Origin of the sequence: Muricoprocola aceti (assembly GCF_025567005.1) — a bacterium.
Classification (GTDB): domain Bacteria; phylum Bacillota; class Clostridia; order Lachnospirales; family Lachnospiraceae; genus Marvinbryantia; species Marvinbryantia aceti.
In genome coordinates this window covers 1-57,671 of sequence record NZ_JAOQKE010000018.1, presented here as the reverse complement: position 1 = coordinate 57,671, position 57,671 = coordinate 1, and the positions used below count along the sequence as shown (strand labels likewise).

General features: G+C 43.0%; 52 protein-coding genes, 1 tRNA gene and 1 pseudogene (1 of these 54 running past the window's edge). 8 read left to right on the top strand and 46 right to left on the bottom strand.

Annotation, left to right across the window (positions count from 1 at the left end):
* The 11 genes from OCV47_RS12395 to OCV47_RS12345 form a co-directional block, all read right to left on the bottom strand.
* Positions 1–216, bottom strand: the 5' end (the start) of a protein-coding gene (locus OCV47_RS12395; RefSeq protein ID WP_262655393.1) for a peptide ABC transporter substrate-binding protein. The gene continues 1,455 nt to the left of window position 1, outside the view; only the first 216 of its 1,671 coding nucleotides appear in the window; the start codon lies at positions 214–216; its stop codon lies off the left edge, out of view.
* Between the two features lie 64 nt (positions 217–280).
* On the bottom strand, positions 281–1,315 hold the full coding sequence (locus OCV47_RS12390; RefSeq protein WP_256299072.1) for an ABC transporter ATP-binding protein: 1,035 nt from the start codon (positions 1,313–1,315) through the stop codon (positions 281–283).
* Positions 1,308–2,363: an ABC transporter ATP-binding protein gene (locus OCV47_RS12385; protein ID WP_262655391.1), complete on the bottom strand. Its 1,056-nt coding sequence runs from the start codon at positions 2,361–2,363 to the stop codon at positions 1,308–1,310. The genes OCV47_RS12390 and OCV47_RS12385 overlap by 8 nt, the downstream gene beginning before the upstream one ends.
* A gap of 13 nt (positions 2,364–2,376) precedes the next feature.
* Entirely contained in the window at positions 2,377–3,732 is a 1,356-nt protein-coding gene (locus tag OCV47_RS12380) for an ABC transporter permease (RefSeq protein WP_256299076.1), read from the bottom strand.
* A 2-nt stretch (positions 3,733–3,734) separates the two neighbouring features.
* The gene (locus tag OCV47_RS12375) at positions 3,735–4,676 is read right to left on the bottom strand and encodes an ABC transporter permease (protein ID WP_262655390.1); all 942 of its coding nucleotides are present in this window, start codon (positions 4,674–4,676) and stop codon (positions 3,735–3,737) included.
* 345 nt (positions 4,677–5,021) lie between these two features.
* Positions 5,022–5,762 carry a hypothetical protein gene (locus OCV47_RS12370; RefSeq protein ID WP_262655389.1) on the bottom strand — a complete coding sequence of 247 codons (741 nt, stop codon included), beginning with the start codon at positions 5,760–5,762 and terminating at the stop codon, positions 5,022–5,024.
* 81 nt (positions 5,763–5,843) lie between these two features.
* Positions 5,844–6,434 carry a molybdenum cofactor guanylyltransferase gene (gene mobA, locus OCV47_RS12365; RefSeq protein WP_262655388.1) on the bottom strand — a complete coding sequence of 197 codons (591 nt, stop codon included), beginning with the start codon at positions 6,432–6,434 and terminating at the stop codon, positions 5,844–5,846.
* Positions 6,421–6,909, bottom strand: a complete 489-nt coding sequence (locus OCV47_RS12360) for a MogA/MoaB family molybdenum cofactor biosynthesis protein (protein ID WP_117447476.1) — start codon at positions 6,907–6,909, stop codon at positions 6,421–6,423. Before OCV47_RS12360 ends, mobA begins: the two co-directional genes overlap by 14 nt.
* A 4-nt stretch (positions 6,910–6,913) precedes the next feature.
* Complete coding sequence (gene moaA, locus OCV47_RS12355) at positions 6,914–7,888, bottom strand: GTP 3',8-cyclase MoaA (protein WP_262655386.1); 975 nt, start codon at positions 7,886–7,888, stop codon at positions 6,914–6,916.
* A 1-nt stretch (position 7,889) separates the two neighbouring features.
* On the bottom strand, positions 7,890–8,375 hold the full coding sequence (moaC, locus tag OCV47_RS12350) for a cyclic pyranopterin monophosphate synthase MoaC (protein ID WP_262655385.1): 486 nt from the start codon (positions 8,373–8,375) through the stop codon (positions 7,890–7,892).
* Positions 8,365–8,820 carry an MOSC domain-containing protein gene (locus OCV47_RS12345; protein ID WP_256299087.1) on the bottom strand — a complete coding sequence of 152 codons (456 nt, stop codon included), beginning with the start codon at positions 8,818–8,820 and terminating at the stop codon, positions 8,365–8,367. The genes moaC and OCV47_RS12345 overlap by 11 nt, the downstream gene beginning before the upstream one ends.
* Positions 8,821–8,942: 122 nt before the next feature.
* Between OCV47_RS12345 and fdhD the strand changes: the two genes are divergently transcribed.
* Positions 8,943–9,740: a formate dehydrogenase accessory sulfurtransferase FdhD gene (gene fdhD, locus OCV47_RS12340; RefSeq protein ID WP_262655383.1), complete on the top strand. Its 798-nt coding sequence runs from the start codon at positions 8,943–8,945 to the stop codon at positions 9,738–9,740.
* On the opposite strand, the gene OCV47_RS12335 is transcribed toward fdhD, so the two are convergent.
* A complete protein-coding gene (locus OCV47_RS12335) occupies positions 9,737–11,404 on the bottom strand; it encodes an acyl-CoA dehydratase activase (RefSeq protein WP_262655382.1) in 1,668 nt (555 codons plus the stop codon). The two genes, fdhD and OCV47_RS12335, sit on opposite strands and share 4 nt — an antisense overlap.
* Positions 11,397–12,668 carry a 2-hydroxyacyl-CoA dehydratase subunit D gene (locus tag OCV47_RS12330; protein ID WP_262655381.1) on the bottom strand — a complete coding sequence of 424 codons (1,272 nt, stop codon included), beginning with the start codon at positions 12,666–12,668 and terminating at the stop codon, positions 11,397–11,399. Before OCV47_RS12330 ends, OCV47_RS12335 begins: the two co-directional genes overlap by 8 nt.
* Before the next feature lie 153 nt (positions 12,669–12,821).
* On the opposite strand from OCV47_RS12330, the gene OCV47_RS12325 reads away from it, so the two are divergent.
* Positions 12,822–13,865, top strand: coding sequence for an SPFH domain-containing protein (locus OCV47_RS12325; protein WP_256299095.1), 1,044 nt, complete (start codon positions 12,822–12,824; stop codon positions 13,863–13,865).
* Positions 13,865–14,074: a type II toxin-antitoxin system antitoxin gene (locus tag OCV47_RS12320; protein ID WP_117447483.1), complete on the top strand. Its 210-nt coding sequence runs from the start codon at positions 13,865–13,867 to the stop codon at positions 14,072–14,074. Before OCV47_RS12325 ends, OCV47_RS12320 begins: the two co-directional genes overlap by 1 nt.
* 44 nt (positions 14,075–14,118) lie before the next feature.
* Here the strand turns inward: OCV47_RS12320 and OCV47_RS12315 are convergent, their stop codons facing one another.
* From OCV47_RS12315 to OCV47_RS12215, 21 genes are all read right to left on the bottom strand, one after another.
* Complete coding sequence (locus tag OCV47_RS12315; RefSeq protein WP_262655380.1) at positions 14,119–15,186, bottom strand: sulfate/molybdate ABC transporter ATP-binding protein; 1,068 nt, start codon at positions 15,184–15,186, stop codon at positions 14,119–14,121.
* Positions 15,187–15,197: 11 nt separating this feature from the next.
* Entirely contained in the window at positions 15,198–15,875 is a 678-nt protein-coding gene (gene modB / locus OCV47_RS12310) for a molybdate ABC transporter permease subunit (protein ID WP_262655379.1), read from the bottom strand.
* 24 nt (positions 15,876–15,899) lie between these two features.
* The gene (modA, locus tag OCV47_RS12305; RefSeq protein ID WP_317244399.1) at positions 15,900–16,790 is read right to left on the bottom strand and encodes a molybdate ABC transporter substrate-binding protein; all 891 of its coding nucleotides are present in this window, start codon (positions 16,788–16,790) and stop codon (positions 15,900–15,902) included.
* A 114-nt stretch (positions 16,791–16,904) separates the two neighbouring features.
* Positions 16,905–17,873 (bottom strand): LysR family transcriptional regulator, encoded by a 969-nt coding sequence (locus OCV47_RS12300; RefSeq protein WP_262655378.1) that lies wholly within the window; start codon positions 17,871–17,873, stop codon positions 16,905–16,907.
* Positions 17,874–17,968: 95 nt separating this feature from the next.
* Complete coding sequence (gene mobB / locus OCV47_RS12295; protein ID WP_262655377.1) at positions 17,969–18,487, bottom strand: molybdopterin-guanine dinucleotide biosynthesis protein B; 519 nt, start codon at positions 18,485–18,487, stop codon at positions 17,969–17,971.
* Positions 18,484–19,731 carry a molybdopterin molybdotransferase MoeA gene (locus tag OCV47_RS12290; protein ID WP_262655375.1) on the bottom strand — a complete coding sequence of 416 codons (1,248 nt, stop codon included), beginning with the start codon at positions 19,729–19,731 and terminating at the stop codon, positions 18,484–18,486. Before OCV47_RS12290 ends, mobB begins: the two co-directional genes overlap by 4 nt.
* Positions 19,692–20,717 carry a molybdopterin-binding protein gene (locus OCV47_RS12285; protein WP_262655374.1) on the bottom strand — a complete coding sequence of 342 codons (1,026 nt, stop codon included), beginning with the start codon at positions 20,715–20,717 and terminating at the stop codon, positions 19,692–19,694. The genes OCV47_RS12290 and OCV47_RS12285 overlap by 40 nt, the downstream gene beginning before the upstream one ends.
* Positions 20,718–20,817: 100 nt before the next feature.
* The gene (locus OCV47_RS12280; protein WP_262655373.1) at positions 20,818–21,609 is read right to left on the bottom strand and encodes an inositol monophosphatase family protein; all 792 of its coding nucleotides are present in this window, start codon (positions 21,607–21,609) and stop codon (positions 20,818–20,820) included.
* 32 nt (positions 21,610–21,641) lie between these two features.
* The gene (locus tag OCV47_RS12275; protein ID WP_262655372.1) at positions 21,642–22,352 is read right to left on the bottom strand and encodes an MgtC/SapB family protein; all 711 of its coding nucleotides are present in this window, start codon (positions 22,350–22,352) and stop codon (positions 21,642–21,644) included.
* A 59-nt stretch (positions 22,353–22,411) separates the two neighbouring features.
* Entirely contained in the window at positions 22,412–23,092 is a 681-nt protein-coding gene (locus OCV47_RS12270; protein WP_262655371.1) for an MBL fold metallo-hydrolase, read from the bottom strand.
* A gap of 6 nt (positions 23,093–23,098) precedes the next feature.
* Entirely contained in the window at positions 23,099–23,938 is an 840-nt protein-coding gene (locus OCV47_RS12265) for a carbohydrate ABC transporter permease (RefSeq protein WP_262655369.1), read from the bottom strand.
* A 15-nt stretch (positions 23,939–23,953) separates the two neighbouring features.
* Positions 23,954–24,853: a carbohydrate ABC transporter permease gene (locus OCV47_RS12260; RefSeq protein ID WP_262655367.1), complete on the bottom strand. Its 900-nt coding sequence runs from the start codon at positions 24,851–24,853 to the stop codon at positions 23,954–23,956.
* A 76-nt stretch (positions 24,854–24,929) separates the two neighbouring features.
* Entirely contained in the window at positions 24,930–26,186 is a 1,257-nt protein-coding gene (locus OCV47_RS12255; RefSeq protein WP_416888019.1) for an ABC transporter substrate-binding protein, read from the bottom strand.
* A 195-nt stretch (positions 26,187–26,381) separates the two neighbouring features.
* A complete protein-coding gene (locus OCV47_RS12250; RefSeq protein WP_262655365.1) occupies positions 26,382–28,574 on the bottom strand; it encodes an extracellular solute-binding protein in 2,193 nt (730 codons plus the stop codon).
* Positions 28,575–28,640: 66 nt separating this feature from the next.
* Positions 28,641–29,471 (bottom strand): aminotransferase class V-fold PLP-dependent enzyme, encoded by an 831-nt coding sequence (locus OCV47_RS12245; protein WP_262655363.1) that lies wholly within the window; start codon positions 29,469–29,471, stop codon positions 28,641–28,643.
* 63 nt (positions 29,472–29,534) lie between these two features.
* On the bottom strand, positions 29,535–32,240 hold the full coding sequence (gene fdhF / locus OCV47_RS12240) for a formate dehydrogenase subunit alpha (protein WP_262655361.1): 2,706 nt from the start codon (positions 32,238–32,240) through the stop codon (positions 29,535–29,537).
* 97 nt (positions 32,241–32,337) lie between these two features.
* On the bottom strand, positions 32,338–32,574 hold the full coding sequence (locus tag OCV47_RS12235; protein WP_262655359.1) for a putative Se/S carrier protein: 237 nt from the start codon (positions 32,572–32,574) through the stop codon (positions 32,338–32,340).
* 4 nt (positions 32,575–32,578) lie between these two features.
* Complete coding sequence (locus tag OCV47_RS12230) at positions 32,579–33,712, bottom strand: aminotransferase class V-fold PLP-dependent enzyme (protein WP_262655358.1); 1,134 nt, start codon at positions 33,710–33,712, stop codon at positions 32,579–32,581.
* Entirely contained in the window at positions 33,709–34,335 is a 627-nt protein-coding gene (yedF, locus tag OCV47_RS12225; RefSeq protein ID WP_262655357.1) for a sulfurtransferase-like selenium metabolism protein YedF, read from the bottom strand. The genes OCV47_RS12230 and yedF overlap by 4 nt, the downstream gene beginning before the upstream one ends.
* 40 nt (positions 34,336–34,375) lie before the next feature.
* Positions 34,376–35,524, bottom strand: a complete 1,149-nt coding sequence (locus OCV47_RS12220; protein WP_262655355.1) for a double-cubane-cluster-containing anaerobic reductase — start codon at positions 35,522–35,524, stop codon at positions 34,376–34,378.
* On the bottom strand, positions 35,515–36,291 hold the full coding sequence (locus OCV47_RS12215) for an acyl-CoA dehydratase activase (RefSeq protein WP_262655354.1): 777 nt from the start codon (positions 36,289–36,291) through the stop codon (positions 35,515–35,517). The genes OCV47_RS12220 and OCV47_RS12215 overlap by 10 nt, the downstream gene beginning before the upstream one ends.
* A 200-nt stretch (positions 36,292–36,491) precedes the next feature.
* Between OCV47_RS12215 and OCV47_RS12210 the strand changes: the two genes are divergently transcribed.
* Positions 36,492–37,439 (top strand): selenium metabolism-associated LysR family transcriptional regulator, encoded by a 948-nt coding sequence (locus tag OCV47_RS12210; protein WP_262655352.1) that lies wholly within the window; start codon positions 36,492–36,494, stop codon positions 37,437–37,439.
* A gap of 201 nt (positions 37,440–37,640) precedes the next feature.
* On the opposite strand, the pseudogene OCV47_RS16080 reads toward OCV47_RS12210, so the two are convergent.
* A pseudogene (locus OCV47_RS16080) lies at positions 37,641–37,751 on the bottom strand (pyridoxamine 5'-phosphate oxidase family protein); the annotation flags it as partial.
* A gap of 7 nt (positions 37,752–37,758) precedes the next feature.
* Between OCV47_RS16080 and OCV47_RS12200 the strand changes: the two are divergent.
* Both OCV47_RS12200 and OCV47_RS12195 read left to right on the top strand, forming a co-directional pair.
* Positions 37,759–37,977 (top strand): hypothetical protein, encoded by a 219-nt coding sequence (locus tag OCV47_RS12200; protein ID WP_262655350.1) that lies wholly within the window; start codon positions 37,759–37,761, stop codon positions 37,975–37,977.
* Between the two features lie 11 nt (positions 37,978–37,988).
* Complete coding sequence (locus OCV47_RS12195) at positions 37,989–38,651, top strand: DUF1638 domain-containing protein (RefSeq protein WP_262655348.1); 663 nt, start codon at positions 37,989–37,991, stop codon at positions 38,649–38,651.
* 287 nt (positions 38,652–38,938) lie between these two features.
* Here OCV47_RS12195 and OCV47_RS12190 read toward each other — a convergent pair whose 3' ends face one another.
* The 4 genes from OCV47_RS12190 to OCV47_RS12175 form a co-directional block, all read right to left on the bottom strand.
* Positions 38,939–39,760 carry a MerR family transcriptional regulator gene (locus tag OCV47_RS12190; protein WP_117447497.1) on the bottom strand — a complete coding sequence of 274 codons (822 nt, stop codon included), beginning with the start codon at positions 39,758–39,760 and terminating at the stop codon, positions 38,939–38,941.
* 4 nt (positions 39,761–39,764) lie between these two features.
* Positions 39,765–41,120 (bottom strand): MATE family efflux transporter, encoded by a 1,356-nt coding sequence (locus OCV47_RS12185; protein WP_262655346.1) that lies wholly within the window; start codon positions 41,118–41,120, stop codon positions 39,765–39,767.
* A 404-nt stretch (positions 41,121–41,524) separates the two neighbouring features.
* Positions 41,525–42,565 (bottom strand): selenide, water dikinase SelD, encoded by a 1,041-nt coding sequence (gene selD, locus OCV47_RS12180; RefSeq protein WP_416888018.1) that lies wholly within the window; start codon positions 42,563–42,565, stop codon positions 41,525–41,527.
* 59 nt (positions 42,566–42,624) lie between these two features.
* Positions 42,625–42,721 (bottom strand) — tRNA-Sec (locus OCV47_RS12175).
* 292 nt (positions 42,722–43,013) lie between these two features.
* On the opposite strand from OCV47_RS12175, the gene OCV47_RS12170 reads away from it, so the two are divergent.
* The gene (locus OCV47_RS12170) at positions 43,014–44,480 is read left to right on the top strand and encodes an SLC13 family permease (protein WP_262655344.1); all 1,467 of its coding nucleotides are present in this window, start codon (positions 43,014–43,016) and stop codon (positions 44,478–44,480) included.
* A 56-nt stretch (positions 44,481–44,536) separates the two neighbouring features.
* Here OCV47_RS12170 and OCV47_RS12165 read toward each other — a convergent pair whose 3' ends face one another.
* Positions 44,537–45,493, bottom strand: a complete 957-nt coding sequence (locus OCV47_RS12165; RefSeq protein WP_262655342.1) for a LysR family transcriptional regulator — start codon at positions 45,491–45,493, stop codon at positions 44,537–44,539.
* Positions 45,494–45,665: 172 nt separating this feature from the next.
* Between OCV47_RS12165 and OCV47_RS12160 the strand changes: the two genes are divergently transcribed.
* A complete protein-coding gene (locus tag OCV47_RS12160) occupies positions 45,666–47,219 on the top strand; it encodes an FAD-dependent oxidoreductase (protein WP_256299130.1) in 1,554 nt (517 codons plus the stop codon).
* Positions 47,220–47,280: 61 nt separating this feature from the next.
* Here OCV47_RS12160 and OCV47_RS12155 read toward each other — a convergent pair whose 3' ends face one another.
* From OCV47_RS12155 to OCV47_RS12130, 6 genes are all read right to left on the bottom strand, one after another.
* On the bottom strand, positions 47,281–48,546 hold the full coding sequence (locus OCV47_RS12155) for a uroporphyrinogen decarboxylase family protein (RefSeq protein WP_262655340.1): 1,266 nt from the start codon (positions 48,544–48,546) through the stop codon (positions 47,281–47,283).
* A gap of 359 nt (positions 48,547–48,905) precedes the next feature.
* The gene (gene selB / locus OCV47_RS12150) at positions 48,906–50,819 is read right to left on the bottom strand and encodes a selenocysteine-specific translation elongation factor (protein WP_262655339.1); all 1,914 of its coding nucleotides are present in this window, start codon (positions 50,817–50,819) and stop codon (positions 48,906–48,908) included.
* Positions 50,816–52,201, bottom strand: coding sequence for an L-seryl-tRNA(Sec) selenium transferase (selA, locus tag OCV47_RS12145; protein ID WP_262655338.1), 1,386 nt, complete (start codon positions 52,199–52,201; stop codon positions 50,816–50,818). Before selA ends, selB begins: the two co-directional genes overlap by 4 nt.
* Before the next feature lie 185 nt (positions 52,202–52,386).
* Positions 52,387–55,125: a formate dehydrogenase subunit alpha gene (gene fdhF / locus OCV47_RS12140; RefSeq protein WP_256299138.1), complete on the bottom strand. Its 2,739-nt coding sequence runs from the start codon at positions 55,123–55,125 to the stop codon at positions 52,387–52,389.
* A 100-nt stretch (positions 55,126–55,225) separates the two neighbouring features.
* Entirely contained in the window at positions 55,226–57,094 is a 1,869-nt protein-coding gene (locus tag OCV47_RS12135) for an NADH-quinone oxidoreductase subunit NuoF (RefSeq protein WP_262655336.1), read from the bottom strand.
* On the bottom strand, positions 57,091–57,573 hold the full coding sequence (locus OCV47_RS12130; protein WP_117447506.1) for a complex I 24 kDa subunit family protein: 483 nt from the start codon (positions 57,571–57,573) through the stop codon (positions 57,091–57,093). The genes OCV47_RS12135 and OCV47_RS12130 overlap by 4 nt, the downstream gene beginning before the upstream one ends.
* Positions 57,574–57,671 lie beyond the last annotated feature (98 nt).

Below are 57,671 nucleotides of genomic sequence, written 5' to 3'. Positions count from 1 at the left end.
TTCTTCTCCTGTGGTTTCCCATTTCATCAGACCTTCAAACAGGTGCTGCAACATGGTACCTCCATCCAATGTGGTATTCATCTGTGGATCCATGGTCTGTGGTTCAGAAGCAAGGTTTACTGTAAGATTAAAGTCTTCAGCATTTGCTGCAAAACCGAACATGGAAGCTGCGATCGCTGTTGTAGCTACGAATGGCAACAGTTTTCTCATTTTCATAGTCTCTTCCTCCATTTTCTTTTATGAAATATGATATATGATTGATAAACAGCCCTTTGCTGTATTATCCAAGCATGTGGCATGCAGCCCAATGCTCTGGTGCATGCTCTTTGAATTCCGGCACCTCTTTGCGGCACTTATCTGTCGCATACGGACATCTGGTATGGAACTTACATCCTGTTGGAGGATTCATCGGAGAAGGAATATCTCCCTCCAGCATGATACGCTGTCTGGTTCTGCTCAGTTCCGGATCCGGTACCGGTACTGCTGACAGCAGTGTCTTGGTATATGGGTGAATTGGATTGCGGTTCAGCTCATAGCTCTCGGCAAGCTCCATCATATTTCCCAGATACATAACACCGATACGGTTGGAAATATGACGTACAACAGAAAGGTCATGGGCAATGAACAGATAGGTCAGTCCCATCTCCTCCTGCATATCTTCCAGCATATTTACCACCTGTGACTGAATCGACACGTCCAATGCGGAAATCGGCTCATCGCAGACAATGAATTCCGGATTTACCGCCAGCGCTCTGGCGATACCTACACGCTGCTGCTGACCACCGGAAAATTCATGTGGATAACGGTTGGCATGCTCTGTATTTAATCCGACTTTTCCCAGCAGTTCCTTGATCCGGTCACTGCGGTCAGTCTTGGAAGTATAAAGCCTGTGAATATCCAGTGCCTCTCCAATAATCTCCCCAACGGTCATTCGAGGATCCAGACTTGCAGAAGGATCCTGGAAGATGATCTGCATCTTCCGGCGGTATGGAAGCATATTCACCTGCTTCGCCTTCGGTACCCTGATCTGTTTCAGACTTCCATCTGCTTCTGTTACCCATGGATTCTGTCCTTCAAAAATCGTCTTTCCATCATAGACAATCTTTCCGGATGTCGGATCATGAAGCTGTAAAATCGTACGTCCCAGTGTTGTCTTTCCACATCCGGACTCACCTACCAGTCCCAGTGTCTCTCCTCTTCGGATAAACAGGGAAATATCTTCCACTGCACGAACTCCCGGTCCTTTTAATCCCTTTACCGGAAAGTACTTTTTCAGATGATCTACGGAAACGAGGATATCGTTCTGATTACTCATTTTCTTTTCCCTCCGTTCCTTCTTTTTTCTGTGCCTCTTTCTGTGTATTGATGGCGTCCTGCACTCTCAGCCAGCATGCAGCACGGTGATTGTCTCCCAGTTCTACATATGGAGGCATCTTTTGCAGACACACCTTCATAGCATGTTCACAACGTGGTGCAAACGGACATCCTTCCGGCGGATTCAGCATATCGACCGGTGTACCCTCAATCGGAATCAGACGCTCGTAGCTTTCTGCATCCACACGAGGCATAGACCGGAGCAGTCCCATGGTATATGGATGTCCTGGCTGGTAGAAAATATCATCTACCGGTCCCTGCTCTACCATCTTACCGGCATACATAACCGATACTTTATCACATACTTCTGCTACCACACCGAGGTTATGGGTGATAAAGATAATACCCATGTGATTCTTTTTCTGAAGTTCTTTCATCAGTTCCAGAATCTGTGCCTGAATCGTTACATCCAGCGCTGTGGTCGGTTCATCTGCAATCAGAAGCTTTGGATGACAGATCAGTCCCATAGCGATCATCACACGCTGTCTCATACCACCGGAAAGTTCATGCGGATACTGCTTCATACGCTTTTCTACATTATTAATACCAACCTGCTCCAGCATCTCCATAGCACGCTTATCTGCTTCTTCTTTGGAAATGCTCTTATCATGGGCACAAAGTGCTTCTGTCAGCTGGTTGCCAATCGTGTATACCGGATTCAGACAGGTCATTGGATTCTGGAAAATCATAGCCACCTGACTTCCCCGGTAATCGATCATCTCGGAAGGGGACTTTGCCAGCATATCTTCCCCTTCCAGTGTAATGGAGCCCTCCATTACTTTACCAGGGGACTGCAGAAGTCCGATAATGGAATACGCCTCTACGGACTTTCCTGATCCTGACTCTCCTACAATACCCATTACTTCATCATAATCTACATCATAGCTGATGCCGTTCACTGCTTTTACTTCTCCTGCCGGTGTAAAGAAGGAGACATGCAGATTTTTTACTTCTAATAATTTCTGTTTCTTATTATTATCTTCGCTCATGGTGTCTCCTCTCTTACTTCTTCAATCTTGGATCCAGTGCATCACGAAGTCCGTCACCGAACAGGTTCAGTGAAAGAATCATCAGACTCAGGATCACAGCCGGAATAAACAGTCTGTATGGATAAGTATTCAGTCCACTTAATGCTTCTGAACACATGGATCCCAGGCTGGTCAGTGGTGCAGATACACCTACACCTACGAAAGAAAGGAATGACTCCAGGAAGATCGCAGACGGAATCTGAAGGAATGTGGTAGTAACGATCTGTCCGATACAGTTCGGAAGCAGATGTCTGCGGATAATTCTTCCGCCTTTTGCTCCCAGTGCTCTGGCTGCTGTTACATATTCCTGCTGCTTTAACTGCAGAATCTGTCCACGGATAATACGGCTCATGGTTACCCAGTATAACAGACCGAAAGCGATGAACATGGAAATCAGGTTCGGTCCCAGAATCGTAACCAGCTTCTGGAAAATACCATTACCAGAATTCTGGAACTGCTCCAGTGCCGGCTTTAACGTTGCAGATAACAGCAGGATGATCAGCATCTCCGGAATGGAATAAATGATCTCTACAATTCGCTGCATCACAGTATCGACTACACCGCCACAATAACCGGAAATAGATCCGTACAAAGCACCGATCACCAGTACCAGCAGCGCTGCACAGATACCAACGGTAATGGAAACACGGGTACCTACCATAACACGTACCATGATGTCACGTCCCTGATCGTCCGTTCCGAAAATGTGTGGGAATACCTTTTCCCCTGCTGCTTTACGTTCCAGTTCTTTATCAGAATACCCAAATGGCTTCTTCTTCAGGCCAAGTTCTTTTGCAGCCTGACTTTCTGTAATAGTCTCTTCTTCTGCCTGGGTATTATCCGCATTCACAGATGCCTGTGCACGGATTCTTGCTTCTTCTACACGGGAAAGCTTCTTACCGCTTGCCTCTGCCTCTGCTCTGGCCTGTTCAACGGCTTCATCTGGGGAAAGCACACCGGTACCGGTATGTTCTTCGATATATGCATGAATAGCCTGCTTGTCTTCCAGTGAATAATGGGAAAGTCCCAGTGCCTCAGATCCACGGATCTGCTGCTTGTAAGTATACGGCACAATCATCGGTCCGACAAATGCAAATATTGTCAGCAAAATAATAATCCCAAGAGCTACCATGGCAACGGTATTCTTTCGAAGACGTCTCCATGCATCCTTCCAGTAAGAAACACTCTTACGATCCTGAATAAAGTTCTCTTTTTCTTCTGAAGACGCCGGTTCAAAGGCATTCTCCGGCAGTTCCTCGTTCCACTTCATGATATCATCTGCGTTCAGCTGAAGTGAGCCAAACTTATTGTATTTCTTATTCTCTGCCATCTCTAGTGACCTCCATTCGCCAGATTGATACGCGGGTCCACCAGTTTATAGCAAAGATCGACTACCAGGTTCATGATGATGATAAAGGTAGCCAGGAAGATCGTTGTTCCCATAATCAGTGGATAATCACGGTTCTGTATTGACTGAATAAAATATCTTCCAAGTCCCGGAATCGAGAATACCTGTTCCACTACCAGACCACCACACAGGGTAAATGCAATCTGTGGTCCAAGATAGGTAATTACCGGAATCAGCGCATTACGAAGCGCATGTTTGAAAATAATCTTGCCATTTTTCAGACCTTTTGCTCTTGCTGTCTTGATATATTCCTGATTAATCGAATCCAGCATAGCTGTTCTGGTCTGTCTTGACAGATAACACATCGGATAAAATCCCAATGCCAGACATGGCAGTACGTAGCTCTTCGCTGTACCGTCAAACAGTGCCGGGAATACCTTCACCCCCGGAATACCTCCACATAAAGTATGCAGCAAAATCGTTGCCACTACGAATCCTGGCATGGAAATACCAAGGGTACAGATAATACGAAGGAGACTGTCTACCCAGGTACCACGCTTAAATGCTGCCAGACAGCCCAGTGGCACTCCAACCAGAATCGCCCATAAAAGTGCAATAATACCGATCTTGGCAGATACCGGGAACATCTCCAGAATAATAGATAACACTGCTCTGTTCTTCTGCATCTTGATAGAAGTACCAAAATCTCCATGAAGGATATTGCCAAGATACTTCACCATCTGTACCGTAACCGGCTGATCCAGTCCGTACTTTGCATTCAATGCATCAATGGTCGCCTGAGAAGGCGATTTTTCAGACAGCCATGGATTGCCCGGTATCGCATTCATCAACAGGAATGTGAGACAGGCCACAACGAGCAGGGTAACGACTGCCATGAAAATTCTTCTAATCGTATACTTTCTCATCTTCTTCTTCCTCTCTTACTCTTTGTTAGAATTCAGGGAGGATGAAAGCGCAGAAAGATCCCTGTCCACTTTGTGTCCAACAATCTGTTTTATTGTGAAATATACTACAAAAAGAATTCAGATGTTAGAAAAAGCATGCCTGATCTGTTCTGGCATGCTCCACAATTTGCCTGAATTCCCTTTTCTCTGTACTTCACTCTGCTCATATCATCCCTAAATCGTAACTTTTCATACGAATTAAGGCTATTATATAATCAATTACCGGCATTGTCAATTGTCAACAATTTACAAGAAAGCAGTACAAACCACAAAACCTCCCGGAGTTTTCTCTCCGGGAGGTCGCCTTTATGATTCTGTTGTCTCTTCAGTCGCAGTTTCTGTTGTCTCTTCCTCAGAACCCTCTTCCTGTTCTGATGCCTTTTCTTCTGTATCACCAGTTTTTTCTTCCGGTGTACTCATAATTTCGATTCTTGTCACATTGTTATCTTTATCATAAGTAACTTTGATGATATCACCTTCTTTAATATCATCAATGGTCAGCGTTTCTTTTTCTGGTGCTGCTTTTATATCTTCTGTTGTCTCTTCTTCCGACATATCTTCCGTTGCAACTTCCTCAGAAACTGCTTCTGTATCTTTCTGATCCGCTTCTTCTGCCATTGGTTTCTCGCCATCTGGTACTTTTCCATCTGTCTGTTCGCCGTCAAACATCATTCCTTTGACAATCTCGGTATCATCATTGACCGTTACTTCCCGTTCTTCAGATGTCAGTGTCAGGAAATCTTTGCTGTCAGGTTCCTGTCCATCTGGTTTTTCCATGCCAGATGCTTCATTTCTGGTACCTACCGTAAACGTAATGGTATCTCCATCCACGCTCTTCACTTCTCCGTATACCGCATCTTCTTCTGCTACATCTTCTTTTGCATCTGTCTTCTCAGATGTCTTTTCTGAATCAGTTTCAGCTGCTTCTCTTGTGCTTTCGGTTGCGGTTTTTGTTGTATCAGATGCATATACGCCAATGGTTCCTCCTGCAATCAGTGATACACTAAGCATCAGACCCATCATAGATTTCATATATTTGTTTTTCATAATTGTTTGCTTCCTTTCTTTGGTTCTGGAAACAACTATAATTCTAAAATATGTTCATTCTGTGTTTACTTCATGATGATTTTATGAAGATATATTATGAAATTCTTTGCATACTTTCACATAGGTATCCGGATCATTGATATTTTGAAAATACTTTTCTGGTGCACTGGTATGATACAGGGAATATCCCACTGTATTTAGGAAGCGATACACGGATGATCTTCCTGACTCCAGAAAATCTGTTATTTCTTTATAAAGTCTGGCATCATATACTGCCATCAGGGATTCTTCTTTTCCGTTATGGCACAGCATAGTCACCGGTTTATCCGTTTCTTCCATAGCATAGCGCAGAAGCCTGTGCAGTTCCTCTAATGGCACCAGTGGCGTATCTACACCAAGCACCAGACATTTTTCTGTCTCTGCCTTTCGAAAGCAGCTCTCCAGTCCCCCCAGAGGTCCCTGCCCCGGAATCCGGTCTGGTACGATCTCTTCCCTGCAATGTGTTCCACGATAACCGGAGATCAGAATCTGCCTGGCGCCCAGTTTCCGTCCTTTTTCGATTTGTGTCTCCAGAAATGTCTGTCTGCCAAAAAGAAGATCTGACTTCTCCTGTCCCATTCGGCTGCTGGTGCCACCTGCCAGCACGACCATGGTGAAATTATTTTCTGGCACAGTTGTCAGCCTCCCCTGTCAGAATCTGAAGGCCATGCTCCAGCGCCGGAATGATATATTCCAGACTTTCCCTGACCGCCTTTGGACTGCCTGGAAGATTCACAATCAGTGTTCCTTTCCTGATCCCTGCTGCTGCGCGGCTTAACATAGCTCTTGGTGTAATCGTCATACTATAAGCACGCATAGCTTCCGGAATCCCCGGCACTTCCCGCTCTATGATATCTTTGGTTGCTTCCGGCATGCAGTCCCTTGGAGAAAATCCGGTTCCTCCGGTGGTCACAATCAATTCAGCCATTTTGGCATCTGCGATTCTTGCCATTTCATCTGCCAGCATCTTTCTGTCATCTGGAAGCAAAATGGTATGAACCACTTCATAACCATTGGCCTCCAGGATCTCCCGGATCACCGGGCCACTTTTATCTTCTCGTTCTCCTGCATATCCAGAATCACTGGATGTAATAATTGCTGCTTTCATACTTTTATCCTCCAATCTGGGACATCAGCCTCTCTTCATCAGCCTCTGCTTCCACAGAAGTAAAATGATGGCTCACCGGTTTTTCCCATATCACTTTCTGTATTGCTTCTGTAAGTTCTTCATCCGTACATCCTGACCGCATCAGGCTCTTTAAGTCTGTTCCTGTCTGATACTGCAGACAGGCCTTCAGATATCCTTCTGCTGTCATCCGCACACGGTTACACTGATCACAGAACTTGTGGGTCATGGCACTGATAAATCCGATCTTTCCCTGAAATCCTTCTATTTTATAATAATGACACGGTCCGTTACCATAACGCTCCGTCACCGGGGTCATGATACCATAAGCTCTTTCCAGTATCCTACAGATCTCTTCTTCTCCCCGGAACTGAAATTCCCTGCCATACCCGATCGGCATCATCTCAATAAACCGTACATGGATCGGATACTGTCTCGCCAGCCCGGCTAACGCAGCCAGATTCTCCGGCTCCTCCAGCACTGGCACACAGTTGATCTTCAGTCCAATCGCCGGGTACTGAAGTGCCGCTTCGATCCCTTCCAGCACCTGATTCAGACTCTCTCTTCTGGTCACCTGTGCGAATCTGGATGCATCCAGCGTATCCAGGCTAATATTAATATCATCGATTCCTGCTTCGAAAAGACTCCGAATCTGATCCTTTAATAACACTCCATTCGTTGTCAGTGTCACTTTATTGATCCCATCCAGTCCTTTTAACATCTGCACCAGCGTCGCGCAGCCCTTGCGGGTCAAAGGCTCTCCACCGGTCAGTTTGATCTTTCTGATACCAAGATCCGTCATACACCGGCAGATTCTGATAATCTCATCATAGGTCAGAATCTCCTTATGAGGAATCTGCACGATGCCGTTTTCCGGCATACAATACACGCATCTGAGATTGCACCGATCTGTAATGGATATCCGCAGGTAATCAATCTCTCTTCCAAATCTATCCTTCATACTATTCCTTCGGGTTTCGATAAAGCCCGCTTTTTCCTCCACTTTTTTCAACCAGATGAATTCCGGTCATCTCCATAGACTTATCAATTGCCTTACACATATCGTAAATCGTCAGAAGGGCCACATTCACACCGGTCAGTGCCTCCATCTCTACTCCGGTTTGTCCTTCCGTCTTCGCCGTACAAATTGCAGTGATCTCCAGGCGTTCCTCATCCAGTTCAAAATCTACCGAACATTTCTGGATCATCAGTGGATGGCACATAGGAATCAGATGAGACGTCTGCTTCACTGCCATGATGCCTGCCACTCTGGCTACTCCCAGCACATCTCCCTTTTTCACAGTTCCCTGCTTCACTGCATCCATGACTTCCTGACAGACACGAATCTTTCCCTTTGCTATGGCAGTTCTGGAAGTGGGTATTTTTCCAGATACATCCACCATCACTGCATTCCCCTTCTGATCAAAATGATTCAGCTTATTCTCCATCGGTCTCACCTGCCTGCTCTTCTACATGAATCTCATCACCTTCTGTCAGAACGCCGCCATGAAGTACTCTGGTAAAAATCCCCTCTCTTGGCATAATGCAGTCTCCCATGATCTTGTAAATCTCACATCCGCTGTGACACTGCTTGCCGATCTGTGTTACTTCCAGAAGCACTTCCCCGCTGCGCAGTCTGGTTCCTACCGGCAAAGCCTTCAGATCATATCCGCTTACGATCAGATTCTCTCCAAATGCTCCATCATCAATGGGTGCTCCCTTTGCCTTGAACTCTTCAATCTTTTCATAAGAAAGAAGACTCACCTGACGGTGCCACTTTCCTGCATGGGCATCCTTTTCAATTCCAAAGTCTTCAATCAGCCTGGCACTATGTATATTTTTCTTCTGCGTGCCCTTCTTTTCACTGATATTGACCGCCATAATCTTTCCCATTTGATTTTCCTCCTTCATCCTCTGATTCCCTCTTCCGGAACAGAAAGATGTCTGTTATACTGTATCTATCATATCACATAGTAAACATGAATAAAAGAATAGTTTTTTCGATTGGAGAAATTATGTATATTAACGAACAATACCAGGATTTGGCTTTACTGGAAACCAAAGAATATCAGTTTATCGGAAGAGATGGCAAAATCTGTACAGAAACGGAACAGATTCTAAAAGAACATGTGATGGATGTCTATGTCAATGACCGCCTGACCATGAAGCTGATCTGCCTGCCACAGCACCTGGCTGAACTGGTTCTGGGGAGGCTTCTGACCGAGCAAATCATCACTTCCGCAGAGGATGTTGAGCACATCTATATCTGTGAATATGGAAAACGTACCAAAGTCTACCTGAAGCAAACAGCAGGTGCGGATGTGTCCACCTCTGATTCTTATGTGGAGATCACACCGACCTGCTGTACCGGTAATCATATTTTGAACGATTATTTTATCTCTGCCAGAGAGCCAGAGGTTCTTGCACCGATCCACTGGGAACCAGAATGGATCTTCCATATGGCCGATGCTTTTGCAGATGGTTCTCCTCTTCACAGCATTACGTTTGCTACCCATAGCTGTCTTCTTGCCAGAGAAGATCAGATTCTGTTTTCCTGCGAGGATATCGGTCGTCACAATGCTCTGGACAAGGTCATCGGTTATGCACTTCGCCATAACATTGACCTGCATCAGTGTATGGTCTATTCCAGCGGCCGTATTCCTACAGATATGGCCATGAAAGTTATCCAGGCAGGTATACCGATACTGGCCAGTAAAGCATCTCCTACTTTCGAAGCCATTGAACTGGCAAAAGAATATCACCTGACCCTGATCTGTGCTGCCAGAAGAGACCGTATGAAAGTCTTCGTCTAACCAAGATCAGCTGCAAAAAGTGCGGCCCCCAGTGCACCACACAGCTGCGCTTTTTCACTGATCACCAGCTTCGTCCCCAGCTTTTCTTCCAGTGTCTTCACCAGACCTTCATTCTTTGACACGCCGCCAGTCATCATATAACGTTCTTCTCCTTTGACACGTTTGGAAAGTGCCGCTGTCTTGGCTGCTACTGCCTTATTCAGGCCATGCACGATATCATCCGTTGCCTTATTCTGTGCAATCAGAGACACTACTTCAGACTCTGCAAATACCGTGCACATACTGGATATGGTGATATCCTCCTGATATTCCAGTCCACGTTTGCTTAATTCATCCAGTCCCATCTCCATGGTTCTGGCCATCATTTCCAGGAAGCGCCCGGTACCTGCCGCACATTTATCATTCATGACAAAGTTTACTACATTTCCCTGTTCGTCCAGACGGATGACCTTGCTGTCCTGTCCGCCGATATCGATAACTGTCCTCACAGAAGGATCCAGGAAATGCGCTCCCCTGGCATGACAGGTGATCTCTGTGATACTCTTATCCCCATCCTGGATCGCAGTTCTTCCATATCCCGTGGTGACCATAGCATCAATATCTTCCCTGTTCAGCCCGGCTTTCTTGAGTGCCTCTTCCAGAGCACGCTCAGCCCCGATGGCTGCGCCTGCCCCGGTCGGCAGAATGATATCTGCCACAATCTGTTTCTCTTTATTCAGAATCACTACATCTGTACTGGTAGAACCACTGTCAATTCCAGCAAAATATCCTTTTCCCATTCTATGTTCCTCTTTTCTGTCTTCTTTCTCTGTCAGGCTTCCGGTATCCAGGCTCTCCGCAAACGCCTCCAGACGGGTTAGCAACTGCCCGCTGCTCTGAATCGTGTAATCCGATTCGATCTTCAGAATCGGCACATCTGTGTGATTCTTTATATCTGCATATTCAAAGCTGTAAAAATCACAAAACTTTACCGTATGATAAATGATACCTTTCAATGACGGATCCTGATACAGCTTCTTTCTTCCTGTCGGGTCATTCATACGCATACATGGCATCTGCCCCATCAGTTCTTTTGCATACCAGCTCATCAAAGCATCAAAGTCTCCATCCTCCGGCAGCCGGGCATATCCAACAGAGCGATTGTGAACACAGGTCTCATTTTCTACAGGCAGAGGCATTGCACTTTGCGTCATCTCGAAAAGTTCTGCGCCCATTCTGGCACCGAAGACTCCGATATGAGGTGTCAACACTTTCTCTTTTTCCTGAAATGAAGCTCGAAATACCTGTTCATCAAATTCAGTTCCTTTATAGGCGCCATAGGCCTTTGCCAGATTCTTCAGCTGCAGTGCCATCCGTTCCTGACTGCAGGCACTGTCACAGTGAAGCAGGTCCAGCAGATACAGAAAGTCCAGTTTTCCACTGTCCAACAGGATATCATAGACACTGCGGATGGTATCGCAACAGTTCACCAGTACCAGCTCCCGAATTCCGGAAGACAGCACTGCTTCCAGCAATGCCTTTCCAAATCCACAGATATTCGGATGAGCCACCTGATCTGCCAGGTCAAATCCTTCCGGCATATGATTAAAGATCTCACACTCTCCGCCAAAAGCCTGAAGCAACTCTATCGGAGTATATTTACATACATAATAAGTCTTATTCATGTGCTTCACCTCCCAGCATTTCTAAGAATGCCTCCAGACGGGTAGCGGTCTGCCCCTCTCCTCCGTGGCTGCGGTCACATCCGTCCCCATCTAAGATTAACAGTGGGATGCCTGCTTCTTCAAACTTCTTCTTTGCCAGCTGAGCCGCTCCCAGAGTATGCTTGCACCCCCAGTGTCCGAACCAGACCACACCATCGGCTCCTGCTCTTCTGGCATTGCGGATGCCATTTTCGATTCTTCGAAAAGCGCTGCCATTTAAACTGTGAAAAACCATTCGTCTTGCCATGGCTTCATATGGATAAGACGGATCAAAGTCCGGTTCGCAGACTTCCGCCAGCTCGCATCCTACAATCTGCGCTTCCTCTTTTAACAATAAAGCATTTTTTACTGATTCTGACCAGAACGGTATCGTATGCATCCAATAAATACGTGTTCCCTTTTTCGGCTTTGCCTGTTTGATGTCTTTTAAGAGCCGATCTACGTATCTTGCTTCTTCTGGAGTTCCAAGCAGAAGGTTATTGGTCATTCCGGCATACAGCGGTGTCACCAGATCAGCCGGCACATACTTCCCGGCCCGCTCCTCCTGAAACTTTCGATATTTTTCCAGAGTCTCTTTGCTTCGCTCCGTCCGTTTTCTCAGCTCCGCTTCCTCGATTCGTTTTCCTGTATGTTTTTCCAGAAAAACACATAATTCCCGCAGCTGATCAGCCACATATTTTATATTCTCTTCTGTTGATTCCATCGGTACATCAATGGCAAATGCCGGAACCTGATAAAGATCTGCCAGTGTCCGGAAGGTCAGCTGATTAGCATCACAGGTCAGATTCGTGTATACAATGCACTTTGGCTTTGGCAGGATTCCTTTCTGCGCCGCTCCCAGGAAAGCCTTGTGATAGCTGCAAAGTGTCTCAGAAATGCCCTGATTCTCTGCCTGCTGCAGACAGGCACGTTCCGCCGCTGAGGCTGTCAGATAACAGGAAAATCCTTCCACATTGTAAGGATGCAATCCCACTTCCTGTAGCAGTTCACAGGGCGTAAAAATACTGACAATAGCTGAATGCTCCGGATCCTTTAACGGGGCAATCATGGTATCCATCATCAGTTCTGCCAGATATCGGTCTGCTGGCAGGAGCTGCTTATTGGGGAAAAAACGGAACTTCAGGTTCTGCACCTGCCACCCCAGCTTCAAAAGCTTCTGTGCACGATCTGGATTTTTTTCACTTAATTTTTCAATTGTCTGTCCATAAGTCTTAACAATTTCCATGTAGTCACTTCCTTTTGTTGTCGTGTAGTTATTCACAGGGATTTATTATATAGAAATCTTTTTTTACTGTCAAACTTTTCCTTGACTGGTAAATATTATAGTGATATCATTCTGATATCAAATAGTTTTGTGATTCCAAAGGAGGAACGTACAATGACAGAAAAAATTTTATCAACCAAAAAGAATGGCATGTTGGTAATGATTCTTACCATCTTTCTCTATGCTCTTGCTATCGGTGGCTGTATCGGATGTGGCATCGCACTGGCAAAAGGTGCCGTTCCGGTCTTTCCAGTTGTGGGTCTGGTAATCTGTTGTGCTTGGATGGCACTGGGATGGATCCTGTTTTTAGGTCTTCGTATCTTAAAACCGCAGGAAGCACTGGTACTGACTTTATTCGGAAAGTATATTGGCACCCTGAAAGAGCCTGGATTCTACTTTGTGAATCCCTTCTGTGTCAGTGTGAACCCAGCTTCTAAGACAAAGCTCAGTCAGAGTGGGGATGTAGATACCAGTGCACAGAAAAATCTTTCTCTTTCCACATTACTTCTAAGTGGAAGCAGTTCTTCTGACGCCTCACTGAGTAATAAGAAAATTTCTCTGAAGGTTATGACTCTGAACAATTCCCGTCAGAAGATCAATGACTGTCTGGGAAATCCGGTGGAAATCGGCATTGCTGTTACTTGGCGGGTGGTAGATACTGCAAAGGCCGTTTTCCATGTAGATAACTACAAGGAATATCTGTCGCTTCAATGTGACAGCGCTCTGCGTAATATTGTCCGTCTCTATCCATATGACACTGCACCGGATGTAGACACCACCGGTGACGGCATTGCAGACGAAGGAAGCCTGAGAGGCTCCAGCGAGATTGTGGCAGAGCGAATCCGTAATGAAATTCAGGAAAAGGTCGCCGATGCAGGTCTGAAGATCATCGAAGCCCGTATTACTTATCTGGCTTATGCGCCTGAGATCGCAGCCGTGATGCTTCAGAGACAGCAGGCTTCTGCTATTATCGATGCCAGAAAAATGATCGTAGACGGTGCCGTGGGCATGGTTGAAATGGCACTGGAACAGTTAAGCGAAAAAGACGTGGTAGAACTGGACGAAGAACGTAAGGCAGCCATGGTATCGAATCTTCTGGTCGTTCTCTGCGGAAATCATGACGCCCAGCCGGTAGTCAATTCAGGAAGTCTGTATTAATGGCTGAAAAAGACAATAAGAAAAAACAGGTTCCCTTACGTCTCTCTGCCAAGTTATATGATGCTATCGCTGCCTGGGCAGAAGATGACTTCCGCTCCGTCAACGGACAGATCGAGTACTTGCTGACCGAATGTGTCCGACAGCGGAAGAAAAATGGGAAATATGTATCTGAACATCTGGATGAACCACCGGAACTGGATATCAAATAATAGGCAAAAAAGACTAAACCATCTGTTATGATTTAGTCTTTTGCTTATTTTAACAACATAATATCTTTCTCTTCGATTCCGATGAATATCTCGTCTCCGTCCATCCGTTTCCGATAATCCAGCCATTCTTCCTTGGATACATCCACACGAATCTGTGCACCTTCTTTGGGTGACACAATTAAAATATAAGAAAATACATCTTCTATGATTCGTTTTATTTTGCAGGAAAATACATTTGACATACTATCCTTTTTATCAGCACACACAGGATGTATAAAATGACTGCGCACGCCAACGCTGGTGGAATCTTCTTTTCCTGTCGTATCACACTTCAGTGTAATCCCCCAGTCCAGCGCCATAACTTCTCCTTTTTCTGCTACGGCTGCATCTGAAAAGTTCTTACATCCTGAGAGATACGCTGCTTCTCTTGATATCGGTGTCGTAAACAATTCTTTTACCGGTACCGGTTCACTAGATTTTCCCTGATTCATTACACATACCCGGTCGCAGATCCGATAGATCTCATCCCGATTGTGCGATACAAAAAGCGTGGTAGAACCGAATTCTTTCAGTACATCTTCCAATTCTAGTTCCAGTTTCCATCTCAGGAACTCATCCAATGCTGCAAAAGGTTCATCCAGCATGAGCAGCTTCGGTCTGGTCAGAAGGATTCTGGCAAGTGCTGCTCTCTGCTGCTGTCCGCCTGACAACTGTGACGGCTTGTGACGTTCCAGTCCCTGAAGATAAAACTTATTGATCATCTCTGCAATGCGCTTCTGCTGTTCTTCCTTTCCCAGCTTCTGTCCCCGAAGTCCTGCCTGAAGATTCTGTACTACATTCATATTCGGAAATAAGGCGTAATTCTGAAACAGCAGCCCCACATGACGCTCCTGAGGCTTCAGATTGATCTTTTTCTCACTGTCAAAAAAGACGGTTCCATCCAGTTCAATGTGTCCTTCATCCGGTGTCACCACACCGGCAATACAACGAAGGGTCATACTTTTTCCGCAGCCGGATTCTCCCAGGATTCCCAGCACTTCCTTATCTGCTTCAAATTCCGTATCCAGAATAAAGCTTCCGAAATCCTTTTTTATTTTTACATAAAGTCTCATTTCGTCCGCTCCTATCCCGCCGATCTTTTCCCGGCAGTATTTTTCTTTTCCAGCATATTTACCGCCAGAAGCACAACTGCTGAGATAGCTATATTTACCATAACCCATTTAAATGCCAGCAAATCGTCATTGGTTCGCCACAACTGATATACCGTAGTAGAAATGGTTGCCGTCTTTCCCGGTGTATATCCAGCTACCATACTGGTTGCGCCATACTCTCCCAGTGCCCTTGCAAAGGCAAGAACGGTTCCTGCCATAATTCCCTGACGGCATGCCGGCATACGTACCTTCCAGAAAATATAACTGTTAGATAATCCCAGAGTCTGTCCTGAATAGCTTAAGGTCTCATCAAAACTCTCAAAAGCACCACGTGCGGTACGATACATCAGTGGAAATGCCACGATGGTGGCAGCAAAAATGCCTGAATACCAGTTCATAACCAGCTTAGTCCCAAAAGTATTGTAGAACCATATTCCAAACGGTCTTTTAGAGCCCAGAAGCAGCAGGATAAAATATCCTACTACTGTGGGTGGTAATACCATTGGAAGGGTGAGAATCACATCCAGCACACCTTTCACTACCGGATGGAGCTTTGCGATATAGTAGGCTGCAAAGATTCCGGAGAAAAATACCAGTACGCTGGAAATCACTGCAATACGAAGTGAATTATACAGAGGAAACCAATCCATCTATTCTTCCCTCCATATCTTTTCTTAAGCTTCTGTTTCGGACTCTGTCTCTGTAGCTGTCTCAGATTCTGCTTCAGATACTGCTTCTGTTTCTTCTTCATCATCTGCTTTTACCATAGTAAATCCAACAGATTCGAATACTTCAGCGCTGGTCTCTGTTGTCAGATAATCCAGGAATGCTTTTGCTTCGTCAGCATGAGCAGCATTTTTTAATACTGCTGCAGGGTAGATAACCTGTTTGCACAGTGTGCCGTCAGCCTGATCTACAACTGTCAGCCCTGCTGAGTAAGCATCTGTAGCGTAGATGATACCTGCATCAACGCTGCCTTCGCTGACCTGTGTGGTAACTTCCTTTACGTTCGATCCATAGGTAATCTTCTTGTCTGCTTCCAGCTGATCCAGGATACCCAGGTTGGTCAGGATCTCTTCTGAGTAAGCACCTACTGGTACGTCCTCGTTGCCAAGGCAAAGCAGGTTCAGCTTATCAGTTCCCAGATCTTCAAAAGACTGGATATCTGCCTGATTATCTTCTGGTACCGCCAGAACGACTTTATTCTCCAGAAGGTCCATTCTGGTTGTGTCATCGATGAAATCGAGCCCATCTTCATTAACAGACGGATCTGCTGTGATATCCAGCTGATTCATCTGCTTCTGTGCTGCTGAGATGAACAGGTCACAGTCTGCACCTTCTTCGATCTGTGTCTTTAATGTTCCTGAAGAATCAAAAGTAAATACCAGATTGACATTTGGTTCCACCTCTTTATACATTTCCTGAATCTCTGTCAGAGTCTCTGTCATAGATGCTGCTGCGAATACAACAACGTCTGTCTGATCTTCAGCGGAAACTCCCATACACATTCCAGAAGCCATTACTCCAGTTAAAAGTAATGCTCCGGCTTTTTTCCAAGTATTCATGTTAACTTCCTCCTTCACGTTATTTTTTCAAAAAATACTCGCTAGTAAAATTATATCCCTGCATGTCAGTTTTGTCAATGTACTGACAAACAGGGATCTGTTTTTTATATACATTTACTGATAATCCTGAAAATAGATGTCAAAAAAATTCTGACTGATCCGCTTCATGTCTTCCAGCATGGCATGATAACGATTCATGAATTCTCTTCCTTCTTCGGTAATCGTAGAATTTCCACCGTTCTTTCCTCCATTGTACCGATTCAGAAAAGGAAATCCCATCTGCTCTTCTGCCCGGTTCAACAACTTCCAGCACTTAGAATACGACATTCCCATTTTCTTGGCTGCTGCCTGTATAGAGCCTGTTTCATCCACATGCTGAAGCAGATGGAAAATACCAGGACCAAAGAAGTCTTCGTTCTTGGATAATACAATTTTTGTCTTCAGGCTCAGAGCTCTGGCATCACGAAGCTGGCGGATATAGGCTCGCACCTTTTCGATCTGTTTCGGCTCAGTAATATCATATAAGATACCAACGTCATCTGTGTCCAGCTTTGTCATACTCTGTTCTCTGTGCATAAGATCCTTGCCATCTTCTGATTTCGAATCCGGATTTATCTCTTCCAATATTTCATTTCTTTTAAAACGACTACTGATTCTCAGATGTAGTTTTCCTGGCTGACCATCATAGCATAGACAAGTGTCATGATTACATTCCTTGAGCACCTCCAGTGTTTCCACCTTAAATGCAGGGCATTCTACCGGAATCAATATTGCTTTATCACAAAGTTCTGTTGCCGCTTTCATTCCGATTCTGGCAGATGACAGCCAGTCATGACAGACATACTCTGGATCCTCCAGAAAAATCACACCGTTATGGCTGATATGATTTTTCAGAACCGAAGCCTGATATCCGCCCACCACGATGATCGGTGATATCCCGGCTTTTCGTAAGGTATAGATCTCCCGCTTGATTACTGTGGTGCCTTCCACCGGAAGCATGGGAAGAAAGGTCTCCAGTTCTTCATTTCCTGTTTTGTCCTGTGCCAAATCCTGGGCTGCCACAATCACTGCCCCCACATTCATGATTTCGGTTACTCCTTTCTTATCCTGTGTCGTCTTAGCTGTCCGGATTATCCTGCGTATTTTCTGCTATTTTCCGGCAGTTCTATGTTTTTCTGTTATTTACTGTCTATCACCATTTTACTGAGAAAATAGTCTGTAAGACGCTCCGTCTCTTCCAATCCAAAAAGTGGAATATCCAGCGTTTCCCCGTTCACGTCCAATTCTTCCTTCGTCAGATCTGTCACAATTCCCAGTAAGTTCTTTGGATCACATACTGATTCTGAAGAATTGCCTTTTCGAACCACTTCAATCTTTGGATATTCGGAATATTTGAACCCTTCCAGCAAAATCAGATCTGCTTCTGGAAATGCTCCAATCAGTTCTACCACCGATGGCACCGATGCATATTTGATGATCATATGCTTTCCGGATGAAAAAACACAGGTTCCATCTGCTCCTGCCTGTGCATATTTCCAGCTGTCCGTACCAGGCACATCAGCTTCAAAGTCATGTCCGTCATGCTTGATGACAGCCACACGCAGACCTCTTCTTTTCAGTTCCGGCAGAAGCTTCGTAATCAAGGTTGTCTTCCCCGAATTCTTTACACCGCTGACAGCAAAGACATATTGTTTCACAGCAAAATCACCTCTGCAAGTTCTCCCACTTTGGTTCCCGGCTTTCCACCCTGCATCTCAATCAGGCAGTTACAGCCTGCCATGGTAGCCAGCACACCATTGGAATGTAATCCTGTCGGTATGGTCACAGACTCTCCATCTGTAACGGCACGGATATATCTGCGCCCACGAACTTCTTTTACAAATTCATTCTTTAACACACATTTTTTCCTTCTGGTCTTTAATGCTTCATCCTGCATCATCTTCTGGAGCATTGGGCGAATCAGCAGATCCACGGATACCGCCACACCGAATGGATTACCGGACAGACTGATTACCGGGGTATCCTGATACACAGAAAACAGAGTTGGCATACCCGGCTTCATCTGAATATGCCAGAAAATGCGCTGTGCACCTGCCAGTTCCAGTGCTTCGTGCATAATATCCTTTTTTCCAACTGATACAGAGCCTGTGGTAATAATCAGATCCACAGATGGAGCAATATCCTGAATAGCTTTTGTCATTGCCTGTGGCCGGTCTTCGATAGAGTCCAATTTTACCAGTTCCACGCCAAAATCTTCCATACGTGCTGCCAGAAGATTCTGATTACAGTCATAGATCTTGCCAGGAAGCAGCTTTTGTCCCGGTGCCATCACTTCATCTCCGGTGGTTAAAATAGCTACTCTTGCTCTACGGTAAACATTTGCCTCCGTTTTTCCCATACTTGCCAGAATGCCAGCTTCTACGAATCCGATTCTGGTTCCTTTTTTCAGAAGCACGGTTCCTCTTTTAAAATCTTCTCCCTGATAGCAATAATTCTGCCACTGTCTGGTCGGATGGAAGATCTTTACAGTATCTTCACCATAATCGGTATCTTCCTGACGGACACAGCAGTCACAGCCCTTTGGAACGGCTGCTCCGGTCATAATCCGTACCGCCTGTCCTTTTTCCACGGTAATATTAGAATATTGCCCTGCGTCAATCTCTTCCAGAACCTTTAACTCTGCCGGACGTTCCTCTGATACATCTGCAATGTCCTCTGCTTTGCATGCATATCCGTCAATCGGTGACTTATCAAAGGGCGGGTTGTCCAATTCTGCCACCATATCTTCTGCAAGCACCTTTCCCCGTGCCTGAAGTACCGGTACTTTTTCTGTCTCTTCTATCATCTTTGAATGAGCAAGCAATGCTTCCAGTGCCTGCTCCACGGTAAGGTTATCCATAATCACACCCCTTTTCCAAAGCTGCAATTCGGATAATGACATTCCTTACATCCCAGACAGAATCCACCATTTCCCATATGTGCCAGATCTTTCTTTGTCACTTCGATTCCTGCAATGATTCGTGGCAATACCAGATCAAAAACAGTTGCTTTTGCATACATGACGCATCCCGGCAGTCCCATAACCGGTGTGCCGTCTTCCAGATAGGATAGCAGGAACATGGCTCCCGGAAGAACCGGAGCTCCATAAGATACAATTCTTGCTCCTGTATTCTTGATGGCTCCAGGAGTCTTGTCATCTGGATCTACGCTCATGCCACCGGTACAGATAATCATATCTGCCCCTTCTTCTTTTAACTTCAGAATGGCCTTTGTGATCTTTTCCATATCATCGTTACAGAGGATATGTCCGTGAATCTCTGCACCGTAGGATTCCAGCTTGTTGATAACAACCGGAGTGAAAGTATCTTTGATTCTTCCGTAAAATACTTCGTTTCCGGTAGTTACAATACCTACTTTTCTCTTCTTATATGGAGTCAGGGAAACCAAAGGCTGATCTCCCGCTGTCTTTTTCACCAGATCCATTTTTTCTTTGGCAATCACCAGCGGGATCACACGGGTTCCCAGAAGACGGTCATCTTTTTTCACCGGAAAATTCGTATGTCTGGTGGCAATCATAATCTCATCAATCTCATTGATAGCATCCAGCCTTGGCACATCCACCTGAAATACTCCGTCACAGTCTGCAATCAGCTCAATCTTTCCCTCTTTTACTGCGGTCGGATGCATATTCTCATTCATACAGACATCACAGAGAATCTGCGCTGCTTCGTTCTCATGCAGGGTATTCTCATCCTTCTCCCATACATACAGGTTATCTTTTCCCAGAGATAACAGTACCGGGATATCCTCTTCCTGCACAATATGTCCCTTACGGAATGCAGTATCCTTCACCACATCCTTCACGATCCTTGTAATATCATGGCAAAGCACATGTCCTACCGCATCCGTTGTCTTAATACACTTCATGACGTTCTCCTTTTACTTTCTGTCCAGAAAAGTTATAAATATATATGGAGTAATTGTAACATATTGCCAACAAAAACACAACTTTCATAAATCGCCCTAATCAACGCCTCTTCTTCGCATATGCTTCTTTTATTCTCTCCAGTACTTCTTTATGCAATTGTCCATTCGTGGCCAGAAATGTACTGCCGCCAAAATAACGCAGTGCCTCTCCGTCCCACTGTGTCATAGCTCCTCCTGCCTCTTGAATGATGATCACACCTGCCGCATAATCCCACGGTTTGAGGTTTTCAGAAACAAATACTCCTCCTCTGCCACATGCAATATAACAGCAGTCCAATGCCGCAGATCCTGTGATTCTATAATCTATACAATCTTTAAACAGTTCACCAAATACAGCAGCATACATATTGGTCTCCCTGTCACTATATGGATTTGTTTCTGAAAGGATCAGTGTTGATTTAATATGCTCATCTTTGCAAACCCGTATCGGCTTTCCATTACAAAAAGCTCCCAATCCTTCTGCTGCATAATACATTTCCTGCTTTTTTGGTGCATATACTACCCCTAACACCGGTTTCCCATTTTTTAGCAACGCAACAGAAATCCCATAATCCGGAATCCCATAAATAAAATTGCTGGTTCCATCGATCGGATCAATCACCCAATAATAACCCTTTTCAGGGTTGACAATACTTCCTTCTTCCGAAAGTGCCACAGACTCTTTTACCAGCATCGGCAATTTATCGCACAAAAACTGACTGATTTTTATATCAACTTCTGTAACAAAGTCATTTATCCCTTTTTCATTCACCCGCGGTTTTTTGATATCATCGATGATATCTGCCGCTTCATAAACAATTGTTTTTACTTTCTCTATTAATTTTTTATACATTTTTCCCCCTCATTTCTTCAGGCAGCTTTGCTCTACACATTCGTGGTCCGTACAGCCATAACATTCGGATATTCAGACAAAGCGCCGATTATTTCAGTATAACCTTTTTTATCCTTTAAACTCAAAGAATATATATTCGTATAGATGGTATTTCCTGTTTTTACTACCTCAGCATGAAAATCAACATCCAGAATTACCACATTCATTTCTTCAAAATAATGATTCAAATAATTCAAAGTTTCTGTGCGATGTATAAACTGGACTTCCAGCTTTTTATACGTATTAATCGGAATTACTTTTTGTAAAAATTTCAGAACAACAATCACAATGATACCGGCAATTAACGCCATCGTCACATAACCGGCTCCTATTGCCACACCAAGACAAGCTGTACACCACAACGATGCTGCCGTGGTAAGTCCTTTGATTTTCCGTTCTGATCTTACAATCGTCCCCGCACCAAGGAAACTCACTCCCGAAACAATCGTAGCCGTAATTCTGCCTATACTCATCGTTATTTGTTGATTTCCCAGATGCGAAACATAATATATCGTCTGCTGCTCGACAAGTGCGATCAACGTTGCTCCCACACATACAAGTACATAAGTCCTCATTCCGGCAGGTCTGTTTTTCACTTCACGATCAATCCCTATGATTGCGCCGAGAATTACCGCCGCCATCATACGATACAACACCATTTCTACCGTCAATGTTTCTCCGAATTTAGTCCAATCTAAAACCATTTTCTTACCCCCATAAAAAGAATTAAGGAGCAGAATCCTGTTCTACTCCTTTTGATACCTTATCCTACTTCTACAACGGAAAAGCCGCTTTCCTTAAGCATCTCATCGTATTCTCCATCCAGGTGCATACAATACACATGCTTTCTATTTTCCACAGGAATCTGTTTCTCCAGTCTTTTGTAATAACAATGTGATGTACTCTCTTTACTGGAAGTATCATGATATATACGTGAAATCTTTCCACTTAAATAATCCATTGCAATCTCTTCTAATAAGTAAGCTGCATCACCACTGTAGTATATTTTCTCATCAGGACTACTTAATATCATACCATATGCCTTCATATCATCTGCATGCTGAACTTCTTTAAATTCTACCTTAATAGCTTTATCCGCCGGCAGTTCTCTTAAGAGCTGGTACTGATCACGTTTTATGCCCTGGCACTCTAATAAGGTCACTACTTTGTCCTCCGGATGGATAATTGTCACTTTTTTATGTAATACAAAATATACATATGAACACAAAGAAGCCAGAGATCCGGAATGGTCCGCATGCAAATGCGTTAATAAAACATATACATTTGTATATTTTCCTATATCTAAAGTTCTTGCTAATTTCCCATATGCTTCTTCTCCACAGTCAAGGCAATACAAATCACCTTCATATTCAAACCATGCATTTGTATTTCCATACTGTGGAAAATAAGCTGCACCTTTTCCTAAAAAAGATAATTCAAACATCGTATCCTACTCCTTTACCCCCGCACTTACAATACTATTCATAAATTGTTTCTGCATGAGCAGGAATGCGATCATCAATGGTGCAATAATGATAGCTGTCGCAGCACAGACATTTGCCCACTGCATATCGGCTTCTTTTGATTTTGCAAAAATTGCTAATCCGACTGTTAACGGTCGATTTTTCGGTGACTGTGTAACGATCAATGGCCACAGATAATTATTCCAGTGATAACTGACTGAAATAATCGCAAAGGACATGTATGCCGGTTTTGCACATGGCATATATACCTTCCAGATGATCTGCCATAAATTGGCACCATCTATACGTGCCGCTTCACCAAAGGCTTTTGGAACTGTTTTAAAATGCTGGCGAAGCAAAAAGATGGCAGTTGCACTTCCTAAGAACGGAAGCATAATACCAATTTTTGTATCAATCAGTCCGATATCTGACAATGTCATAAAGTTTGGAATAATCAATACATCATTTGGAATGATAATCTGCATGAAAATGATTAACATTACAATACTCTTGCCACGATAATTCATAAATGCCAGTGAATAAGCTGCCAATGTTGATGTAATAAACTGAATAACAAACGTAACTACTACCAGCACAATGGTATTTCTATAATATTGTGCAAACGGAACTGCATTCCAGACATATTTAAAATTGTCAAGTGTAAATGCTCCGGTTGGTAAAAAAGACATATTAAAACTAGGAACACTAAATGCTGTTCCAAGCATCCATACCAATGGCGCAAGCCATATCAAACCTAATACAATTGAAAAAACAGTCAATAATGTCTTTCCCAATGAAAAATTTGTATTCTTTTCTCCTGCTGTCATTGTTAAGACCTCCCTCTATGAATAATGAATCTTTTTATCCTGACTAAAGAATCTAGGTAAGGAAACAACCAACAACAGCAACAGCATAATGATCGTCAGTGCTGAGGACAAACCATACCTCATATTTGTAAATCCTTGCTGATAAATGTAATACAGCAATAATGTAGAAGCATTATTCGGAGCACCTTCTGTCATAATGATAACCTGATCCGCTAATTTAAAACAGTTTGTAAAGGCAATGGTAGAGACAAACAAGGTAGTCGGAGCAAGCAGCGGTACCGTAATGTGTCTGAATGTTGCCCAGCCTGTTGCGCCATCAATCGATGCTGCTTCCAGTACATCCTGATTGATGCTCTGAAGTCCTGAAAGGAAAAATATCATCAGATAACCTGCTTCTCTCCAGACATACATAACTGCCATGGATGGCAATACTGTCTTTTTATTTGATAAAACGTTCATTGCCGGAAAACCAAAACGCTGTAACAGCTGGTCAAATAATCCATTATTTGCCATATAGATAAAGAGCCAGATACTTGCAATTGCGATCATCGGCATAACAGATGGATAAAAGAATGTTGTTCTGATAAATCCGATATGCTTTCCTTTTCTGTTTACTAACATCGCAAGTCCCAAGCCGATTATCATACTTGGAATTACTGTAATCAAAGCAAAAAATATGGTATTTCCCATTACTTTCCAAAACAGATCCTGAGATGCAAGACGCGCATAATTTTCTATCCCGACAAATTCCGGTGCAGCCATTCCCATATTATATTTGGTAAAAGACAAGACAAGGCTTCGAATCACAGGATATACTGTAAATATAATCATAATTATCAATGCAGGAGCCAGAAGCAGCCATCCCAGAAACGCTTCACGTCTCGTTCTTCTTTTTACAGATGAAGATTGGTTCATATTATTCTCCCTTTCGTCATTTCATTAATAAAAGGGGTTCCACAAGAGAACCCCTTTTCTATCTTACTATTCTCTTCTATTGGAAATCGTATAAAACATCGTCTGCCTGTTCCTGCGCAGCAGCCATTGCTTCTTCTGCAGTAAGCTCTCCTGTCACAGCTGCCTGAATATTATCATTTAAGATTCGCCATATTTCAGCAGCATTGTAAGTAGTAAGTTCTGGCTGAGCATATTCAAGCTGTTCGTATGCTATTTTAGCAGCCGGATAAGATTCATAGTACTCTTTTAATTCATCTGTCTCATAGCAGCTGTTTCTTGTTGCCACGTATCCGGTATTAATAGACCATTTTGTAGCATTTTCTGGAGAACACATAAATTTAATGTAATCCCATGCTGCCTGCTGACGTTCTTCAGAAATACCAGATGTAATATAGAAGTTTCCACCACCTGTCGGAGCTCCGTACTGTTTACTCTGTGGCTGGAAAGCAACACCAAAATCAAATGTTGCATTTTCTTTGATATTTGCAAGGTTTCCTGTTGTATGATAGATCATTGCAACCTGACCACTTAAGAACTGGGTAGGAAGATCTGTCCACTGCACAATGCCAGGTGCCATACATTTATATTTGTTCTGAAGATCCAGCCAGAACTGAAGTGCTTCCACGTTTTCTGGTGTATCAAAGTATACTTCTTTTCCGTTTGGATTCATCAAGCCATACTCATTTGTACAGTTCTGCAATGAGAATCCTGTAAATGTCCACTGTGCTGAACCTGAATTCAATGCAATTCCTACTCCGTATCTGTCATCGTTTGTTAATTTCACAGCATACTCAGCCAGTTCATCCCATGTTGTTGGCGGTGCTTCCGGATCAAGTCCTACTTCAGCAAATGCATCTTTGTTGTAGAATAATACTTCTGTAGATCTCTGGAATGGGATGGAAATGATTGAGCCATCTTCTACATAAGAATCCAGCATAAATCCGTCGATAAAATCATCTATAAAATCCTGTCCTTCCGGATCAGCAGCGATGATATCATCTAATTTCATTGCCATTCCGGTATAGTCCATTGTAAAACGCTGAGTCGCTAATGATACGAATAAATCTGGTTTTGTATCGCTTCCGCCCTGTAATGCTGTCTGAATTGCAGTTACTGTATCATCATAGTTTCCAGTATAAACAGCTGTTACATTTACATCTGGATTCTGCTCATTATATTCTGCTGTCATCTCATCGATCAGATTTGCTGCATCTCCACCTACGTTTACCGGAAAGAATAACGTAAGATCGATCACCTCATCTGCTGATACAGGTCCTCCCATTGTTAATGCCATTGTACCAACTAATGCTGCTAATAATTTCTTTTTCATGAAAACTCCCTCCTGTTTTTGTAACGTTTCATGTATTTTTCTTTGTATCTAATATATAACATTATTTTTGAATCGTGTCAATCTTATTTTTCATCATTTTTCATATTTTGTAAGTTGTAAACAGTTTTATTTTGTGTTTTTTGTACAGTTTTTTTCATTTCATTCTGATTCATTATTAAATTCCATGTCAATAAGCATCTGTGCTCTTTCAAGTGCAACATCGATATCCGAAATCTCCATAACTGTTTCTTTTACCGCCGCTCCAACAATATTTACAAACTTCTTTTCATCAAAACTGCTTCCTTCATCCCTTGTTCTTTTTGTCCGGGAAAGCTGAAAGCATTCTTTTGACAATTCCAGCCACGGAAATGATCGGATAATATCGTACCTGTCATAGGTTTTCCGGCAGGGAGAGACGCTTCCCAGCGCCGCCATCGCTGAAGAGACCGGTTCCCGCGTAAGCCATTTTATAAATTCCATCGCTTCTTTTTTATGTTTGCTGTTCTTTGATATGCCCAGAGATCCTCCTCCATATATCGGATTTCCTCCAGGAACCATTGCACATCCTACTTTATCTGCTATTTTCGATTGCACTCCCAATATCTCAGATGCAAAATTACTAAATGTAATCATCATAGCCGTCTGTCCGTCCGAAAATTCTTTTGCAGTTGTTGTCCACCATCTGGATTCTTTACCTGATGAATTTTTATACCCATCAATTAATTCCTGCATGGCTTTCTTCCCGTACTCATTGTTTATAATTATTTTTCCGTTTTCATCATACAAATGCTCTTTATAACTGAAAAATCGTGCCAGAAACTCTGATGCAGCCACGCCAAAATTTCCTAATGTGACGCCTGCCCCATACTTTACATTATATTCTGCACTATCTAAATTCGTAAAAAATTCAGCTATTTGATTGTATTTTTCAAATGAATCCGGTATTTTTAACTCTTCTTTATATTTTTCCTGATACAAACGCTTGATTCCTGTATTTTCAAACAGATCTTTCCTGTAAAACAGCAGCTGTACACTGGGCGTAATCGGTAGAGCATATACTTTGCCTCTGATATAAGCATATTTATCCAGCAAAGCCGGAATATACTCTTCAAAAACAGCTGTAATATCAGCATCGATTTCCTCAAGCGGCATTAAAAGTCGTCCCGCAAACCAGGAAAGCCAGTTTACATCAATTCGGATGACATCATACAAATCCAATACTTCCGCATTTAAAAATTGTGTATAAATATCCTCATATGAAAAAATCGCAACTTTGACATTGATTCCTGTATGATTCGTATACAATCTCGCCAGATTCTGAATGATTACAGCCTCCGGTCCATCCAGTGCTAACACATTGATTGTTTTTGAAGTATCTTTTTTTGGTTTCTCATCTCCCCATTTTCTGATACCGTCGTTTTCAAAAATATGTTGTTCGTCTACAAATGTTTCTTCATCTGTGTCTATCAGTTTTTCTGCAATTTCCTTCCCCAATCTGGAATAGTTCAATTCATAACTGATAAACTCATGATCCGGAAGCGAAGTGATCTGAGCCATTGAATATACATCAATTTTGTGATCCGGAATAAATGTTTTCACAAGTTCTATAATTCTTTCTGCGTATCCGGCGTTGCTAACTACAATACTATCAATCTTTCGCCCCTGGGAAATCACATGTAACATGGAGTTAGAGATCCTGAATAAATCCGTTGATATATACTCCACATTACAAAAGTATTCATTCTCCTGATTCATAACTTTCTTGAATCCCTGAAGATATTCTGATTCATTTGAAAACGACTCCCGGCCTGTCACCACAATAACGTCACGATATTGTTTATTTAATATCATTTCTGCCATGTCGCTTCCTGCTTTTGTATAATTAAATCCATAATAGTCTGATGCAAATAACGGTTTGCGTTCAACAAAACATACTTTTTTCAAATTGGCTGTCTGATAGGGATTTTCATGTTTTTTCAAACAAGAAATCGTCACGACTCCCAATGCCATGATCGACTGCGCATGCTGCACCAATTCTATTTCCGTTTCCGCATTATCATTTGATATCAGCAGTTCGGTAAAAACTCCCTTTTGCTCTGCGCAAAACTTAATACTGTTATATAATTCCCTGTATTGTTTAAACTCAATTGTGGGCAAAATAACACATATTACGTTTCCGCTTCCCTTTCGAAGCATTTTTGCCCGTTCATTTATTGTGTACCCCAGCTCCCTGGCAGCTTCTTCTACCGCACGTATCTTTTCACTGCTTACGTTGCCTTTTCCATTCAATACGTTTGACACGGTTCCCTGTGAAACACCAGCTTTTTTTGCTACGTCCAATATCGTTGCCATATCATGCGCCTCCATTTTATAACGTTATAATAATTATACATGATTTTTCAATTCATTGGAACAATTTTATAATTCTAATATTTCTTTTAATGCCTGGATTGCTGCATCCATTTCTTCCTCCGTATTGAAATACGAAAAACTGAACCGTACTGCTCCCTGTTTTTCTGTTCCAAGCGCTTTATGCATCAGTGGTGCACAATGAGCGCCTGCACGGACTGCAATTCCATAATCTTCCCATAGCCAGTCACTGACCTGTCCGGATTCTTCTATTCCCAGATTGACAGAGACGATTGCTGTACGCTCACTTTTCTGCCAGTCTCCATAAACAGTCACCTCCGGAAGATCTTTGATTCCATCAAAAAATCTTTTTGCCAGTTTCATTTCTTTTTTATGAATAACTTCCACCCCTGTATCCAGAATAAAATCCAAAGAGGAAAAAAGACCGGCAATTCCAGTTCCATTTAAGGTTCCTGCTTCCAGTGCCGTCGGCATCTCTTTCGGATGCTCTCTGTCATAGCTGTGCACGCCGCTTCCTCCTACTTTTAACGGTCGAATCTTAAGCCCTTCCCGTACATAAATGCCACCGGTCCCCTGTGGTCCCATCAGACCTTTATGTCCTGTAAAACACAACACATCAATTCCCATTTTCTCTACATCAATCGGAATACATCCTGCGCTCTGAGAGGCATCTACAACCAGCAGCAGCTTATATTTTTGAGCTATCGCAGATACCCTGCCCAGATCTGTTATATTTCCACTCAGATTCAAAGCATGCGTGATCACAATGGCTCTGGTATTTTTCTGTATCAGTTGTTCCAGTTCTCCATACATCGGTACGCCTTTGGAATCCGCCGGAAGAATACTTAGTTCGACCCCATTCTCTTCCAGACGATACATCAGAAATAGCCGTCCTGTCAAAAAACAGGAACGGCTATCTCTTATCGCAACTGAGCTATCTATTTATGCTTTCTCAATTCTGATTGCGCAAACTTTATATTCCGGAATTCTTGCATATTTATCCAGTGCTGCATTCGTCAGCCAGTTTGCATTTCCATCTGGGAAGTGGAACGGCATCCAGGATTCGCCTTTGGATACCTTAGTTCCCACGCGGGCGGTGGATTCGATCTGTCCTCTTCTGGATGTCAGACGTACTTTATCGCCATTCTGGATACCAAGCTCTGCTGCATCCTCCTCATTGATCTCGATAAAGGAATGTCCTTCGATCTCCATCAGTTCTTCGGTCTTTCCTGTCATGGCACGGGTGGTGTAATGATACAGGATACGTCCGGTCATCAGAATGATTGGATATTCTTCATCTGGAAGTTCTGCAGACGGAACATATTCTGCCGGATAGAACCAGCCAAGACCTCTTGCAAACTTGCCTACGTGCATGATCGGTGTACCAGGATGATCCTTGGTCGGACATGGCCACTGAAGACCTCTTCCTCCTACTTCTTCGCTATCAAGACGTGCATGGCTGATACCACCAAAGGATGGTGTGACAGATGCGATCTCGTCCATAATCTCTGCTGCAGTCAGGTGTGGCTGTGGATATCCCATACGATTCATCAGATCAATAATAATATCCGTATCCAGTCTTGCATTGCCAGGAATAGTCACTGCCTTACGCACACGCTGTACACGACGTTCCGTGTTGGTAAAGGTTCCCTCTTTTTCTGCATAGCTGACACCTGGAAGGATAACATCCGCATACTGAGCAGTCTCTGTCATAAACAGCTCCTGAATGACAAAGAAGTCCAGGCTTTCCAGCGCTTTGATAATATGATGGGTATCCGGATCGGTAACCACCGGATCTTCACCATAAATATACAGACCCTTGATGTCTCCCTTGATCGCTGCCGGGAATACATCGGTTGCGTGAAGTCCAGGATTTGGATTCAGCTTCGTATTCCATGCCTTTTCAAACTTGGCAACCACTTCTGGATTGGCTACTTTCTGATATCCAGGGAAATCTGTCGGTGATGCACCCATATCACAGGCACCCTGTACGTTGTTCTGTCCACGAAGTGGATTGACACCACATCCTTCTCTTCCCAGCTTACCAACCAGAAGGGCCATATTAGACATGGACATCACACCTTCCGTACCGGTAGAATGCTCCGTAACACCCAGACAATAGATAATTGGAGCCATCTTTGCTTTTGCATACATGATAGCAGCTTTCTTCAGATCTTCTGCATCAATATGACAGATCTCTGCTACTTTTTCAGGTGTATAATCTTTTACGATCTCTTTGATCTTCTCGTATCCTTCCGTTCTCTCTGCAATGAACTTTTCATCCTGCAGCCCCTCGGAAATGATCACATTCATGATACCATTTGCAAACGCAACGTTGGTACCTGGTTTTAACTTCAGATGGATATCTGCATGTTTTGCAAGGCCAATATCACGCGGATCCACCACGATCAGCTTACATCCACGCTGTACCGCCTGACGAATCTGCATGCCCACTACCGGATGTGCTTCTTCCGGATTGGAACCTACCAGCATGATCACATCTGGTTTCTTTGTGATATCTTCGATTGGATTGGTCATGGCACCGGATCCCAGTGTCATAGCCAGACCTGCTACCGATGCAGAGTGACATACACGAGCACAGTTATCGGTATTATTTGTACCGAAACAGGTTCGAACCATCTTCTGAACCATATAGATATCTTCGTTTGGTGATCTGGAACATGCAAAACCAGCCAGTGATTCACTGCCGTATTTTTTCTTAATCTCCATGAATTTAGATGCAACCAGATCCAGTGCTTCATCCCAGGTAGCTTTCTCAAATTCACCGGTTTCTTTATTCTTAATCAATGGATCTGTGATTCTGGATGGATGATGTACAAAGTCAAAGCTTCCGCTTCGTCCCTTTACACAAAGCAGACCTTTGTTGGATGGTCCATTATAAGCTTCTGTATCCACAATCTTGCCATCTTTTACCAGAAGGTAATACTGACATCCGGTTGCACAATGTGGACAGGTGGTCAGTACCTTTTTTTCTACCTGATATGTACGGTATTTCTTTCTGCGCTTCATGGACAGCGCACCGGTTGGACAGGCCTGTACACAGTTACCGCAGGATTCACAGATGCCATCTTTCCACTGACCTTCTCCATTGCCGATTACTGACTGGAATCCACGTTCCATTGTCTCAATGGCACCGCGTCCTACAATATAATTACAGGTATTCACGCATCTGTGGCACAGAATACAAAGACTTGGGTCATAGGTAAAGAATTTATTCGTATCATCTACCTCGCCACCGCTCTTCTGACCTTCATAGCTGGTGGTCTCCAGTCCGTACTCAAATGCATATTCCTGAAGCTTACAGTCTCCGTTAGCTTCACAGGAGAAACAGTGTACATTGTGATCGGATAACAGCAGATCCAGTGTCTGTTTTCTGGACTGTCTTACCTTTTCTGATCTGGTAAAGATCTCATCCCCTTCTGACACCTGCAGGGTACAGGATGTGTCGATCTTGGTTCTGCCGTTATTTTTTACTTCTACCACACACAGACGGCAGGAACCATCTGGGATCAGATCCTCGATATAACACAGAGTAGGGATCTCAATCCCTGCTTTTTTTGCCGCATGAAGAACGGTCGTCCCCTTCTCCACTTCCACCGGAATACCGTCAATCATTACATGAACCATAATGTCCTCCTTCCAAACTTCACTTCATTTTCTTATTTTATATCCGGGAAAGCTCGCTCCCCCCAATTACTGCTGTCATTTTCTGAATGACTGGCAGTTACAACTCAACTATCTGCATCTGTTCCCAGGAAATTCCTCCCTGCTTTAGCTGTTCTATAAACTGCTCCTTCGCATCTGGTTCTGCCTTCCAGGCCAGCCCGCATCCTGCGGTAATCTGAGATGGAATCGGAATTAACCTCCCCGGAAGCTGATGCTCCTGACAATATTTTTCCATTTTGATTGCTTCTGGTGTATTGGAAAATGTAATCACCAGTTGTGGTTTCTTTGTTCTCATAAATTTATTCCTGTAATTCCTTTAATGCCTGAATTGCTGCATCCACTTCTTCTTCTGTATTAAAGCAGGAAAAGCTGAACCGTACTGCTCCCTGCTGCTCCGTTCCCAGAGCCTTGTGCATCAGAGGCGCACAATGTGCACCTGCACGTACTGCAATTCCATAATCTTCCCAGAGCCAGTCACTCATTTCTGCAGAATCCACATCCCCCAGATTCAGGGATACAATGGCTGTTCGCATCTGCGAATCCATATCTCCATATATGGTAATGTCCGGAATCTCTGCAATGCCCTTTAAAAAGCGTCTGGACAGAGCTAAATCCTTTTCATGGATCTGCTCTACGCCCTGCTTCAGCAGCCAGGATACGGAAGCCCCAAGGCCTGCAATCCCCGGTCCATTTAGAGTCCCGGCTTCCAATGCGGTCGGCATGGTATCCGGATGTTCCTTAGCGAAACTCTTCACACCGCTTCCCCCGACCTTCAGAGGCGCAATCTTTATACCTTCCCGCACATAGATGCCGCCGGTTCCCTGTGGTCCCATCAGACCTTTGTGTCCGGTAAAGCAAAGGACATCGATCCCCAGTTCCTGTACATCAATCGGAATACATCCGGCCGTCTGGGACGCATCCACGATCAGCAGCAGTCCGTTTTTCTTTGCAAAATCTGATACCTTCTTCAGATCGGTCACATTGCCTGTCAGGTTAGACGCATGGGTGATGACAATCGCTTTCGTCTCTTTTTTCAGGAGGCTGGTCAGCTGATCGTACTGTATGACCCCTTTTTTATCTGCAGGAAGCATATTGTAAGTAACTCCCCTCTTCGCCATCCGATACACCGGCCGCAGTACGGAATTGTGTTCACAGACACTGGTGATCACATGATCTCCTGGTTGTAAGATGCCCTGTATGGCAATATTCAGGCTTTCTGTTGCATTGCAGGTAAAAGCTATCCGCATAGGATCTGAAATGTGAAACAGCTCTGCCAGCTTTTCTCTGGTACCGTAGATCATTCTTGATGCATCCAGGGTAGCCTCATGGGCGCCTCTTCCAGAGTTCCCCATGGAAGTCAGTGCTGTTATCATAGCCTCAGCAACGCCCTCTGGTTTGTGAAGAGTCGTTGCCGCATTATCCAGATAAATCATGGTTTCACAACCTTATTTGCTTTTGCCATGGTATCTGCTATCACATACATGTTCGTAATACTGCCTACCTGAAGTTTCTCAGACAATCCATAATAATTCAGACAGGTACCGCAGGTAAAGATCTCCACGCCCTGAGCTTCCAGTGACTTCAGATCTTCCAGTGAAGCAGATCCTTCGCAGGTCAGATAAGCACCTTTGTTATAGAATAAAATAGTCTTTGGCAAAGTTTCCAGTTGAGTCAGTGCATAGATATAACCTTTGATCAGGACTTTACCCAGTTCTTCTTCTCCCTCACCCATCCTGTCAGATGAAATCACAACCACTGTGTTATCTCTGGCATCTGGAACGCAGGCCGCTTCTGCTGTTTCTTCTTTCTTCTCATCTGCCTGTCCCTGTAACTTATCTTCTGTTACTGTGATCACAACACGGTATTCTTTTTCTGCTTTTTTCTCAGATTTCACTTCACAGCCAAGGCTTCCTGCCAGTTTCGTCAGATTCTGTACTGCCACTTCATTGTCTACCAGTACCTCTACTTCTTCTGCTTTTGTCAGTGCCTTAATGGCATTCTGTGTCTTGATGACCGGGATCGGGCAGGTATCACCCATTGCGTTAATTGTTACCATAATACTTGTATCTCCTTTTATTTCAAAATCTGACTATTACTTATAGCATTTCAATAAATGCTGCCATTCTTGTCTGAATCTGTCCCACATCTGCCTGGGAATAATCTGTTTCAACAACGGTATATGGAATTCCCATCTTATCTTTTACCAACTTCTTCACCATGGCTGTCTCTACATTGTAGGTATGACAGGCCTGCAGTACCAGATCTACCACTGCATCTACCTTAAAATCTTTGATCAGTTTCTCCAGAAGTTCCATTCTTGCTTTATTCGGAGACATACAGGAACATCCGATACTTAAATATTTTCTAGAAAGTGCATCGTACACATCTGGATTTTCTTCATCTACTTCTGCCAGCGGCTTCATACCGGTACAGTTTTCAAAACAAACTACTACACCACCATTTTCTTCAATGGCACGGATAACCTTCAGTGCAGCTCCACCGGACGGAGAACCGGTCACCAGAATTCGTGGCCTCTTTCCTATATTTTTTCCTTCCTGATATTCTTTTTCAATTTTATCGGTCACTGCATCAATGGTCTCTTCCAGTGTATCCGTGTTCATCTGGAAACCGGATCCATATACGGTATTAATGATATCCAGTCCCATGACCGGAGCCGGATCCTGTGCCATTGTATACTGCAGTCTGGTCAGTGCACGGTTGATACCGTTTCTCTTTTTGATTTCTTTTGCAATGGCTTCTTCCGTGATCTTTATTTCGAATTTTTCTTCCAGTACTTCTTTGAAACGGATCAGTTCTTTGCGGTATAATTCATATCCATCTTCCGTCTGGCTATTTGGAAGCTGTACCACATGTACCGATTTAAACTCTGCCAGCATTTCATACATCTTTTTCTTTCCGTCACAGGTAGTCTCACCCACAACCAGATCAGAAAAATAAAAGAATGGACATTTATCTGTCCTGGCAAATCCATAGCTGGATTTGATCAGTGGACAGAGGTTTCTTGGCAGATCCTTCTCTGCATCCGGAATGGTCTCATCGGATACGGAACATAGTCCAACCACTGCTGCACCCATGGCATTGGCGATCTCTCTTGGCAGATAGGTACAGAACACACCTACGATCGGTGTTCCAGCATCCTTAATTTTCTTAATTGCCAGAAATGAATTTTTTCTTGCCTCTGCAAATTCTTCAAATACTTCCGGTAATTCTTTTCTTAATTCCACGTTTTCTTTCCCCCTGCTTTCTCATACCCTAATACGGCCGCGCCGATGGCTCCTGTATACTGAGCCAGTTCATGCGTCACGATGTGGGCTGGTTTCATATAAAATTCCAGTATACTTCGGATCACTTCAGCCTGTGCCAGACCCCCGGAAAAGAAAACTTCCTGTTCTTCCCGGATCAGCTTCTGTGCAAAAATGGCAGTTCTCTTACAGATCGAATGAAGGCACCCAAGTAAAATGTCTCCTGCCTTTTTCTCCTGCGCCAGGAGACCTACGATCTCACTTTCCGCAAATACCGCACACATGCTGTTGATCTTCTCCGGTGTGGCACCTCGGACAAATTCATCCAGTTCTTCCACTTTGGCTCCAACTCGCCCCAGTGTCATCTCAATGAATCTTCCTGTTCCTGCGGCACATTTATCGTTCATCAGAAAATCTGTCACTTTTCCATGCTCATCCAGAAGCATCACTTTACAATCCTGTCCTCCGATGTCAATCACTGCACTGCACTGTGGCATCAGGTATGCGGCTCCTGCACCATGACAGGTGATCTCTGTAATCTTCCTGTCCGCCTGTTCAAGAAGCCCTCTGCCATACCCAGTCGTTACCGTCATCGCAATCTCCTGAGAATATAACTGGCTGTACATATCACGAATCACTTTACCGGGACGATCAGATGTTTTTTCTAAATAAATTTTCTGGATCTTCTCTCCATCAAATACTGCTGCTTTCGTCGTTGCAGAACCGGAATCCAGTCCTAATGTCACCATCTTTTCACCTGCTTTCTCTAAGAAAAGTATAACATTTACCGTATTTTTGTCTAATTCAAATGCCTGATAATTTCTTTATATTTATAGATTATATCTATAAATAGTCTCGCTTTTTTCTATGAATTATGATACGATATATACAATTCAAAACAGTGGCAGGTTATTTTTTCTGTTCTACCTGCACGAAAAAGAGGTGTTCTATGTATTTTCATCAACTGGAAGCTTTTGTCCAGGTAGCAGAGAATAAGAGTTTTTCTAAAGCTGCCAAAGCCATGTATCTGTCTCAGCCTACTGTCAGTGCACATATCAAAAGTCTGGAATCGGAACTTGGTGTCCCACTTATTTCACGTACCACGAAAGAAGTTCTGCTTTCTGAGGCCGGGCAGATTTTCTATGATTATGCCAAAGAACTTCTGCATACCAGGGATGTGGCTGCCTTGATGATGCAGTCTTATGCCACCGAAATTAAGGGAGAACTTCCGGTAGCTGCTTCTACTGTTCCGTCTCAATATCTGCTGCCGCAACTACTGACTGAAATGTATGTGCGCTATCCGGATCTGAAAATATCGGTCCGCCAAGCAGACAGCTCCGCAGTAATAAATCAAATTGAAAACTATGATGCAGAATTAGGCTTTACCGGTATGCAAAATCCTGATTCCAAGTGTATTTTTGAACCTTTGCTGGATGATCAACTGGTTCTGATCACCCCCAACACCCCTGCTTATCAGATCTATAAAGGAAAGCTTCCTGTCAGCCAGCTTCGCTATCTTCCATTTATTTTCCGTGAAAAGGGAAGCGGAACACGCAAAGAAGCCGACGCTTATTTTCAAAGCATCGGCCTCGACGATCAGAAGCTTCATATTCTGACAGAACTGCCTTCTACCGAAAGCATCAAACAGGCTGTCTGTCACGGTCTGGGCGTATCGATTATCAGTAAAATTGCTGCAAAAGATTATGAAAAATTCGGATACCTTTTGAGTTTTGATCTGGACTCTGAACTGCTGAAGCGTTCCATCTATCTGGTTTATCACAAAAACCGGGTACTGACTCCTGCTGCCAGATCTTTTGTTGAAGTGATCCGTGAAAAATACGGTCCAAAGCCGGAACATCCACGAACTTCACCAAAGGTACATATTCCTGTGGGATGATGGGGACGGTGTTTATGGCTTTTTTACTGTCCCTGGTGACACTCCATGTTGGTATCTAAATGGACCAGTTCATCAGTGAATTCTTTCTTTTTCAGATACTGCTCTATGAACGATACTACCCGCAATTCTCCGAAGGAATAGGATTCATCTTTGAATATTGGCAGATAATTGATTCTGTTATTGAATACAAAAATTTCAGCAATTCTTGATAAATCTTTCCTTTACGCTCATGTTGTCCTCAAATACTGCTTTACCATGAAGACGAATCCATGCGTATTCAGGAGAAGATACTGATACTTCTACCTCAGGATTTGTATTTATGGAAGGACTAAAAAAATTCGAGCAGATTTTTCAGGAAGTATTGTTATACTCCGGATTGTCTCCAGATCATGCAAAGATTCTTTCTCAGCGCATGTTTTCTATTTATCAGGGATATCTTCTTCTTGGACGAATCAGCGACGATACTTCTTATTTGAAAAATGCAAGAAAAAATATGATTGAAACGTACCGGGAGTACCGGACATTTCATGGAATCTGAAAGGAACTTTTATGAGTACTGTAATTCTTTCCTGCACCGCACTTCTGGAATATGTGCAGCAGGCTCAGAAGACCTGCAATACGGACTTTCCCATCATTGAATTAAATCGGCAATACCATATAGAGCCATCAAAAATGAAAAACCACATTCTTCAGACACTCTCCAGCTTGTCGTCAGATGTTGATACTATTCTTGTGGCTATGGGTTTCTGTGGCGGATCATGGCAGGATGTATCCTGCTCTAAAACCCTGGTAATTCCCAGAGTTGCTGACTGTGTTGCGCTTACATTAACCACAACGGAACAATATGCCCCAGATTTGAAAGAACAGGGACATATGTACCTGTTTGGAAATGGAGAAAATGGATTTTCTGTTCATGCTATTTATGAAAGTCTTCTGAAGGAATATGATAAAGAAATGGCAGATATTGTCTTCAACATGTATTTTGAGCATTATCACCATCTGGATATTATCGACAATGGTCTGTACGACTGCTATGACCTGGATTTTGTGGAACGTGCACAGGCAGATGCCGACAGGATTCATGCTGAACTGGATTTTGTACCCGGAAGTAATATTCTTCTTGAAAAGCTGGTATCTGGAAAATGGGATGAGCAATTCTTTGTTGCTTCTCCGAATACTCGAATTACCCAAGGGAAATTTTTTGATTGCTGAAAATTAATCCAGATTGCAGCAGATTTCCTGAAGTCTGGAATCTTGCGAAGACCTGCCGGCAGTTCTTTTTCTTAATGAATATCTACGTCAATGCCAATTCCAATCTTTTCTTTGACAAAAACGGTAGATTAATGGATTTTCCATTGTGCAAAGAACAATGGTTCATGGAAATCAGCTGCCGGTCCTGAAGATCCTGGATACTCAGCATATCCTTTTCCTAATAGGGATGTCCCTGATAAATAATGGCATTCATTTATGACAATGCACTTGTAATATTTTGTTGATACCTATTTTACAGGAATACAGATCTCCGTCACAAATTTTTCCGGATCATTTGTGATGCCATAATCAATCAGCGTAATTTCACGGGAAAATCCGACAATCTGCATCTGATGTTTTTTTATATAATCCAGTAATTTTTTATACTGACCTGGTGCTTCTGCATGACTTCCTCGGAAACACAGACGGACACATAATGATTCTGTAACAGGCATTGTCTCTCCATCATAGATATCTTCATCATCCAGTATTAAAAAGATGCCGTCATATTTCTTATATTCTGAATTCTTCAAATGCTCTGAGGAAATTCCAAGTCCCACTTTACCGAGAAATACAACTGCCTCTGCCTTTGACTGATCCAACTTTCTGATAGGAGCTTCCATATCCTGCGATTCTTCTATTTTCAAAGGTGCTTCCACCCACACAACCCGGCTTGCTGGAAGCTGTACCAATGTCACCGTATCCAATGGTGTATTCTGTGCTTCTGATAAAACATTTAAACGATGATTTATTTTTTGTTCCATGCGTTTTAATTCCAGCTGCTTTTCCAGAACAATCTTTTTTTGCTGCATCAGCTTTTCTTCTATGTTACTTATATCCTTGTTTTTCAGAAAGTCCTCTATTTCAGCTAATGGCATATCTAATGCTCTTAAATATCTGATGGTATTAAGTACTTCAAACTGTTCTGGTCCATAATAACGATACCCTGTATCTGGGGAAGTATATTCTGGGTGAAGCAGTCCAACATTCTCATAATGCCGCAGACTGCTGACACTTATGTGAAAAAGTTTTGATACCTCGCCTATAGAAAATAACCCTTTTCTGTCCATAGCATCACGCTCCCTTCCTTATCGGTTCTTTATGATATATGACATAAAACGCAATCATACAGATTATCACTGATAACAACGAACCGGCTGCTGTTGCAAGTCCCATCGGAAACAATGTTGTCTTAAATATCCTTGATGTCAGATAAACTCCTGGAATACGAACCAGTACAATTGCCAGAATGTTATGTAAGAATGACAATCCGGATTTTCCACAAGCACAGAAATAACCGCTGCAGCTAAAATGAATACCTGCAAAAATGCAGTCAAAAATATAGCCTCGCAAATACTGACTGCCAAGCCTTATCACATCTGCTCCAGCTGATGTATTTCCATCGGTAAATAAAGCGACTATTGATCCGGCTGTAAATTGAATTGTAATAGTTGCCAATATTCCGAATCCAACTGCAATCAACACAGCATACCGCAGTGTTGCAATTGCTCTTTCTGGTTTATTTGCTCCGATATTCTGTGCCCCAAGAGCTGAAACAGTTGATAACATAGAAGACGGAACCAGAAACAGAAAGCTTATAATTTTCTCTACAATGCCAACGGCAGCTGCATCGTTTAATCCTCTCTGGTTTGCAATAATCGTTATCACAATAAAAGCAACCTGAATCAGACCATCCTGCACAGCGATTGGAATACCGATATATAATATTTTTCCCATTACATCACGCTGAGGTTTGAAATCTGTCTTACTTAGTACGACACTTTTTCTTTTTATAATAACAATCACTGATACCAGCACACTGATTGCCTGTGAAATGGTTGTTCCAAGTGCAGCACCCGCAGGGCCAAGTTTAAATGCTCCCATAAAGAGATAATCCAATCCAATATTCGCAATACATGCCACAGCTATAAAATACATCGGACTTTTACTGTCTCCCATACCTCTGAAAATGGAGCTGATGATGTTATACGCTGTGATAAACGGAATACCAATAAAACAGATTGTCAGATATGTGACCGTACCATTTACAGCCTCCGCAGGGGTAGACATTACTGATACAATGGGGTGTACCAGCATAAGCAACAATGCCATTCCAACGAAAGCAACTCCCATGAATAAAACTATGGTATTACCAACAGCCTTCGATGCCTGTTTTTTATTATCAGCTCCAACTGCCTGTGCAATACTTACTGTTGTTCCCATCGCAAGACCTACAATCATAACAGTAATCATATGCATGATCTGCGAACCGACAGATACCGCAGTTGTGCTTGCTACACCATCATACTGCCCAATCATAAATAAATCTGCCATTCCATAGAGTGTCTGTAAAAAATAGGAAAGCAGATACGGAAGTGAAAACAAAATTACATTTCTGAATACACTTCCGGTTGTTAGATTTTTTTCCATAACATTTTCCTCTTTCTTATCTGATATAAGCATATCATAAACTCTATATCGGTTGTAGAGTCAATAGACATTTTCAAATTTTATAATTTCAATTCTATATGCAAAGTGGACAGCCGCTGACTTGGCTATCCACTCTTTATCATCCCTTCACAACTGGAATTGTTAGTTCGAGAATGCTATACGATACATTTCATCTTGTTCTGGTAAATGTGTAATATAGCCTATTGGTAATGTATTGCCTGTTGCTTCAATAATCGCTTTCGCTCCAACAAGTGTAATTGCATGTGAACTCAGAATACTCGAATTATTGAATACTCATTTCGTAGTGTTCCATCTTTCAAGCGAATTGCATTGGGCTTGACACCTGTAAGAGACTCCGCAAGGCAAAAGATTTGCAAAGGCTCCTATCTCACTTCTGTCAAAACAGTATCTAATTCCCCTGTTATGTTTCCTACTGTTCTGGCAAAACAGCCTCTTTCTTTCATCATCCGCAAACATTCGTCTTTTTCTTCTGCCGGAATTGCCGCCAGCAATCCCCCTGACGTCTGTGGATCCATCACCGCGTCTCGCTTCCATTGTGCTATCGTGGATGAAAAACGCACTTTAGTCTTCAGATATTCCTGATTCTGATACACTCCGGATGGTAATATTCCCATAGCAGCCATCTCTTCCGTCTTTGGAAGAAACGGGATCTGATCTGCATAAAGATGAATCACTTTTTTACTTCCTTCTGCCATCTCGCAGACATGTCCAAGAAGCCCAAACCCTGTAATATCGGTACAAGCATGAACGGTAAACTGGCTAAACACTTCACATGCCTGACGATTTAGCAAAGTCATCCATTTCAGCATTTCCGATTCTTCTGCTTCATTTAACAGACCGCCTCTGGATGCCAGTGCATAGATTCCTGTTCCTATTGGCTTGGTCAGAATCAATATATCGCCTTCCTGAGCTGTATCGTTTCTCCAGATTTTCGCCGGATGTACTACACCGGATACCGACAGACCGTACTTTGGTTCATTGTCTTCGATGGTATGTCCTCCTGCCACTACCGCTCCGGACTCAGCTACTTTTTCATAACCACCTCTCAAAATTTCCTGTATACATTTTGGATCCAAACAGGATGGAAATGCAAGAAGGTTTAGTGCCAGCACCGGTCTTCCGCCCATGGCATAGACATCACTCAAAGCATTCGCTGCTGCAATCTGTCCAAAAAGATACGGATCATCTACTGGTGGCGGGAAAAAATCAATCGTCTGAATCAGGGCCTGATCCTTATTCATCTGATAAACAGCCGCATCATCACTGGAACCAAAGCCAACCAAAAGCTGATCACAATACTGTTCCGGAAGCTTTCCTAATATTTGCCTGAGAACCTCAGGTCCCTGTTTGGACGCTCAGCCTCCCTTTGCTGTCATCGCTGTCAATTCATACTGATGATTCATAGCTGTCACCTTCTTTCTATTCAAAAAACGGTCTCTTTTATAAGAGACCGATCACTTTCTGGCGGAAGTATGTGGGAATCGAACCCACCTAAGCGGGAGTTAACCGCTATCACAGGTTTTGAAGACCAGGAGGCACACCAGCACCTATCTACTCCCATTTTTATCTTTATTATTCTATCACAGGCAAAATTAAATGACAACCTAAAGTTCCCTCATCTTTATATTTTACACTAACAACCAGGTTTTTCGAATCCTGACTGTAATTTTTAACGCTCTTATTCTATTTATATATTGTTCCATTTTGGCAAAGTATATATACAGAACGGATTTGTATAAACATTGATTCCACTGCGCCCAAACAGTATAATTTAAGTATGTAGATATTCCGCACCTAATAAATTGCGGAGATTAGGCGAACTGTTTCCTGTCGCCTGGAAAGGGGGCTTTTATGACAAAAGCTAAAAAAAATAAAAATCCTGCTATACTTATCATTGGATTACTTCTCATGTTCATTTTGGGACGTTTTATTCCTACATGGGGGTCTGTCACACGGATTGGTGTACAGGGCATCTGTATCTTTATCGGTCTGGTTCTTCTGGCAGCAAGTGGATATCCATATCTGGCAATCTCTACTTTTGCAATTCTTGCAATACAGCTGTCCGGAGCATTTACAATTGCTGATATGATTGCTGCCAGTCTGGGCGGTACCATGATCTTTCAGCTGATTGTCATCTATGGTCTCTGCAGGGCGTTACTTGACTGTGGTGCCGGTGATGTCATCGCTCGCTGGCTCATCACACGAAAATTCGCCAAAGGGAAACCTTTTGCTTTCACTTTTATGCTGATGATTGCATCTGTTTTTGCTGGCGCATTTATTGGGCTTGGCGGACTCGTTTTCTATTACAGTGTTCTGGATTCCATCCGAAAAGAGTTGGGTTACGATGAAAATTCCTCATGGATGAAATTCAATGTATTCGGAGTCTATGCGGAGGCTATGGTTGGTATGTCCATGCTACCATTTAAGGGACTTCCTCTGCTGATCTTTTCTCCATTAAAACAGGCTCTGGGAGAAGTCGGAATTACTACAAACGACTTACTGTTTATGGGCATCATAGCTCTTTTGGGCGTCATTATTGCAGTTGTTTACTATTTTATTATGGTTCTGTTTAAAGTTGATCTGGATAGATTGAAAAATCTCGATATCACCAAAATGGACGGTATGGACCATGTTAAGATGAACCGGCAACAGGTTTTTGTTACCATCGTTTTTGCAATTTCCCTGATCTATACCATCTTGATTTTGTTTATTAAAAAAGGAACTCCTTTTGGTGATGCTTTCAATGGCATCACACAAGCCGGATGGTTTTCTATCTGTCTGGCTATTATGTGTCTGGTTAAAATTGATGGCAAACCAGCAGCCAATCCGTTTACCGTATTAAAAGATGGCGTAGACTGGAATGTGATTTATGCAATGATCGGCTTTACACAGGCAGGTGCTGTACTGACCATGGATGATGCCGGCATCAAAACATGGCTTCAGGATGTTCTTTCAGGTATTTTTGTAAATTCTGGATTTCCTGTCTTCCTGCTGCTGGTAGTTTTAATTTCCTGGATCCTAACCAACTTCCTGTCAAACACAGCAGTTGGCGTTATCATGGCCTCCCTGGCATCACCGTTTCTGACTGTGCACATTCAGCAGTCCGGTATTAATCCTACTGCATATGCAGCGGGATTCATGATCTCTGTCATGTTTGCATTTGCCACACAGGCCGCCTGCGGCGCAGCTCCGCTGCTCTTTGGTAATAAATGTATTTCGAATGACTTGAAATGGCTTTATTCAAAAGGTCTATTTGCAGGTATTATCATCTTCCTGATCAACTATATTCTCACATTAGGATTGTGTTACATTCTATGATACGTAATAGAGCCATGTCTATTCTTGGCAAAACAGCCGATGGAAAACTACGTACTCTACAGTTCTCCATCGGCTACTTTTTTTACTGCATCTAAAAATATCCGGAATGCTTTTGATTTACTATCTTTCCTGTAACAGATAACTTCCTGACTGGGATACATAGAATCCTCGCATACTCTTTCCACAACGCCTTTTACTCCCTTGCTAAGTCCTGCCGGTCCAAATGCAATATACTGTGGATTAGACGATATATTACGCAGTATGGTACGAATAGCTACGCTTGACTCAAGATTCACTTCTTTAACTTCACGTACCACACCATATTTTTCGCAGTAACGCATAAAAATTTGTTCCCTGTGAGACGCTGTATGAGGTCTTGGATTAATAAACAAAAAACGGGATCCTTCTACTTCCAACATATCTTTTGTCGAAAATGTATTTCTGGACGCCAGTGGATGATTTTCATTTAGGAATACCATATCCTGTGTCTTGCGAAGCTTTTTAATCTCCAGCTCTCTGTGTCTTTCTTTAAAAAATTCTGGATTATCCTCAGCTTTTCCAAGAATCACAGTAACTGCCGCATCGATTTTTCCCAAACGTACAAGCTTCAGTAAAGTACGATTGTCATGGCGCATCAGTTCCACATCCAGTGATGGCATCTGCTGTACCATTTCAGCAATAATCTGTGATGCAACCTGAGACGGAAATAGAGGAGGCGTTCCAATATTAAATACTGGTTCTGGAGAAATGGTGCGTAAAACGCCTTCAAATTCATCAAAGGATGAAACCACCTTCTGAAGTGCCGGGAGAAGCATTTGCATTTCCAGTGTCAATGTTACACCATTCCTGCTGTGACGGTCAAACAGAATTACACCAAGACTTTTTTCTATGGAAAGTACCTGCTTTGAGATAGCTGAAGGTGTGAAATTTAATTCATAGGCAGCCTCTGAAAAATTTAGAGTTTTTGAAACCATCAATATGGTTCTCAATTTTTGTATATCTGAATTCATCATACTGTCCCCTTGTTTTATTGTCATCGTTCACTTTTCTGACAATTTTATTATTCTATATCAGAATAATAATGCAGTGAAATGGATTTGTCAACGTTTCATATTTCGTTATAATAAAATCAAGAACTGTGACGTTACTGTCACTCCAAATTATATAATAGAAAGGATGATGTATATGGAATTTAATATTTACAAAACTCTTTACTGTGATGTCGCTGTTGTCGGCGGTGGAGTGGCGGGCACTGCCGCTGCTATTGAAGCTGCAAGACATGGAAAGCATACCATTCTTTTCGAAAAAGGCACTACACTTGGCGGTATTGCCACAAACGGTTATGTTCCTCAAATCGCAGGCAATATCGAAGGCATCTGTCTGGAGTTTGCCCGGAAGTTAGATGATGCCGGACAACTTCGCCGATTATATGACAAACCTTATTATCGTAATCCTTCTTTCGAACCGGAATATGGCAAACTGCTACTTGAGGATATGGTATTTTCTGCTGGTTCTCGCATTCTTTATGATTCCACTTTATTTTATGTGGAAATGGATACTGATCGTATGATAAAAAGTCTGATTTTTTACACCAAAGGCGGATATATGCAGGTAAAAGCATCCATGTATATTGATGCCACCGGTGACGGTGATCTGTCTGCCCTTTCCGGTGTTCCCTATGAAGTCGGTGGACAGGATTTTGCCGGACTGAATATTTCCTCCACTCAGGGTTCTCGCTGGGCCGGGGCCAACCTGACCAAATATCTTGCTGCGGAAGCAGCATGGAAAAAAGAACAACAGGACAAAGGTGTGGAAAACCCTCTTCCACTGGTCTATTATCTTGAAACAGAAGCCATTGCCCGTGGAGAAATGAGCCGTCATGTATGCAACCGTAACTCCGGATTTTTCAGAGTTCTGCTTCCAAACACTCCAGAAGATAATGCCTCTTTTGTTACCTTCTCATTCCACAGCTATTACTGTCACAATACTGATGCAGAAGATCTCACACGTCAGATTCTGGAACAGCATCAACTGATGAAACAGTTCCATGCATTCCTGAAAAATCATGTACCGGGTTTTGAAAATCTCCGCTTGGTAGGGCTTGGCAATGTTCCCGGAGTACGTGATAGTCGAAGAATTTTCGGCGAATATATGCTGAAAGCTGCTGATGTTGCCTGTGGCAGAAAATTTGAAGACGGTATTGCCAGATTTCCAGAAATGTTCGACACCCATCATCCAACCTCTCCAGATTGGGTATTTATGCGTCACTGTCATATAAAGGAATCCGAAATCACTGGTTCAGCTATCATGGAAAAAGAAACCCTGGGTAAAGACTGCGATGCACAAATGCATCCGTTCGGTATTCCTGAAGGTTTCCCAGTGCGTCCAAATCCGCAGGATTATTGTGATATTCCTTATGGTTCTCTAATTCCACGTGGTGTTGATAATCTTTTATGTGCCGGAAGATGCTGTTCTGCAGAATTCCATGCACAGGGTGCCATGCGTATCATTGGTCCTGCCATGAGTACTGGTCAAGCTGCCGGATTGGCTGTCTGCGTGGCAATAGACCGTCATGTTTTTCCGCGCGAACTTAGCGGTATTGAACTTCGTAAAATGCTGATCAATGAGGGTGTAGAACTGGATAAACCGTGTGATGGCTATTGGGCTGAACTAAGAGAACAGGAAGGTAATTATATCATTAATAATGGAGATTTTATTACTCTGGTACCTAAAAAATAAAACCATTCTTCTGAACATGAAAAGTGGCTCTGTTGAGCCACTTCTTCATATTCTCACTCTTTTAGCGATATTTTCCATACTCATGGACAGTTTCAAACATTGCTTCCACATTTTCTGCCTTTGCGCCATCCAGTCCTGCTGACATTCTGAAAATATAACCTCCATCCGGCATTGCTACATCCAAATGGCGTTTTACCGCTTCTCTTACTTTTTCCGGCGTTTCATAAACCAGAAGCGGTGTCGGGAAACCACCACCTATACAGCATACACTGCCAACTGTTTTTTTTGCTTTCTGCATATTTACTTTATCAAAGGTAAAATATGCGGAACCTTTCTCCACCTCCGCAAGATATTTTAATTTATCATTATACATACCTTCGCAAAATACATTTGCCATCATACCAGCCTCTCTGCAAGCTGCAATAATCTCTTTCAGATGGTTCCAATAAAACTTTTCATAAAATGCATTACTCATCATATCATCACTGCCTTTATGCAGTGCCATAACAATCTGTTTTCCTGTTTTTTTACCATCTGGATTCCCATGTCGTAACTGTTCAATCTGCTCTTTATGAAACTTGTTACAAAATTTCATTACCAGATTCTCATCTTCAAAAATATCCACAAATGTCAATTCCATGCCTCGATAGGTATCACTATATTTATCAAACGGCACAACTGCCCTTCCACCCATCATAGATGGAAACCCTAGTTCTGCCAGTTCTTCATTTGCTGCTGCCAGCTTTTTCCGATACACCTGATAAAAATCGTCAATCTCCCATAATTTCTGAATGGCTTTACGAATTTCCGGTTTTGAAAAAGCGGCCGCCACTTCACCAATTCCTCTATGACTCAGATTCAGCTGAAAATCCCGAAACGGTTCCATGACACTTGACACGCGAGGAAGAAATTTATTTAGTGACCACCTTGTATAATCATAAAAGAACTCTTCAAATTCATCATCATACAACGTTGGAAACTCTATAAACTGTGGCATAGAATCATTTCCGATTGGTGCATTGGCCATACCAGATATGTAAAGCGTTCTACTTCCCTGCATCTCATGACCACGTCCCTCACCTGCATAAGTCAGATTCAGCCCAGTCATTACATCTGGTTCATAATCCAGCATAAAACGTCTGGCGGCTTCTTTTCCTATCTCCATAGTTTCGTCATAATTTGATTCTGCCATAGTATATCCCAGTCGCTGTATCATATAACAGCCTCCAGTAATGTCAATTGGCACACGGTCTGGTTCTTTTAGCGCCAACGCATCCTGCAGACGTTTTAACCGGGCATCATATTTTTTCTGTTCTGTAGGTGTCATGTTGTATACCTCCTTTTCTACTTTTATTATACGCAGACATACATACTTCAACAAATCCAATGCAATTATTTTTTATTCCATTTTGGAATAATACCCATCTTTATTTATTATTCTGAAAATCGAATTTGATTTTCTGGAACTTCATGTTATTGAATAAGATTAGAGATTAACAAAACAGGACTGGGCATATAAACTTATTACCCAGTCCCATTTCTATTTTACTTTTTTATCGCCTCATACAACCATTCAATCATTTTTTCTGCATCCGTCCCGCTGATCCAATGTTCTTCCCGCTATCTCCTGACATAGGTTTCAAAAAAATCAGGTGTAATCTTCTGAGAAGCTCATATAATATCTACTCAGTATGCCTTCCACTCACTCTCTGCCCCTGTATTCCTGGTGATTCTCTGACCATCCGTATATTCCAGTATCAGTTTTGCATTTTTTCGACTGGTCGAGAACAGATCTCGCACTTCTGAGATAGTAATAACCGGCTGTTGATGAACTACTTCTCGTATTTTCTCTGCTGCTGTTTCCAACAGAGGTTTTACCGTATACGCATCTTCACTTAAACGAACAAGCTGATTCTCTTCTCGCAGGAGTAAAAGGATATCTTCTGCCATATCCGCATACTCTTTCTCGACATCGGTTTCTGAGAGTTTTACAAATTGATATTCTGCTTTTTCGAAAGAATTTAGCAGCAGTTTTCTGCATCCTTCATATCTTGCATCTTTCAAAATCTCAAATTCCGGCAAGTGCAGATACTCGCCGCTGGAAATTATACTCTCTTCTGTCTCCCAGTGTTCAAATATTTTAGCTGCAACCACCGGTTTGATTTTTTTCATGTATTTTGTCTGAATCTCGGCCTTTTTTATACCATGACGATATGGATATTTATGATGGTATTTTTTCAGCTCTGCCTTAATCTGTTCCTGAAGATATAACTCATCGTCCCGCATCCAGACATAGGTATCCTTTTTCATTGGGAATACGAAAGCTTCTGATCCATCTTCCAGTTCCGATACGTCCTGACGAATTTCCTCTTCCGACAGGGCAGTTAATTTTGCCAGTTCCGTTATGGTAATCAGCGTGTCTCTGTGTGATTTCACATGCATCTGTACCACATCCACAGAAGAACCGGCTTCTTTACGCCGCAGTTCTTCCAATGCCTCTTCTTTGAATCTTCTCTTGGCCTTTGGATTCGGTTCCAGCACTTCGCCGCCCCCAATGGTCTCCATCGGAGAATAAAAACGAACTACAAATCTGTCTCCTTTTCGAAGTGCCAGTTCCTGTTCCAGGCGCAGCTGTGCAAAGCATTCTTCTCCTGCTTTTACTTCATCCCGATCCAATAAAATTGCGCGGCAGAGCACTTCGCTGGTTCCGGTAAATAAATGCAGCCGGCTCCGATTCTTTACAATTCGATTACTGTCTTTTAAGATCTTCAGCTTTACATCCAGCAAGGTCGTACCCTTCATGCTGTTCGGTGATGCCAGTACATCTCCGCGGCTGATATCTTCCTTTTTTATACCAGTCAGATTCACAGCCACACGCTGTCCAGCGCTGCATTCATCTACATTTTTCCCATGTACCTGGATATTCCGTACTTTGCATGGGGCATTCCATGGGTAAAGCTGCAAAGTATCGTCTTTGCGGATTATGCCAGAAATCAAAGTTCCGGTGACAATTGTCCCAAATCCCGAAATGGTAAAAACTCGGTCAATCGGAAGTCTTGGAATCGTATGAATCTCTTTTTCCTGCACTTCTGACGTTTCCATTTTTACAATCTCATCTGTCAGTTCTTTTAATCCTTCTCCTGTTACAGCAGATACTTTTACGACAGGTGCATCCTTTAAAAACGTATCCTGCAGCTGATCTCTCACTTCTTCTTCCATCAGTTCCAACCATTCCGGATCTACCAGATCCATCTTATTCAAAACTACGATACATTTCTGAATACCCAGAAGATGTAAAATATCCATATGCTCCTTCGTCTGAGGCATAATTCCCTCATCCGCAGCGATAACCAGAAGTACCATATCCATACCGCATACTCCGGTCACCATATTATGTATAAACTTTTCATGTCCCGGCACATCTACAATACCTGCTCGATCTCCGTTTGGAAGATCAAAAAAGGCAAACCCCAGGTCAATGGTAATCCCCCGTTCCTGTTCTTCCTTCCAACGGTCCGTATTGCATCCGGTCAATGCTTTGATTAATGTTGTCTTTCCATGGTCGATATGACCTGCTGTTCCAATGATAATATGTTTCATAAAAGCTCCAATTCTTTCACAATCATGTCCATGTCTTCTTTTTCCAGCGTCCGCACATCCAGGATGATCTGATCTTTCTGGCATCTGCATATAACAGGAACCGGAAGATGTTCCATCGCATCTATGATATCCTGGCATTTTTTCTGTCTGCTGGTCAGAACCACTCCATATCCCTGAAGGTGTTCCGTCGGAAAAGCACCTCCTCCAACCTGAGACTCACATGGTTCCACACTGACTTCAAAAGGCATTTTTTTCTCCTGAAGCATCTGACGCAGTGTATTTGCATCCTTTCTGGTATCTTCTGCTGTCTTTGCAATCATTTTCAGTGCCGGAAGATTTCTTAACGCATTTTCCGGATTCAGATACTCCCGCAGCGTCAGTTCCAATGCTGCAGCTGTAAATTTATCAATCCTTAATGCTCTCGTCAATGGATGTTTTTTTAGTATATTCATATATTTTTTCCTGCCAACAATCATGCCTGCCTGAGGACCCCCAAGCAGTTTATCTCCGCTGAAAGATACCAGATCTGCACCTGCCTGAATCATTTCCTGAACTGTTGGCTCATGAGGCAGTCCATATGCTTCCATCGGAAGCAATACACCGCTTCCCAGATCTGCCAGAACAGGAATTCCATATTTTTTCCCCAATAATGCCAGATGCTCCATCTCAACCGATTCTGTGAATCCTACTATCTGGTAATTACTGGTATGTACTTTTAAAATCATACCTGTCTCTTCGGAAATTGCCTTCTCATAATCTTCCAGATGTGTCTTATTGGTGGTTCCCACTTCTTTCAAAATGGTTCCACTTTGTTCCATTACATCCGGAATGCGAAATTTTCCTCCGATTTCCACCAATTCACCGCGGGATACAATCGCTTCTTTTTCTCTGCCGAGAGCACTGAGCATTAATAATACCGCTGCTGCATTATTGTTTACAGCCATCGCCGCCTCCGCACCGGTCAGTCTGCACAACAACTCATCAAAATGAGAGTACCGCTCTCCTCTGTGCCCCTCTTCCAGATCATACTCCAGATTCGAATAACCAGATACCATATATAGAAGCTGCCGGATATGCTCTTTGCTGATCGGGGCACGCCCCAGATTTGTGTGCAAAATTGTCCCGGTGGCATTGATTACTTTTTTCATATCAGGCTCAGTCAGTTTTTCCAGCTGCTTTCTGATCCTCTCTTTTAAATACTTCTCATCTGGCACACTTTCTGTTTTTTCTTCTATAATCTCAGAACGTACCTGTTCCAGAACATTTCGAATCACTTTTTTTAACTGCTCACTTCCAAGCTGTTCCTGGAACTTATGAATCTTTTCATCTTCCAATAATTCATTCATATTGGGGATACTTCGAAGAATCACCCTTTTATCCATCTTTTTTCTCCGCTTTCTTTTTTCCTTTGTCTGAATTGGAGGAAACTTTACTTTTCCAATTTCAAAAGTCTTCTCCAATTAAGACAAACTGCCGTATCGATACTTTCAGGATGATCTTCCATCTGAAATCTTCTCAATGCGGCAGTTATGTACTTTTAGCGTAACTGATCAGTTACTTTTTCTTTTTATTCGCAGCAACACTCTGAGCATCCTGCGCATTCATTTATTTTCTTCACCTTTACAGCACAGACTTTATATTCCGGAGTACTGGAAATAGAGTCCAGAGCATCACTGGTGATCCAGTTGGCACCACCCAGATAATGGAATGGCATCCAGCATTCACCCGGATTTGTCTTTTCGGATACACGAGCTTCTGCCTGGATCTCTCCTCTTCTGGAAGCAACAGATACCACTTCTCTGTCTGCAATACCAAGTTTCTCTGCATCTTCTGTGTTGATTTCAATGAAAGAAGTATGAGCGATCTCATTGATCTCCTCTGTCTTATCTGTCATTGCACATGCATTGTAATGATACAGAATACGTCCTGTCATCATGATCAGTGGATAATCATCATCTGGCAGTTCCATAGATGGTGTATAAGCTGCCGGACGGAAGTATCCAAGACCTCTTGCGAACTTGCCTACATGCATGATCTCTGTTCCAGGATGATCCTTGGAAGTACATGGCCACTGCAATCCTCTTCCTGCCACTTCTTCGCTGTCCAGTCTTTCATGACTGATTCCTGCAAAGGATGGTGTCACAGATGCGATCTCATCCATGATCTGAGCTGGTGTCAGATATGGCTGCGGATATCCCATTCTTCTCATGATCTCTGTAAAGATCCAGGTATCCGGTTTGGTATTACCTTTGATCTCTACCGCCTTACGCACGCGCTGTACACGACGTTCGGTATTGGTAAAGGTTCCTTCTTTTTCTGCATAAGATCTTCCCGGTAAGATCACGTCTGCAAGTTTCGCAGTCTCTGTCATGAACAATTCATCCACAACAAGAAAATCCAGGGAAGACAGACATTTGATGACATGATGAGTATTCGGATCGGTACGAACCGGGTCTTCTCCGAAAATAAACAAACCTTTGATCTCACCGGTGATCATCTTCGGGAAACAATCGGTGGCTTTGGTTCCGATCTTCGGATTCAGTTTCACGCCCCATGCCTTTTCAAATTTTTCAAGTATACCAGGTTTATCAATATTCTGGTAACCAGGGAACTGGTTTGGTGATGCACCCATATCACAGGCACCCTGTACATTGTTCTGACCACGAATCGGGTTCACACCACATCCGCGTTTTCCAAGCTTTCCAACCATCATAGCCATGTTCGCCATGGACATAACGCCCTCGGTACCGGTATGATGTTCCGTAACGCCCAGACAATACATGATCGGTGCGCGCTCTGCTGTCGCATAGATTCTTGCAGCTTTACGCAGATCATCAGCATCAATGTTACAGATCTCGGCTACTCGTTCCGGTGTATAATCTTTCACCATTTCCTTCATAGCCTCAAAGTTCTCTGTACGTTCTTCAATAAACTTCTGGTCAATCAGATTTTCTTCAATAAATATGTGCATCATGCCATTGGCAAATGCCACATTTGTTCCAGGCTTCAATTTCAGATGAATTTCTGCCTTCTTTGCAATATCAATATCTCGCGGATCTACCACAATCAGTCTTGCTCCGCGCTGTACTGCCTGACGCAGCTGCATTCCAAGTACCGGATGAGCTTCTTCCGGATTGGATCCTACTAATAAAATAGCATCCGATTCACGGGTTATATCGTAAATCGTATTTGTCATGGCTCCTGAGCCTAAAGTGGTTGCCAAACCGGCAACAGTAGGAGCGTGTCAAACGCGCGCGCAGTTATCGGTATTGTTGCTTCCAAACACCGTTCTTACCATTTTCTGAAGCATATAAATATCTTCATTGGTAGAACGTGAGCAGGCAAAACCGGCCAGCGCGTCACCTCCGTATTGATTTTTCAGTTCTGTGAATTTATTTGCTACCAGATCCAGAGCGTCATCCCAGGATGCTTCCTCGAATTCTCCGGTTTCGTGATTCTTAATTAATGGCTGACGGATTCTTGTCTTATGATCTACAAAGTCAAAAGATCCGCTTCTGCCCTTTACACAAAGTAATCCATGATTGGATGGTCCATCTGCACCTTCCACATCCACGATCTTTCCATCTTTTACAATCAGATCCATCTGACATCCGGTTGCACAATGCGGACAGGTTGTACGCACTCTCTTCTGTGCCTGATAAGGACGATACTTGTTTGTACGTTTCATTACCAATGCACCGGTCGGACATGCCTGCACGCAGTTACCGCAAGATTCACAGGTTCCGTCTGCCCAGAGACCTTCCCCATTTCCGATAATGGACTGGAATCCACGTTCCATTGTATCAATGGCACCACGTCCTACCAGCTGAGTACAGGTGTTGACACATCTGTGACAAAGAATACAAAGATTTGGATCATAGCGGAAAAACTTATTACTGTCATCAATTTCTCCACCGCTTTTTGCGCCTTCATAGCTGGTTTCTGATACGCCATATTCGTAAGCATAATCCTGAAGCTTACAGTTGCCGTTTGCTTCACAGGAGAAACAATGTACATTATGATCTGATAAGAGCAGATCCAGTGTCATTCTTCTGGATTCTATTACCTTTTCAGACATGGTCAGTACTTCATCGCCTTCTGATACCTGAAGCGTACAGGCCGTATCTATTTTTGTTCTGCCGTTGTTTTTTACTTCTACCACACACATACGACATGAGCCGTCCGGAAGAAGATCCTCTATATAACAAAGAGTAGGAATCTTGATTCCGAGCTTTTCTGCCGCATGAAGTATGGTCGTACCTTTTTCGACTTCAACGGGAAAGCCGTCAATTGTTAATCGAACCATACGTGCCTCCTTCTTTTTTATAATACTTTAAGGATCATAAGCCCTGAAAACACCTCTGTATCGATACGGCGTGTTTTCAGGCCTTTCTGATCCTGGTATTTTATTTGATTGTAATTGCTCCAAATGAACAGTTATCCATACAGGTACCGCACTTGATACACTTGGTCTGATCAATCTCATGCGGCTCTTTCTTATTACCCGTAATTGCACTGACCGGACAGTTTCTTGCACACTTGGTACATCCCTTACACTTATCCGGATCAATACTGTATATCTTCATAGCCTCGCAGACATGTGCACGACATTTATTTTCCAGAATATGTTCTTCATATTCATGACGGAAGTTCTGAAGTGTACTGATAACAGGAAGCGGTGCACTTTTACCCAGGCCACACAAAGAACGGGACTGAATAAATTTTGCTGTTTCTTCCAGCTTATCAATATCTGCCATTTCTCCTTTTCCTTCGGTAATCTTCTGAAGGAGTTCCAGCATACGCTTGGTACCGATACGGCATGGGCCACATTTACCACAGGATTCTCTCTGAGTAAATCCCATGAAGAACTTCGCAACATCTACCATACAGGTATTCTCATCCATAACTACCAGTCCACCGGAACCGATGATGGCATTAAACTTCTTAACAGAGTCAAAATCCAATGGTTCGTCCAGATGCTTTTCTACCAGACATCCACCGGATGGTCCACCGATCTGTACCGCTTTAAATGCTGCACCTTTCTTAATACCACCGCCGATATCGTAAATAATATGACGCAGCGTCGTTCCCATCGGAACCTCAATCAGTCCGGTATTTTCGATAGCACCTGTCAACGAGAATGTCTTCGTTCCGGTACTTCCTTCTGTACCAATGGTACGGTACCAGTCTGCTCCGTCCAGAATAATACGTGCCACATTCGCATAAGTCTCTACGTTATTCAATACCGTTGGTTTCTCCCACAGACCTTTTTCAACGGTACGAGGTGGTTTTACACGAGGCATACCACGTTTACCTTCAATGGATGCTGTCAGCGCTGAACCTTCCCCACATACGAAAGCTCCTGCACCGCGATTGATATGTAAATGGAAATCTATACCGGATCCCAGAATATTATCACCCAACAAGCCATATGCTTCTGCCTGAGAAATGGCCAGCTTTAATCTTGCAACAGATAACGGATACTCGGCACGTACATAGATATAACCATCTTTTGCGCCTACTGCATAAGCGGCGATGATCATACCTTCCATCAGCTTATATGGATCTCCTTCCATAACAGAACCATCCATGAATGCACCCGGGTCACCTTCATCACCGTTACATACGACATATTTGACATCGGACTGTATACGGGCTACCTGGCTCCACTTCTTTCCCATTGGGAAACCAGCACCGCCTCGACCACGAATACCAGACTTTGTAATCTCTTCTACCACTTCTTCCGGTGTCATCTCAAAAAATGCCTTCACAACACCCTGGAATCCACCTGCTGCAATGTATTCGTCAATGGATTCTGCATCAATATTACCGCAATGCTCCAGAACAATTCTGGTCTGCTGATTCAGGAAAGGAATATCTTCCGGATGTTCACATGGCTTTTCATCATGTTTGTAGAACAGTCTTTCGATCGGCTCTCCCCTTAATACAGTCTTTTCTACAATCTCTTTACAGTCTTCGATCTGTACATGTACATACTGGAGATGCTGTGGTTCTATACGAACCAGAGGTCCCAGTTCACAAAGTCCCTGACATCCGGTTTTTGCAATACCGATATGGGGAACATCTTTCTGAGCTACAACTTCCACTCCGTCCAGATCCGCACAGAGTCTTTTCATCTCTTCATAGATCTTCATAGAACCGGAAGCAACACATCCGGTACCGCAACAGACAAGAATACGGCAGGTATAGGATTCTATTTTTTCCTGAGCTTCTGTCTGTTTCTTTAACAGATCTTCTTTGCTTGTAATACTCATGCCTTATTCTCCTCTCTCAATTCTCTGATTAATTTTACTGCCTTGTCAGGTGTCATCTTCGGATGAACATCCTCATTTACCATCATAGTCGGAGCAAGTCCACATGCACCCAGACAGGATACGGTCTCTACTGTAAAGAGCATATCATCTGTAGTGCACTTCTTTCCCTCAAGCCCCAGTTCTTTCATGATTGCATCCTTTACCGGCTGAGATTTACGAACATGACAGGCTGTACCATCACAGACTTTGATGACATATTTTCCTTTTGCATCAAAAGAAAAGTTCTCATAAAAGGTTGCAACACTGTATGCTCTTGCTCTTGTTACTCCAATCTTGTCTGCGACATAGTTCAGCAGTTCTCCCGGCAGATAACGGTATTCCGCCTGAATATCCTGCATAATTGGAATCAGGGAAGCGGACTTTGGACCATACAGGGCAATGATCTCATCTGCCTTTTCATAGTATGACTGGTCTAACATTCTTTTACCTCCTAGTATAATAATGATGTAGTCAATGAAGACTACTTGATTAACAAGTTTCTATAAATCAGATAACAGAAGAGGGTGTTCTTCCTTCA

Coding starts and splice junctions, on each gene's coding strand:
- selB (WP_262655339.1), bottom strand. CDS start 50,819: ATGAAACATATTATCATTGGAACAGCAGGTCATATCGACCATGGAAAG.
- moaC (WP_262655385.1), bottom strand. CDS start 8,375: ATGGAGAATAAGCTGAATCATTTTGATCAGAAGGGGAATGCAGTGATG.
- OCV47_RS12370 (WP_262655389.1), bottom strand. CDS start 5,762: ATGAAAAACAAATATATGAAATCTATGATGGGTCTGATGCTTAGTGTA.
- fdhD (WP_262655383.1), top strand. CDS start 8,943: ATGTATATTAACGAACAATACCAGGATTTGGCTTTACTGGAAACCAAA.
- fdhF (WP_262655361.1), bottom strand. CDS start 32,240: ATGGTTCATGTAATGATTGACGGTATTCCGGTGGAAGTGGAGAAGGGG.
- modA (WP_317244399.1), bottom strand. CDS start 16,790: ATGAATACTTGGAAAAAAGCCGGAGCATTACTTTTAACTGGAGTAATG.
- moaA (WP_262655386.1), bottom strand. CDS start 7,888: ATGAAGGATAGATTTGGAAGAGAGATTGATTACCTGCGGATATCCATT.
- modB (WP_262655379.1), bottom strand. CDS start 15,875: ATGGATTGGTTTCCTCTGTATAATTCACTTCGTATTGCAGTGATTTCC.
- OCV47_RS12235 (WP_262655359.1), bottom strand. CDS start 32,574: ATGAGAACAAAGAAACCACAACTGGTGATTACATTTTCCAATACACCA.
- OCV47_RS12275 (WP_262655372.1), bottom strand. CDS start 22,352: ATGGTTTTAGATTGGACTAAATTCGGAGAAACATTGACGGTAGAAATG.
- OCV47_RS12385 (WP_262655391.1), bottom strand. CDS start 2,363: ATGAGCGAAGATAATAATAAGAAACAGAAATTATTAGAAGTAAAAAAT.
- OCV47_RS12330 (WP_262655381.1), bottom strand. CDS start 12,668: ATGGAAATTGTTAAGACTTATGGACAGACAATTGAAAAATTAAGTGAA.
- OCV47_RS12290 (WP_262655375.1), bottom strand. CDS start 19,731: ATGTCATTATCCGAATTGCAGCTTTGGAAAAGGGGTGTGATTATGGAT.
- OCV47_RS12185 (WP_262655346.1), bottom strand. CDS start 41,120: ATGGAAAAAAATCTAACAACCGGAAGTGTATTCAGAAATGTAATTTTG.
- OCV47_RS12200 (WP_262655350.1), top strand. CDS start 37,759: ATGGAAGGACTAAAAAAATTCGAGCAGATTTTTCAGGAAGTATTGTTA.
- OCV47_RS12315 (WP_262655380.1), bottom strand. CDS start 15,186: ATGAGACTTTATGTAAAAATAAAAAAGGATTTCGGAAGCTTTATTCTG.
- OCV47_RS12375 (WP_262655390.1), bottom strand. CDS start 4,676: ATGAGAAAGTATACGATTAGAAGAATTTTCATGGCAGTCGTTACCCTG.
- OCV47_RS12260 (WP_262655367.1), bottom strand. CDS start 24,853: ATGAACCAATCTTCATCTGTAAAAAGAAGAACGAGACGTGAAGCGTTT.
- OCV47_RS12320 (WP_117447483.1), top strand. CDS start 13,865: ATGGCTGAAAAAGACAATAAGAAAAAACAGGTTCCCTTACGTCTCTCT.
- OCV47_RS12245 (WP_262655363.1), bottom strand. CDS start 29,471: ATGTATCGTCTGGAAGAGAATGGGGTCGAACTAAGTATTCTTCCGGCG.
- OCV47_RS12210 (WP_262655352.1), top strand. CDS start 36,492: ATGTATTTTCATCAACTGGAAGCTTTTGTCCAGGTAGCAGAGAATAAG.
- OCV47_RS12255 (WP_416888019.1), bottom strand. CDS start 26,186: ATGGCATTAACAATGGGAGGACCTGTATCAGCAGATGAGGTGATCGAT.
- OCV47_RS12325 (WP_256299095.1), top strand. CDS start 12,822: ATGACAGAAAAAATTTTATCAACCAAAAAGAATGGCATGTTGGTAATG.
- OCV47_RS12380 (WP_256299076.1), bottom strand. CDS start 3,732: ATGGCAGAGAATAAGAAATACAATAAGTTTGGCTCACTTCAGCTGAAC.
- OCV47_RS12215 (WP_262655354.1), bottom strand. CDS start 36,291: ATGGTGACATTAGGACTGGATTCCGGTTCTGCAACGACGAAAGCAGCA.
- OCV47_RS12265 (WP_262655369.1), bottom strand. CDS start 23,938: ATGACAGCAGGAGAAAAGAATACAAATTTTTCATTGGGAAAGACATTA.
- yedF (WP_262655357.1), bottom strand. CDS start 34,335: ATGGTAACAATTAACGCAATGGGTGATACCTGCCCGATCCCGGTCATC.
- OCV47_RS12230 (WP_262655358.1), bottom strand. CDS start 33,712: ATGATTTATCTGGATAATGCGGCAACGACTCTTCACAAACCAGAGGGC.
- OCV47_RS12170 (WP_262655344.1), top strand. CDS start 43,014: ATGACAAAAGCTAAAAAAAATAAAAATCCTGCTATACTTATCATTGGA.
- OCV47_RS12345 (WP_256299087.1), bottom strand. CDS start 8,820: ATGGGAAAGATTATGGCGGTCAATATCAGTGAAAAGAAGGGCACGCAG.
- OCV47_RS12270 (WP_262655371.1), bottom strand. CDS start 23,092: ATGTTTGAATTATCTTTTTTAGGAAAAGGTGCAGCTTATTTTCCACAG.
- OCV47_RS12250 (WP_262655365.1), bottom strand. CDS start 28,574: ATGGCAACGATATTGGACGTAGCAAAAAAAGCTGGTGTTTCACAGGGA.
- OCV47_RS12280 (WP_262655373.1), bottom strand. CDS start 21,609: ATGTATAAAAAATTAATAGAGAAAGTAAAAACAATTGTTTATGAAGCG.
- OCV47_RS12360 (WP_117447476.1), bottom strand. CDS start 6,909: ATGAAAGCAGCAATTATTACATCCAGTGATTCTGGATATGCAGGAGAA.
- selA (WP_262655338.1), bottom strand. CDS start 52,201: ATGGATAAAAGGGTGATTCTTCGAAGTATCCCCAATATGAATGAATTA.
- OCV47_RS12390 (WP_256299072.1), bottom strand. CDS start 1,315: ATGAGTAATCAGAACGATATCCTCGTTTCCGTAGATCATCTGAAAAAG.
- OCV47_RS12155 (WP_262655340.1), bottom strand. CDS start 48,546: ATGACACCTACAGAACAGAAAAAATATGATGCCCGGTTAAAACGTCTG.
- OCV47_RS12135 (WP_262655336.1), bottom strand. CDS start 57,094: ATGAGTATTACAAGCAAAGAAGATCTGTTAAAGAAACAGACAGAAGCT.
- OCV47_RS12190 (WP_117447497.1), bottom strand. CDS start 39,760: ATGGACAGAAAAGGGTTATTTTCTATAGGCGAGGTATCAAAACTTTTT.
- OCV47_RS12165 (WP_262655342.1), bottom strand. CDS start 45,493: ATGATGAATTCAGATATACAAAAATTGAGAACCATATTGATGGTTTCA.
- OCV47_RS12195 (WP_262655348.1), top strand. CDS start 37,989: ATGAGTACTGTAATTCTTTCCTGCACCGCACTTCTGGAATATGTGCAG.
- OCV47_RS12300 (WP_262655378.1), bottom strand. CDS start 17,873: ATGAATGTGGGGGCAGTGATTGTGGCAGCCCAGGATTTGGCACAGGAC.
- OCV47_RS12160 (WP_256299130.1), top strand. CDS start 45,666: ATGGAATTTAATATTTACAAAACTCTTTACTGTGATGTCGCTGTTGTC.
- OCV47_RS12285 (WP_262655374.1), bottom strand. CDS start 20,717: ATGAAGTGTATTAAGACAACGGATGCGGTAGGACATGTGCTTTGCCAT.
- OCV47_RS12130 (WP_117447506.1), bottom strand. CDS start 57,573: ATGTTAGACCAGTCATACTATGAAAAGGCAGATGAGATCATTGCCCTG.
- OCV47_RS12335 (WP_262655382.1), bottom strand. CDS start 11,404: ATGAATAAGACTTATTATGTATGTAAATATACTCCGATAGAGTTGCTT.